Source organism: Sphingopyxis sp. (genome assembly GCF_041916015.1).
Lineage (GTDB): Bacteria > Pseudomonadota > Alphaproteobacteria > Sphingomonadales > Sphingomonadaceae > Sphingopyxis.
Genome location: NZ_JAYSAH010000108.1, coordinates 1 through 45,439 on the forward strand (window position 1 = coordinate 1; position 45,439 = coordinate 45,439).

A 45,439-nucleotide genomic window follows, 5' to 3' on the forward strand; every position below is an offset into this window, starting at 1 on the left:
AAGTCGAGACACGCGAAGGCTGGCGCTTCCCAAGCGTGTCTCGACTTCGCTCGACACGAACGGGAGCATAGGCTTGGCTTCCGCTTCCAGTCGAAAGCCGCTACCGTCGTGCCCAAAAGAATAGGGGCGGGAATGACCCGCCCCTGTCCATCATTCTTCGTTCCGGTGGTTCAGTCGCCTTCGCCCGGTTCGGGCGAGAAATATTTGTCGAACTTGTCATCGACGCCCTTATACTCGTCGGCGTCGGCCGGGCTGTCCTTCTTGGTCGTCAGATTCGGCCATTCGGCGCTGAATTTGTTGTTGAGCTCGAGCCATTTCTCGAGGCCGCTCTCGGTGTCGGGCAGGATCGCCTCGGCGGGGCATTCGGGTTCGCACACGCCGCAGTCGATGCACTCATTCGGGTTGATGACGAGCATATTCTCGCCCTCATAGAAGCAATCGACCGGGCAGACCTCGACGCAGTCCATATATTTGCAGCGGATGCAGGCGTCGGTGACGACATAGGTCATGGGTTTTCGCTCCCTTGGCCGGCGGCACCCTTGCCGTCCGGACGATGGTTGGACCCGCCTCTAAAACGCCCGAATATGGCGCGTCAACGCAAAGCGACAGTTGCGAATCACTCTCATTCGATAGGCCGGCGGCGGCGATTCGGGGCGACAGCTTTTCCTTGCCCGCCGATAGCTCAGCTGGAGGCTGCGCCGGAAGGAGCCGGCACCCCGCCATCGAGCCGGGCGTAGCAGGCCTGCGCCTCGGGCGCGGGACCGCGGCGCAGCGGCAGCGAGAGGAGGCGGATCACCTCGATCCGCTCGCCGACCGGCAATACCAAGGTCGCGCCGGCATGGACCGCGACCGATGCGCGCGTGACGCGCCGCCCGTCGAGCCGGATATGCCCCGCGGCGACCATCGCCTGTGCGATGCTCCGCGAGCGCGCGAAACGCAGATACCAGAGCAGCTTGTCGAGCCGTATGCTCCCTGCGGCGCCGGGGCTCGCCATCAGTCCTTGCGCGCCTCGGCGAGCATCGCGGCAAGGCCGGCGAAGGGGCTGTTGGGTGAGGGGCCGCGGCGCGGGATGCGGTCCGCGCGCGGCGCGCGCGGCGGTTCGGCGGACTGCGACGGCTTGGTCGCCGGTTTGCCGCGCCGTCCCTTCGCCTGTTTGCCCGGCTGGTGCGCGCGTTCGCCGGGGCTGGCGGCGCGGTCGGCCTCGGGCTGCCGCTTTGCGTGCTTGCGCCGCTTGCGTTTGTCGGCCGATTTGAGGCCGCCCCAGCGCCAGCGCTGGAGCGCGGGCTCGCCCACCGCGCGGAAGCCGAAGCTCTGCAGCAGCGCGCGCCGCGTTTCCTCGTCGAGGCCGAGCGAGGTCGCAAGCGCAGGATCGATCGCGAAGCCCGGCGGCGGCGCGGCGTGCCCCTCCGCCTGATCGTCGGAATCGTGGTGCTCGTTGCTGCCCGCGACGGGCGATGTCGGCGGCGCGGTGGCCTGGATTCGTGCTGCATGGGCTTGCCGCGCCAGCTTCTCGGCCATGTCGATGCGCAGCCAGCCCGATCCGCAGCGGCGGAAGCCCGCGATCCGAAGACCCGTATGATTGCCGTTCTTTTGCAGCACCGCGCCTTGCGGCGGCAGCGCCGGCACCGTCTCGCCCGATTGGGCGGCGAGCAATGCGGCGCGCCAGCGTACCGCCTCGGGCTTCAAAAGCTGATGGTGGAAGATGTCGAGCGAACCGATCGTCAGGCCCAGCTTGCGGAGCTGCGGCCGCTCCTCGGCGCTCATCGCTTCGAGCTGCGCCTCGACCGACGCGCGCGGCGCAGTGCCGCCGCCATCGACGAGCGCGGCGAGCAGCGCGCGGACGCGCGGCGGGGTGAAGAGGTCGCCCGCCGCCTCGCCCATCGCCGCGAGCGGGCCGGCGTGGCGGGCGAGCTGCTCGGCGACGAACAGCTGCAAGCGCTCGGCGATCGCCTGCACCTGCTGCGGTTCGAGCCGGCGCAGCGACGGGTCGATCTGGATCGCAGGCTGCACCAAAGTCGGCCCGCGCGTGAGGGTCGCGACCGTCTGGCCGTGCCACGCGAGGCGCGGGAGTGTGCCCGCTTCGCTGACCAGCGACAGTGCCTTGCCGTCGTCGGACGCCAGCGCCGCGGCGCGGCGCGCGAGTTCGGAGCGCAGATGCTTTTCGGCGGCGGCGAGGAGCAGGCGGTGGTCGCTCGCGCGGGCGCGGGCATCGACCTTGAACGAGAAGCCCTTGAGTGTCCCGATCGCTTCGCCGTCGACCGCGACGGTGCCGTCGGCGGCGACCGCGACGGGCAGGGCGGTGTGGCGCTGCCCCGCGTCGCGGAGCAGCAGCGCGAGCCGCCGGTCGACGAAACGCTGCGCGAGCGCGGCGTGCAGCGCGTCCGACAGGCGCGATTCGAGGTCCTGCGTCCGCTCGGTCCAGCCCGCGCCGCCCGCGATCCAGTCGCCGCGCTGCGCGATGAAGCAGAGGGTGCGAACCGCGGCGATGCGGCTCGCGAGCTGGTCGATGTCGCCGTCGGTGTCGTCGAGCCGCGCAAGGCGGCGCGCGAACCATTCGGGGTCGATCATCCCGTCGCCGCTCGTGCGCCATTGCCATAGCTTGAGCACGGTGCGGCTGTGATGTTCGGGGCCGAGCTGCTCGAAATCGGGGAGACCGCAGACGTCCCAGAGGCGCGCGACCGCTTCGGGCTCGCCGCCGCGCATCCGTACTTCCATGTCGCCGGCGAGATGCTTGAGCACTGCGATATCGACCGCTTCGGGGGCGGCGCGCAGGCCCGGCTGCGTCGGCGGCTGCGCGAGGTCGGCGATCAGCGTGTCGAGCGTGTCGTAGCGCGGGACGGGATTGCGCCAGAACAGGCTGGAGAGCGGCGGGAAATGATGGCCTTCGATCGCGGCGATTTCCTCGGGCGTGAAGCCGCCCTGCGGCAGGCCGACGGTGCCGAAGCTGCCGTCCTGCTGGTGGCGGCCGGCACGTCCCGCGATTTGTGCCATCTCGGCGATCGTCAGGCGGCGGAGGCGGCGGCCGTCGAATTTCTGGAGGCTCGCGAAGGCGACATGGCTCACGTCGAGGTTGAGCCCCATGCCGATCGCGTCGGTGGCGACGAGATAATCGACCTCGCCCGCCTCGAACATCGCGACCTGCGCGTTGCGGGTCTTGGGGCTGAGCGCGCCCATCACCACCGCCGCGCCGCCCGAGAAGCGGCGGAGCATTTCGGCGATCGCATATACTTCCTCGGCCGAGAAGGCGACGATCGCCGAGCGCTTGGGCAATCGCGACAGCTTCGACGTCCCGGCATAGCTGAGGGTCGAGAAGCGCGGGCGGGTGATGATCTCGGCTTCGGGCACCAGATCGCGAACGAGGCCGCGGATCGTCGCCGAGCCGAGGATCATCGTCTCCTCGCGGCCGCGCGCGCGTAGCAGCCGGTCGGTGAAGACATGGCCGCGCTCGGGATCGGCGCCGAGCTGTGCCTCGTCGATACCGACGAAGGCGACGTCGCGCGTGATGGGCAGCGCTTCCATCGTGCCGAGCAGGTAGCGTGCCTGCGCGGGCATGATCCGCTCCTCGCCGGTCACCAGCGCGACCTCGGCCGGGCCCTTGATCGCGACGACGCGGTCGTAGACCTCGCGCGCGAGCAGGCGCAGCGGAAAGCCGATCATGCCGCTCGAATGGGCGGTCAGGCGCTCGACCGCCAAATGGGTTTTGCCGGTGTTGGTGGGGCCAAGGACGGCCTTGACCGGAGTGGAAGAGGATGACGTCATTGTCTTTGCCTCACGCTGGCATGGCACGCGCTGCGGCGCAACAGGCGATCCGCCGAATGGCTGCGGCGAAGCGCATTTTTCCGCGCCTGTTGCATAATATCCCACCCCCCGCACGCCCCGCCGCAAGCCGGGCGCGGCGGCGGGGCGTTAAATTGACTTTAACGGCCTTTGTTTACAGACCGGCGGTCGAAAATATCGACGGCAGGACCGCGGGAGGTCCGTCGAGCGGGGGTTGCATCTTGTTCCAGCGTCACGAACCCATCGCGGGGATGTCCGGCAATGCCGCGGCCCTCACGATGTCGCAGGCAATCGGCCTGCGGCGCGCGGACGCGGCGGCCGAACCCACATTGCCGTGGCGCGACCGGCTCGCGACGCTCGATCTCGTCCCCGACCTTGGCGACAATATCGGCTCGGGCGAATGGTGGCGCGGGCTCGCGACGCTGACGCTGCTTTGCGGCGCCGCGATTGCGACTTTTCCGGGCATCGAGCCGCTCAAAACGGGTGGCACGCCGGCGCTCGACGCCACCGATTTCAACGAAGCGCGCGCGCAGATGATCGTGCCGCTCGCCTATGGCGGCGATACCGGGCGCCATATGGCTGCGACCGACGCGGTGCGGCCGCTCGCGCAGACGCCCGAACGCCCGCAGATCGAGCTGACCGCGACGCTCGGGCAGGGCGACAGCTTCGCCCGCGTCCTCGAGCGCTCCGGAGTCGGCAGCGCCGACGCACAGGCGCTGTCGAGCCAGATTTCGTCGGCGGTGCCGCTCGCCGACATCGCGCCGGGCACGCGGATCGACCTGATCCTCGGCCGCCGCGCGGCACGAACCATGCCGCGCCCGGTCGATGCGCTCGCGATGCGCGCGCGCTTCGACCTGCGTATCGAGATGGAGCGGATCGACGGGCGGCTGGTGATGCGGCGCATTCCGATCGCGGTCGACGCGACCCCGCTGCGCATTCGTGGCCGCGTCGGCGACAGCCTCTATCGCTCGGCGCGCGCCGCGGGCGCCTCGCCCGAATCGATCCAGGCCTATCTGCGCGTGATCGGCCGGCAAATCTCGGTCGGCGGCGATATCCGCGCGAGCGACGAGTTCGACATCATCGTCGATCATCGCCGCGCCGAAACGGGCGAGAGCGAGACGGGCAAATTGCTCTACGCCGGCCTCGTGCGCGGCGGGAAGCAGCGCCTGTCGATGATCGAATGGACCGTCGATGGGCAGACCCAATGGTTCGAAGCCTCGGGCGTCGGGCAGCAGCGCGGCGGCATGGTGCGCCCGACAAACGGCCGCATCACCTCCGGCTTCGGGATGCGGCGCCACCCGATCCTCGGCTATGTCCGCCGCCACAGCGGGGTCGATTTCGGCGGCGGCTATGGCGCGCCCATCTATGCGGTCAGCGACGGCCTCGTCACCGTCGCGGGGCGCACCGGCGGTTTCGGAAATTATGTGAAGCTCAGCCATGGCGGCGGGCTCGGCACCGGCTATGGCCATATGAGCCGCATCGCGGTGCGCCCCGGCCAGCATGTCTCGCGCGGGCAGGTGATCGGCTATATCGGCTCGTCGGGCCTCTCGACCGGGCCGCATCTTCATTATGAGGTCTATCGCAACGGCGTTGCGGTCAATCCGATGTCGGTGGCCTTCGTGACCCGTGCGCAGCTCGAGGGCAAGGCGCTCGCCGACTTCCGGGCGCGCATCCGCCAGCTGACGGCGATTGCGCCGGGCGGCGCGCTCGCGCCGGTCGCGGCGAAGCCCATCGAAGGACCGAAGCTCGGCTCGCTTGCCGATGTGGCATCGAAGCGCGCGGATAACGGCATCTAGTCCCCAAGAGGGGCAATATCCGTTTGCCCTCGCGCCCCGCGCCGCTATGCACGCGGGCATGACTCATGCCCCCTTTCCCGACCTTCGCCTGCGCCGCAGCCGCCGCACCGGCTGGAGCCGCGCGATGGTGCGCGAGCATCATCTGACTCCGTCGAACCTGATCTGGCCGCTCTTCGTCTGTGCGGGATCGGGGACCGAGGAGCCGATTGCGAGCTTGCCCGGCGTGTCGCGCTGGTCGGTCGATCTGCTCGTCGAGCGCGCGAAGGATGCGGCGGCGGCGGGCATCCCCTGCCTCGCGCTCTTCCCCTATACCGAAGCGGGGCGGCGCAGCGAGGACGGCGCCGAGGCGCTCAATCCCGACAATTTGATGTGCCGCGCGACCGCGGCGATCAAGGATGCGCTCGGTGACGACATCGGCGTTCTGACCGACGTCGCGCTCGACCCCTATACCAGCCACGGACAGGACGGGCTGCTCGGCGAAGACGGCTATGTCCTCAACGACGAGACGGTCGAGGTGCTCGTCGGGCAGGCGCTGAATCAGGCGCGCGCGGGGGCCGACATCATCGCGCCCAGCGATATGATGGACGGCCGCGTCGGCGCGATCCGCGAGGCGCTGGAGGTCGAGGGTTTCGGCCATGTCCAGATCATGAGCTACGCCGCCAAATATGCCTCGGCCTTTTATGGCCCGTTCCGCGACGCCGTCGGCTCGCGCGGGCTGCTGAAAGGCGACAAGAAGACCTATCAGATGGACCCCGCGAACGTCGAAGAGGCGCTACGCGAGGTCGAGATGGATCTCGCCGAGGGCGCCGACAGCGTGATGGTCAAGCCCGGCCTGCCGTACCTCGACGTCGTGCGCGCGGTGAAGGATCATTTCGCGGTGCCGGTCTATGCCTATCAGGTGTCGGGCGAATATGCGATGATCGAGGCCGCGGTGGCGGCCGGCGCGGGCGACCGCGACGCGCTGGTGCTCGAAACATTGCTCGCCTTCCGCCGGGCGGGCGCCGCGGGCGTCCTCACCTATCACGCGCTTCACGCGGCGCGGCTCCTGAACGGATGATCGAGACCGCGCGGCTTGTGATGCGGTCGTGGCGCGACGCCGATGTTGCGCCCTTTCAGGCGATCTGCAGCGATCCCGAGGTCATGGCGACGCTCGGGCCGCCGCTCGACATGGACGGAACGAAAGCGCTGGTCGAGCGGGTCCGGCTCCGCGAGGCCGAAGATGGTCACACCTTCTGGGCGCTCGAACGGCGCGAAGACGCGCGGCTGATCGGCTGGTGCGGGATCATCCGCGGCAATGCGGGGCCGATCGACGGCAAGGCCGAGATCGGCTGGCGGCTCGCGCGCGACTGCTGGGGCGCGGGTTATGCGACCGAGGCGGCGCGCGGCGCGATCGGCTGGGCCTTCGCCAATCTGGCCGACGATGATGTCTGGGCGATCACCTGGCGCGAGAATGTCCGTAGCCAGGCGGTGATGGAGCGGCTCGGCATGCGCCGCCATCCCGACCTCGATTTCGATCATCCGAAGCTGGCGGCGGAAGATCCGCTGCGCCCGCACGTCACCTTTTCGGTCGCACGCAGCGCCTGGGGAACGCCGTGAGCGCGACTCCGCGCCGCTGGCTGTTCGTGCTGACGATCCTCGCCGGCAGCTTCCTGCTGTTTCAGGTCCAGCCGATGGTCGCGCGCATGGTGCTGCCGCGGCTTGGCGGCGCGCCTGCGGTGTGGAACAGCGCGATGCTCGTCTATCAGGCGCTCCTCCTCGGCGGCTATGCCTATGCGCACTGGCTGGGGCGCTTCGAGGTTCGCCGTCAGGCGATGATCCATGTCGCACTGCTGCTCGCCGCAGCGCTGTGGCTGCCGATCGGCATCGCCAATATCGCGCCGCCCGCGCCGGGGCAGGAGGCGCTGTGGGTGCCTTTGCTGTTGCTCGCCTCGATCGGTCCGGTCTTTTTCGCGGTGTCGGCGCAGGCGCCGCTGATGCAGCGCTGGTTCGCCGCCGACGCGCGCGCAGGCGACCCCTATTATCTCTATGCCGCCTCGAACCTCGGCAGCTTTGCGGGGCTGATCAGCTATCCCGCGCTCGTCGAGCCCACGATGCCGCTCGCGGCGCAAAGCTGGGGGTGGAGCGCGGGCTATGGCGTGCTAGTGCTGCTCGTCGCTGCGAGCGCGGCGGCACGCTGGCACAGCCATGCGACGCATCCGGAGGCGCCGCAGAAGGATGCCGAGCCGCGCCCGTCGCTGCGCCGCCAGCTCCACTGGCTGTTGATCGCGGCGGTGCCGTCGGGGCTGATGCTCTCGACGACGACGCACCTCACCACCGACATCGTCGCCATGCCCCTGCTCTGGGTGCTGCCGCTCGGCCTCTATCTGCTGAGCTTCGTCATCGCTTTCTCGACCGCCGAGCGCCTGACCCAGATTTTCACGACGATCGCCCCCGCGGTGCTGCTGTCGGTCGGCGGCCTCGCGCTGCTCAGCACGGGCGGCGGGACGATGCTCATCGCGCTTGCGGCGCTCGCGATGCTGTTCATCGTCGCGGTGGCACTCCACGGCTATCTCTATCATCTGCGGCCTGCGCCGGAGCATCTGACGCTCTTCTACCTTATCATGTCGGCCGGGGGAGTGCTCGGCGGGCTTTTCGCGGCGCTGATCGCGCCGCTGATCTTCGATTGGGCCTATGAGCATCCTTTGCTCGTGCTCGCCGCCGCGCTCCTCCTGCCGCTGCCCGCGCTCCTCCCGTGGGACAAATGGCTGAAGCTCTCGCCGGCCAAGGCCCGCGTGATCGTTGCGCTGCTGATCGCTCTCGCGGCCTTTGCGAGCTGGAAGGCAGCCAGCGAATGGACCGGCAAGGTAGAAGGCGCCGTCGCGGTCTGGGGCATTGCGATCTTCGTCATCGGCATGCTCGTTATCGGCTGGCGCTGGGCCTATGTTCCCGTGCTCGCGCTGCTGATGCTCGGCGTCGGGGGGTGGGACACGGTGCAGGACAGCTTCACCGGGATGCGCGTGCGCAGCTATTTCGGCGTCTATACCGTCACCGACGACCCGTATCGGCAGCAGCGCCGGCTGGCGCACGGGACAACATTGCACGGGCTGCAGCGCACCGATGCGGGGCACGAGCTCGATCCCACGACCTATTACGGCCACCAGTCGGGGGTCGGGCTGGCGCTCGACAAGGCGGAGGTGCTGGCGGGGGCGAAGGCGTCGGTCGGGCTGGTCGGGCTCGGTGCGGGAACGCTCTCCTGCTACCGCCGTCCGGGGCAGCGCTGGATGATCTTCGAGATCGACCCCGCGATGGTCCAGATCGCGCGAGATCCGTCGAAATTCACGTTCCTCAGCCGCTGCGCCCCCAACGTGCCGATCGTTATTGGCGACGCGCGGTTGCGGATCGCGACGCTGCCGCCTGCCCAGTTCGACATCCTCGTCATCGACGCCTTTTCGTCGGATGCGATCCCGCTTCACCTGCTCACTGCCGAGGCGATCGGAATCTATGTGCGGGCGCTGAAGCCGGGCGGAATCCTGCTCATCCACATCTCGAACCGCTTCTTCGACCTCGAGCCCGTGCTGTCCGCGGAAGCGAAGGCGCGCGGCTGGGCGGCGGCGATCCGCATGGACTCGCCCCCCGAAGAGCGCCCCGACATCTATGATTTCAGCAATCTGACCGGATCGAACTGGGTGGCGCTCACCGCGACGCCCGGGCGGCTTGCCGAGTTGACGGGCCCGCTCGAATCGCGCACCGAGGCGGCGAAGGCCGGGGTATGGGTGCCGCTCGAAAGCCGGCCGCATTTCGACCGCTGGACCGACGACTATGCCTCGACCCTGCCGGTCCTGCTGTGGGGCCATCTGATCGGGAATAAACAATGACCTATATGGACGTCAGCATCATCGCCGTGAACGGCAAGACGCCGCAGATCCACCCCAGCGCCTTCATCGCGCCCGGATGCCGGATCATCGGCGACGTGACGATCGGGCCCGACGTCAGCATCTGGTATAATTGCGTGCTGCGCGCCGACGTCAGCCATATCGTCGTCGGCGCGCGCTCGAACATCCAGGACGGCAGCGTCGTCCATTGCGACGGCCCGATGCCGCACCGGCCCGAAGGCTTTCCAACGATCATCGGCGAGGATGTGCTGATCGGCCATATGGCGATGGTCCACGGCTGCACACTGGCGGACCGGGCGTTCGTCGGTCTGAAGGCGACGGTAATGAACGGCTGCCGGATCGGCAGCGATGCGATGCTCGCGGCGGGGGCACTGCTCACCGAGAACAAGGAAATTCCTTCGCGCGAGCTGTGGGCGGGATCGCCCGCACGGCGGGTGCGCGAGATCGACGACGCGCAGGCGGCTGGGATGCAGACGGGCGTCGCGCATTATGTGCTGAACGGCCGGATGCATAAGGCGGCCATTGAGGGATAATCGTCAGCTTACTACTCCTCCCCCTAGGATGGGGGAGGCAGCGAGACTTGGCAGCTTGCTGCCTAGTCGCAGCGGAGGGGGTGCGGTCTCAGCCTGAAGCGATGGCGTCAGGACGCGCCGTCACCCCCATCCAACTTCGCCTAATCGCTTCGCGATAAGGCTGCGTATCCTTCCCCCATCAAGGAGGAAGGGCAGATGTGTCATCCGTTGTTCGCGTTTACCATCGCATAGAGCAGCGGGATCGACAGCAGGGTGTTGATGCGCGAAAAAATCATCGCGGTCTTCGCAGCCTTGGCCTTCGCCGCGTCATCGGCTTCGACGATGCCGAGCGCTTTCTTCTGGTTCGGCCAGATCACGAACCAGACGTTGAACGCCATGATCAGCCCCAGCCACATGCCCGCGCCGATCAGCTTGTAGGGCTCCTGGAAGGTGAAGGCCGGAACGGCATATTTGTTATGGAAGGCGATGCCGAGCCCGAGCAGCACCGTGATCGCCGCCGCCCAGCGGAACCAGAAAAGCGCGGCGGGTGCGATATGCTTCGACACGCCCGGTTTCAGTTCGGCCGGAATCTTGGGCATCGTCGGAATCTGGACGAAGTTGAAATAATAGAGCAGCCCGATCCAGAGGATGCCGAAGAAAGTGTGCAGCCAGCGCATGATCGCATTGCCTGCGGCGATGCCGTCGGCGAAATTCTGGCCGTTCAGGGCAAGCATCATCGCGACCGCGAGCAGCAGCCCAGCGATCAGCACCGCGTGCAGATTGCCGAAAAATTTGTCCATGTGAGTTCCCCCTCCTCATATCGGCGCCGACCCGGAACCGTTGGAGGCATATGCCAGCGGAGAGTGGGCGCCTCAAGCCTTCCCGTCGGCCTCGTCGGGGACCGCCAGCCCGTTCTTCAGCATCACCGGAACCTGCGTCAGCGTGAACAGAAAGGAGAGGGCGGTGACGCCCCAGACCTTGATCGTCAGCCAGGTGTCGAAACTCATCTGCTTCGCCTGGATCATCTCGTACATGACGTGATTGGCGACGCCGAGCGCGGCGAAGAAGAAGCCCCAGTTGCGCGACAGCAGCAGCCATCCCTTTTCGGTGACGCCTTCGAGCGCCGACTGGAGCAGATATTTGAGCATCGGCTTCTTCATCAGCCAGCCGCCGAGCAGCAGCGCCGCGAAGGCGGCATAGATGATCGTCGGCTTCATCACGATGAAGCGCTCGTCGTGGAACCAGATGGTCAGCGCGCCGAAGCCGAGGACGAGGATGCTCGACATCCACAGCATCGGCGAAATCCGCCCGAGCTTCCATTTCGACACCGCCATCGCGGCGACGATCGCGACCATGAAGGCGACCGTGGCCTTGATCGCGCCCGTGGTCGCGGCAAAGGCACCGCTGCCGCCCGAGGTGAATTTATAGGTCAGGAAGAAGACGAGCAAAGGCCCGAAATCGATCGCGAAATTGAGCCAGCCATGCTTGGCGGGCGGCGGTGCGGGGACCGCCTCGGGGCCAGTGGGGAGTTGGTCGTTCATCGGATGTTTCCGGCAATGATGCCCGCGATTTCGTCGGCGTCGAACGGACGGAGATCGTCGATCGTCTCGCCGATGCCGATCGCGTGGATGGGAAGGCCGTGGCGCTCGGCCGCGGCGACGAGGACGCCGCCGCGCGCGGTGCCGTCGAGCTTGGTCATCACGAGGCCCGTGACGCCCGCGACCTCGCGGAAGACATCGATCTGCGACAGCGCATTCTGTCCTGTGGTCGCGTCGAGGACGAGTACCACGTCGTGCGGGGCGGCGGGGTTGAGGCGGCCGAGCACGCGCTTGATCTTGGCGAGCTCGTCCATCAGCTCGCGCTTGTTCTGGAGGCGCCCGGCGGTATCGACGATCAGCACGTCGATGCCGGTCGCGGTCGCCTGTTTGACGGCATCGAAGACGATCCCCGCGGCATCGCCGCCCTCCGGCCCCGCCATGATCGGGATGCCGAGCCGTTCGGCCCAGACCTTCAATTGCCCGATCGCGGCGGCGCGGAAGGTATCGCCCGCGACGAGCATCACGCCATAATCCTGTTCCTGGAACAGGTGGGCGAGCTTGGCGATGGTGGTGGTCTTGCCCGACCCGTTGACGCCGATCACGAGGATGACCTGCGGGCGCGGGAAGGCGTCGATCTCGAGCGGTTCGGCGACCGGACGCAGCACCGCGGCGATTTCCCCGGCGACGACCTTGCGCAGTTCCTCGGTGCCGTTGGCGGCGACGTCGCGGCGCTCGGACAGGCGGTCGCGAATACGCGTGGCCATGTTCGGGCCGAGGTCGGCGGTGATCAGCGCGTCCTCGATGCGGTCGAGATCGTCGTCGTCGAGCCGCGACTTGCCGGTGAGCCCCGACAGATTCTCGCCGAGCCGCTCCGAGGTGCGTTTGAGGCCGCCGAGCAGCCGCTCGCTCCAGCTGAGGCCGCTCATGCCGCTATCATCCTGTCGCCATCGCAGCCGATCAGTCGAACGGGGCGGATGCTGCCGGGCTCGGCGGGCGTCGTTAGCGTCAGCGGCGCGAAATTCTCGGCATGGCCGGTCAGCCCGTCGCGCTCGACGAGCATCGACGCGGTGCGGCCGATCTGCGCGTCGAGCCAGGCCGTCCGGCGGCATGCATTGGCCTCGCGCAGCTTCGCCGCGCGCTCGCGGGCAAGGCTGCGGCCGACTTGCGGCATGCGCGCGGCGGGCGTTCCGGCGCGCGGGCTGTAAGGAAAAATATGGCCGAAGACGATATCGCAATCGTCGATCAGGGCCATCGTATGGGCAAACATCTCGTCATCCTCGGTCGGAAATCCGGCGATCAGGTCGGCGCCGATCGCGATATCGGGGCGTGCGGCCTTGAGCCGCCCGGTCAGGCGCACCGCGTCGGCGCGGCGGTGGCGGCGCTTCATGCGGGTCAGGATCATGTCGTCGCCCGCCTGCAGCGACAAGTGGACGTGCGGCATCACGCGCGAGTCCTGGGTCAGCAAGGCGAACAGCGGATCATCAATGCGGTCCGGGTCGAGCGAGGAAAGGCGGAGGCGCTCGACGGGAAGCTTAAGCAGTGCTTCGACCAGCGTGGCGAGCGTCGTCCCGCAGTCGTCGCCATAGCTCGCCAGGTCGACCCCGGTCAGGACGATCTCGCGCTGGCCGCGGTCAAGCGCGATGCGCGCGGCATCGAGCACAGCTCCGACGGTCGCCGACCGCGCGGTTCCGCGCGCGATCACAGTCGCGCAGAAAGTGCAGCTATGCGAGCAGCCGGTCTGGACGCCGAGGAAAGCGCGCGCGTGGTCGGGGCCTGAGAGGGCTGGGGTGTATAAAAATACTGGGTCCCCGCGAAGGCGGGGACCCATCTCCGGCGGGTTGGAGATGGCACCGGCGGGAGATGGGCCCCCGCCTTCGCGGGGGAACAGGGTGGAATTTCGGCGATAGCTCTCGGCCAGCCCCTTCGCATCGTTCGGCACCACCCGCGCGCCCATCGCGGTGAAACGCTCGGCTTCGAGTTCCGCCGCGCACCCGGTCACCACGACGTCGGCGCCGGGCCGTTCGCGCAGCGCGCGGCGCACCGCCTGCCGGGCCTGCCGCACTGCCTCGTCGGTCACGGCGCAGCTGTTGAAGACGATCATGTCGCGTTCGCCTGCCGCCTTCACGGCGGTGCGGACCATCTCGCCCTCGGCAAGGTTGAGCCGGCAGCCGAAATTGACGACCTCCTGCCGGTCGGCGACGAGGGCGGTCATCCGAATTGTGCCCAGTCGGTCTCGCCGTCGTACACGCGGGTCGCGGCGCCGCTCATCACGATCGGTTCGCCTGGTGCCCAGCGGATCATCAGGTCGCCGCCGGGCAGCGAAACGGTGACGGGGGATTTGACGAGCCCCGCGCGGATCGCGGCGACTGCGGTCGCGCATGCGCCGGTGCCGCAGGCCTGCGTCAAGCCCACGCCGCGTTCCCAGACGCGGAGCTGAAGCTGGTCCTCGCCGTCGAGGCTCGCGACATTGACGTTGACGCGTTCGGGAAACAGCGGGTCGGTCTCGATCCGCGGGCCGAGCTCGGCGAGCGGCACCGCGTCGGCTTCGGGCACGAAGAAGATGATGTGCGGATTGCCGACGTTGACCGCTGCGCCATGTTCGAGCTCGTCCCACGCGACGGGCATGTCGCGCGTGTCCATCGGCATCGCGAGCGGGATATGCTCCCAGTCGAATTGGGGTTCGCCAAGCGTGACTTCGGCGCCGCCGTCGGCGGGCGTCACGCGCAGCATCCCGCCCAGCGTCTCGATCACCGCGGGCCTGGCGAGCAAGGTCGCGACGCAGCGCGTCGCATTGCCGCACGCCTCGACCTCACCACCGTCGGCGTTGAAGATGCGCATCCTCACATCGGCCTTGGTCGAGGGTTCGAGCAGGATGAGCTGGTCGCAGCCGATGCCGTGCCGCCGGTCGGCGATCGCATGCGCGCGGGCGGGCGTCATCGCGACGCTCCGCTCGCGCGCGTCGATGACGACGAAGTCGTTGCCGAGGCCATGCATCTTGGTGAAGCGGTCCGCCATAAGGGCGCATTTAGGGGCGCGGGGCGGCGAAGTCTAGCGATGTGCCGACCGGGAAACGGCTACGCCCTCTTGCGCAGCTCTTCTTCCTCATCCGGCGGGGCATCGGGCAGCATTGCCGCCCGAAGCAGGCTGCGGTCGGCGAGCAGGCGGGCGGTGTCCTCGGCCGAAGCGGCGCGGCCATAATACCAGCCCTGTCCCTTCGAACAGCCAAGCCGCGTCAGTTCGGTTGCGGTCGCCTCATCCTCGACGCCCTCGGCGGTGATCGGCATTGCAAGGCTTTCGCCCAGCCGCACGATCGCGACGACGATGGCCTGTGCGTCGGCGCTGCCGCGCATCGCGGCGATGAAACTGCGGTCGATCTTGATCCGGTCGAACGGCAGCGCACGCAGGTGCGACAGTGAGCTGTAGCCGGTGCCGAAATCGTCGAGGCTGAGCGACACGCCCTGATTCTTGAGGCTGGTCACGATCGAGCGGACGAGCGGCAGATTTTCGAACAGCGAGCTTTCGGTGATCTCGACCTCGAGCTGGCTGGCGGGGAAGCCGACCTCGACGAGCAGCTTGGTCAGTTTCTGGCTGAACCACGGATCCTTGAGCTGCTGCGGCGAGATGTTGACCGCGAGGATGATCGACGGATCCCAACTTTTTGCGATCTCCATCGCGCGGCCGATGACCTGCAGCGACAATTCGCCGATCAGGCCGCTTTCCTCGGCGACCGGGATAAAGCGTTCGGGCGGAATCAGGCCATATTCGGGCGATTCCCAGCGCATCAACATCTCGAAGCCGACGAGACGGCCGGTCGCGATATCGACCTGCGGCTCGAAATAGGGAATGAACTCGCCGCGCGGCATGCCGTCGCGGATACCGGTCTCGATCTGGTTGCGGACCTGAACCGCCATTTCCATGCCCTGCTCGAACCAGATGTGCCGGTTCCGCCCCTCGTCCTTGCCGTGGTACATGGCGATGTCGGCCTGCCGGACCATCGTCTCCATCGTCATGCTGGCGTCGGTGGCGAGCGCGATGCCGAGCGAGGCGCCGACGCGAATCTGCTGCGAATCATGCGCGACCTTGTCGTCGAGCGCGGCGACGAGCGCCGCGGCCAGCGCGTCGATATTGGCGCGCGCGGCGGGATCGAAGGGCAGCATCGCGACGAATTCGTCGCCGCCGAGCCGCGCCTTGGTTGCGTTGGGCGGCAACACCGCGGTGATGCGCTCTGCCGCGACCTGCAGCACGCGGTCGCCCGCGGCGTGGCCGTGGATGTCGTTGACGGTCTTGAAATGATCGAGGTCGAGCAGGAACAGCGCGACGTGGCGCCGGTCGGCGGTCGCCTCGGCGATCAGGCGCTGACCCCTCGCGAGCAGCGCGCGACGGTTGAGAAAGCCGGTGAGCGGGTCGGTGTCGGCGAGGTAGCGCGCGCGCTGCTCGGCCTCGGTCCGTTCGCGGATTTCGCGGTTGAGATCCTCGTATCGACGCCAGCCGAAGAGGATAAGCGCGACGTTCAGGATCAGCGCCACCGACAACACCCTGTCGGGGCCGCCGCCGATCCCGATCAGAAGCTGCACGGCCGATTGCATCACGCTGCCGCCGGTACCGATAAACAGCAATATCCCCGCGACGACGATGCCGCCCGCGAGGATGTCGCGCCGGGCGGTCTCGCTCCGGTCGCGAGGTTTCGGCTCCACCATCATTTGATTAATCCCCACCATCACCGCGCTTATGGGCGGCGAGCGGTGAAATTTGCGTTAAATGGCGTGCGAGGCCCGGCTTGCCTTTTTGCGGCGTTTTGCGTAAAGGCGCCGCGTCCGGAAGCATATTGCGTCCGGGCAGATACGACATCCGCGACGGAAAACCTGTCCACGGATACCGCTGGTTGGCGAGGTTTCGCTCACCGGCGTGTTTTGCGTTGCGGTCGTCAGAAGGGTTGAAAAGGCGCATGTTCGACAGTCTGAGCAATCGGCTTGGCGATGTTTTCGGAAAGCTTCGCGGCCGCGGCGCGCTGACCGAGGCCGACGTGCGCGCGGCGATGCGCGAGGTGCGAATCGCCCTTCTCGAAGCCGACGTTGCGCTCCCCGTCGTGCGCAGCTTCGTCGATCAGGTCACCGAACTCGCGATCGGCCAGAACGTCCTGCGCTCGGTCACCCCGGGCCAGCAGGTGGTCAAGATCGTCAGCGACGCGCTGACCGAAATGCTCGGGTCGGAGACCGCCGAGCTGGACCTCAATGTCACGCCGCCTGCGGTGATCATGATGGTCGGCCTTCAGGGTTCGGGCAAGACGACGACGACCGCGAAGATCGCGAAGCGGCTGAAGGACAAGGAGCGCAAGAAGGTGCTGATGGCGTCGCTCGACGTCAATCGCCCCGCCGCGCAGGAACAGCTTGCCGTGCTCGGCAGCCAGATCGACGTCGCGACTCTGCCGATCGTCGCGGGTCAGCAGCCGGTCGAGATCGCGCAGCGCGCGCTGCAGGCGGCGAAGCTGCAAGGCTTCGACGTCCTCATGCTCGACACCGCGGGCCGTCTCCATGTCGATCAGCAGCTGATGGACGAGATGCAGGCGGTGTCGCGCACGGCGAACCCGGCCGAAACCTTGCTCGTCGTCGACAGCCTCACCGGGCAGGACGCGGTGCAGGTCGCGCAGCGCTTCACTGATCAAGTGCCGCTGACCGGCGTCGTGCTCACGCGTATGGACGGCGACGCGCGCGGCGGCGCGGCGCTCAGCATGCGCGCCGTCACCGGCAAGCCGATCAAATTCGCGGGCACCGGCGAAAAGCTCGACGGGCTCGAACTCTTTCAGCCCTCGCGCATCGCGGGCCGCATCCTCGGCATGGGCGACGTCGTCAGCCTCGTCGAACGCGCCGCCGAGACGATCCAGGCCGAAGAGGCCGAGGCGATGGCGAAGAAGATGGCGAAGGGTCAATTCGACCTCGACGATCTTCGCACGCAATTGAACCAGATGCGCCGCATGGGCGGCATTGGGGCGCTCGCCGGCATGATCCCCGGCCTCAAAAAGGCGCAGGCGGCGATGGCCGACAGCGGCGCCGACGACAAGATGCTCGTCCATTTCGATGCAATCATGAGTTCGATGACCCCGAAGGAACGCGCGAAGCCCGAAATCCTGACCGCGAAGCGCAAGATCCGTATCGCGAACGGTTCGGGAACGACGGTGCAGCAGGTCAACCGGGTGCTCAAGATGCACCAGGAAATGTCCACTGCGATGAAGAAGATTCGCAAGATGGGCGGCCTGAAAGGGCTCGGCGCGCTGTTCGGCAAGGGCGGCGGCATTCCCGGAATGGGCGGCGGCGGGATGAGTGGCGGCGGCCTCGGCGGGCTGCCGGGGCTCGGCGGCGGGGCGATCCCACCCGAACTCGCCAATTTGATGAATAAGAAGAAATAACTCGACTGAATTCTAAACGTTAAACACTGAAGGAAAATATCATGGCTACCTCCATTCGCCTTTCGCGCGGCGGTTCGAAAAAGCGCCCCTATTACAAGATCGTCGTTGCCGATTCGCGTAGCCCGCGCGACGGCCGCTTCATCGAGCGTCTCGGCAGCTACAACCCGCTGCTCGCCAAGGATAACCCGGAGCGCGTGAAGCTCGACGCCGAGCGCGCCGCGCACTGGCTGAGCGTCGGCGCGCAGCCGACCGATCGTGTCGCTCGCTTCCTCGACGCGGCGGGCATCAAGGAACGCGCCGCGCGCAACAACCCCAAGAAGGCCGAGCCGGGCGAGAAGGCCAAGGAGCGCGCCGAGGAGAAGGCCGCGAAGATCGCTGAAGCCGAAGAGGCCGCTGCCGCTGCTGCCGCTGCTCCGGCCGAAGAAGCGCCTGCTGAGGCCGTCGCGGCGGAAGCCGTTGCCGAAGCGGTTGCCGACGAAGTTCCGGCGGACGCCACCGCCGACGACGCCGTCGCGATCGCCGAGGAAGTCGCCGAAGGCGGCCCGGTGACCGAAGAGGCGCCTGCCGAGGAAGCTGCGACCGAAGCCGCTGCTGAAGCGGCCGGCGAAGAAAAGGCCGAAGGCTAAGCCTTGGCCGACGCAAACCGCCCCATCACTCTCGCCGCCATTGCCGGCGCGCACGGGGTGCGGGGCGAGGTGCGGCTGAAACTGTTCGGCGAAGGCGCGGAGGCTCTCCGCGCCTTTTCCGTTTTCGATGCGGGCGGGCGCAAGCTGACCCTGAAATCGGTCCGCCCCGCGAACCAGGGGGCGGTCGCGAGCTTTGCCGAAGTCACCGATCGCAGCGCCGCCGAGGCGTTGCGCGGCACCGTGCTGACCGTTCCGCGCTCGGCGCTGCCGCCGCTCGCCGAGGGCGAATATTATCACCATGACCTGATCGGCTTGCCGTGCGTGTCAACCGACGGCACGGTGGTCGGTCATGTGGCCGCAGTCGAAAATTTCGGCGCGGGCGATATCCTCGAGGTCGAGAAGCCGGCCGAAGCCGGCAAGAAGCCCGCGCGCTTCATGGTGCCGATGACTCAGCGCGCGGTGCCGCTATGGACCGCCGATAGCGTGACCATCGACGCGGCCTTCATCGAATAGAGGCGCCTGCCGGCCCGGCGCCGGCGAGGGACCACCGGAAAGGGCGGCAGGCGCGGGCGCGGCTCAGCGACGCTTCGCCGCGCGAACGGGCATTGTCCGACTCTCGGGCACGAAATAGACATCCTGGCCCGACGCATGGCTGGGGACCACTGCATCGGCGAATTGATCGGCCTTGCCGCGCAGCCATTTGAGCCCGCGGTCGAGATCCGCGCTCAGGCGTTCGTGACCGTGCGTCCAGCCGCGCATGAAATGTTCATCCATCATCGCTTTTCTCCTTTCTTGGGGTGCTCCTCAAATGCGCGCCGGGGGGGCGGAAAGGCCAACAAAAGCTTTGTGGAATGATATAAGTCAGGCTTATATATGTTGTATGCCCAGGCTCCCGCCTCTCGCCGCCATACGCACCTTCGAGGCAGCAGGACGCCTGCAGAATTTCTCGCGTGCCGCCGAAGAGCTGGGGCTGACGCAGGCGGCGGTAAGCTATCAAATCCGCCAATTGGAAGACCGGCTCGGCCGTCCGCTGTTCGTGCGCGAAAAGGGGCGCGTGCGGCTCTCCGAAACGGGGCAGCGCTTGCTTCCCGCGATCAGCAACGCCTTTGCCACCATGGGCGACGCCTTTGCCGCGCTCGGCAGCGACGAGGCTGATGTGCTGACGATCAACGCCGCGACGAGCTTCGGGGGCACCTGGCTCAGCGCGCGGATCGGCAGCTTCCAGCTCCAATATCCCGAGCTCGCGGTGCGGATGGCGATGAGCAACGAGCTGGTCGATTTCGATGCCTCGAACGTCGATGTCGCGATCCGCATCGGCCGCGGCGTGTGGCCGGGGCTGCGCAGCGACTTCCTGATGCGCCAGTATCTCGCGCCGATCGCTTCGCCCGCCTTCATCGCCCAGCACGACATTCGCGAGCCCGCCGACCTGTTGCGCGTCCAGCGGCTCGCGCCGAACGACAGCTGGTGGGCCGACTGGTTCGCTCTCGCGGGGGTCGAAACGCCGCCCGCGCCGTCGCGGCGCGGGATCGAACTCGACAGCCAGCTTCAGGAAGCGAGCGCGGTGCAGGCGGGCTTCGGCGTCGCGATGATGACCCCGCTCTACTGGCAGGCCGAACTCGCGAGCGGCCGCATGGTCCAGCCCTTCGACACGCTTTATGTCTCGGCCTCGTCGGGTATGTGGCTCGTCCACCGCGACAACCGCGTCGGGGTGCGCAAGATCGAGCGCTTCCGCGAATGGCTGCACGCCGAGATCGGCAAGGATCGCCACCTGCTTCCCGACGCGCTATGGGAGCCGCCGTTATGAGTGGGCTGGTAACCAGTAAAGTGGATGATCGACGGTGATGTGGTACTCGCTCGCTATCATTTATGTCATTTTCACCGGACTGGGTTTCGCGGTCGGACTTATTGCCTTGCGATTGGGCAGACGGCCTTGGCCTGCCGTAGTTCTTGCAGCGGCATTGACCGCTGGCGCCTATGCGTGTTTTGCCGTTCTAGTTATTTCGGCGATGACGCGCGGAGACATGCCCGATCGCGAGTTCGCGAAAATATTCGTCCAGTCTTTGATATATGCTTTGCCCTTCACCGTCTTGGGCACCGTCATAGCGTGGAAGATGAACAAGGCTTTGACCCGTAAATGACCTTCACTGCCGTTCCCCTGACGCTCTACCCCGACATGTTCCCCGGCCCGCTGGGGCACAGCATGGCGGGGCGAGCGCTCGAAAGCGGGACCTGGCACTGCGCGCCGGTGCAGATCCGCGATTTCGCGACCGATAGGCACCGCACCGTCGACGATACGCCCGCGGGCGGCGGGGCGGGGATGGTGCTGAAGGCGGACGTTCTCGCTGCGGCGATCGATCATGCAGTTGTGGCACATCCAGGCTTGCCCGTGCTTGCTATGACGCCGCGCGGTGCCCCTATCACGCAGGCGCGCGTGCGGCAGCTTTCGGAAGGTCCGGGGGCGATCATCCTCTGCGGCCGGTTCGAGGGATTCGACGAGCGTATCTTCGACGCGCGGCCGATCGAGGAAGTGTCGATGGGCGACATCATCCTGTCGGGCGGCGAGATGGGGGCATTGTTGCTGCTCGACGCTTGCATTCGGCTGCTTCCCGGCGTAATGGGCGCGGCTTCTAGCGGGGACGACGAATCGTTCGAAAACGGTTTGCTCGAATATCCGCACTATACCCGGCCCGTCACATGGGAAGGGCGCACGATCCCCGAAGTGCTGCGATCGGGGGATCATGCGAAGATCGCCGCCTGGCGGAAACGACAGGCGGAGGAACAGACACGGTTACGCAGGCCGGACCTTTGGGAGCGCCATGAGGGTGCTCGGGTTGGGCCTGCCTCTGGCGCGCGGCGAAAAGAAAAGGACTAGAGGACATGAACCTCATCCAGACGATCGAAGCCGAAGAAATTGCCAAGGCCGGCAAGACGATCCCCGAATTCCGTCCCGGCGACACGCTGAAGGTCGGCGTGAAGGTGGTCGAAGGCGAACGCACCCGCGTCCAGAATTTCGAAGGCGTGTGCATCGCGCGCTCGAACAAGGGCATGGGCTCCAACTTCACCGTGCGCAAAATGTCGTTCGGCGAGGGTGTCGAGCGCGTCTTCCCGCTGTACTCGCCCAACATCGATTCGATTACCGTCGTCCGCAAGGGCGCTGTCCGTCGTGCGAAGCTTTACTATCTGCGTGGGCGCACTGGTAAATCGGCACGTATTGCGGAGCGCCGCGATTACCGGTCGGAAGCCGGCGAAGGCTAAGGAGAGCTTCTCCTTCATAAAGCCGAAACAGCTTTCCAAAACGACCGGTTCCGCCAACAGGCAGAGCCGGTCGTTTTCATTTGGGCAACGCGAAATTGATCCAGCCGTCCCTGCCTTTCCAGCCGACACGGCGCGCCTTCATCGGCGCGGCGCTTGCGTTTGGCTTCGCAGGGCAAGCGACGGCCGCGACCAACGCCCAGCGCCTCGTTGCGGCGGCGCGCAGGCAGGTCGGCGTCACGCTGCGCTATGACCCCGCCTATACGGTACTCGCCTTTCCGAACGGCGATGTCGATCGCGTCAAGGGCGTCTGCACCGACGTCGTGATCCGCGCCTATCGCGATGCGCTGGCGCTCGACCTGCAGGGGCTTGTCAACGCCGACATGCGCGCCAATTTCGGCGCCTATCCGAAAAATTGGGGGCTGGGCCGCCCCGACCGCAATATCGACCACCGCCGCGTTCCCAATCTCGCGGCTTTCTGGCGGCGGCAGAAGGCGGCGGCTCCAGTGACCGACAATGCAGCCGACTGGCGGCCGGGCGACATCTTCACCCAGATGGTCGGCGGGCGCCTGCCGCACACCGGCATCGTTTCGGACCGGAAGAATACGACCGGCGTCCCGCTGGTCATCCACAATATCGGCGGCGGTACCCGCGAGGAGGATGCGCTGTTCGCCCATCCGCTGACCGGCCATTTCCGCTGGAAAGTCTGATTATCGTTTCAACGAAGTTCTTACGCAGGAGTGAGTCAATGGGTTATCGTATCGTTGTCGCCGGCGCGACGGGTAATGTCGGGCGCGAAGTGCTCGCCATCCTGGCCGAGCGCGAATTCCCGATCGACGAACTGGCGGCGGTCGCTTCGTCGCGCAGCCAGGGCGACGAGATCGAGATCGGCGATACCGGCAAGACCGTCAAATGCCAGAATATCGAGAATTTCGACTGGTCCGGCTGGGACATGGCGATCTTCGCGATCGGCAGCGACGCGACCGCGATCCATGCGCCGAAGGCTGCGGCGGCGGGCTGCGTCGTGATCGACAATTCGTCGCTCTATCGCATGGACCCCGACGTGCCGCTGATCGTGCCCGAGGTGAACCCGGAGGCGATCGACGGCTATACGAAGAAGAATATCATCGCGAACCCCAACTGCTCGACGGCGCAGATGGTCGTCGCGCTGAAGCCGCTGCATGACGCCGCGACGGTGAAGCGCGTCGTCGTCTCGACCTATCAGTCGGTGTCGGGCGCGGGCAAGGCAGGCATGGACGAGTTGTGGAACCAGACGCGCCAGATCTTCGTCGGCGACGAGAAGGACATCACCAAATTCACCAAGCAGATCGCGTTCAACGTGATCCCGCACATCGACAAGTTCCTCGACGACGGCTCGACCAAGGAGGAATGGAAGATGGTCGTCGAGACCAAGAAGATTCTCGACCCCAAGATCAAGGTCATCGCGACCTGCGTCCGCGTCCCCGTTTTCGTCGGCCATTCGGAAGCCGTGCACATCGAGATGGAAAAGGAACTGTCGGCCGAGCAGGCGCAGGATATCCTGCGCGAGGCACCGGGCGTGATGCTCGTCGACAAGCGCGAGGACGGCGGATACGTCACCCCGGTCGAATGCGTCGGCGACTATGCGACCTTCGTCAGCCGCGTCCGCGACGACAGCACGGTCGACAACGGCCTCGCCTTCTGGTGCGTTTCGGATAACCTCCGCAAGGGCGCGGCGCTGAACGCGGTGCAGATCGCCGAGTTGCTTGGCCGGCGGCACCTCAAGAAGGGATGATGGGTCATGATCCTGACAGGCGGCTGCCGGTGCGGCGCGGTTCGATATGAGGTCGAGACCGAAGCGCAGCTGCCTGTCTATGCGTGCCACTGCCACCAATGCCAGCGCTGGAGCGGCAGCGTCTTCAGCCTGCAGGCGCTGGTGCCCGAGGCAGCGCTGACGGTCGAGGGGCCGCTCACCGTCTATGAAAAGACGACCGAAGATCGCACCTCGACCCAGCGGATATGCGCGACGTGCCACACGCGCATCTACAACACGAATACGCGGCGGCTGGGGATCGCGGTTCTGCGCGCGGGCACGCTCGACGAGACCGCGGCGCTCGATTGCAAGGCGCATATCTACACTGCCTACAAGCAGGATTGGATCGAGCTGCCCGAGGGGGTCGCGCAATGGGCGGAGAGCCCTCCTCCGGATGAATTCATCGCAGCGCTGATGAAATAGGCGGGACCGGCGGGGCGAATGCTTTTACGAGATTTTCGAGTGGCTGCTGACGATCGTCGCGGCGGGCGAGACCGCCGACCGCTATAACGGACAGCATGGCGACATCTGGGATGCCCAGAAGTATATGGCCTTCGCGGCGCTCGGTGCCATACTGGTGCTGCCCTTGACGTTTCGAAGCAGGAGCTGAACGATGCGGACCGCGATGACCTTCCTTCTTCTGGCATCGCTCGCGGCGTGCAAGCCGGCGGCGGACAAGACCGCCGACGACACTGCCGTTCCGACCGCGCCGCCGATGCCCGAGGCCAAGGTAGACGGCCCGGCTGCCGCGACGACCGCGATCAGCCTCGACGGCGAGGGGCTGCGTTTCATCGACAAGGCCGGCGGCAAGGCCAGCCTGCTGGCCTTCGGCGCACCCCGTGCGCAGGCCGAAGACGCGCTCGCGCGCGTCGCCGGCAAGGCTGACGACCGCAGCAGCAATGAGGAATGCGGCGCGGGGACGATGGAATTCACGCGCTTCGACGCGATGACGCTGAACTTTCAGGACGGCAAGTTCGTCGGCTGGTTTCTCGGCAACGAGCCCGGTGCGTCCGAATATTCGACGCCGAGTGGGATCGGGGTCGGCACGACGCGCGCACAAGCGAAGCAATCGGTGTCGATCATGGACGTCGAGAACAGCACGCTGGGTGAGGAATTCAGCATCGGCACCGGCGATCATGCCATCGGCGGCATGTTCGCGGAGCCGGGCGAGGCGGCGAAGATCGACGCGCTGTTCGCGGGCGACAACTGCTTCTTTCGCTGATCGCGGTTCGACGGGCCGGTCGCCGCTATCGCTTGCGTCCATAGTGACCCGGCAGGCTGGTCGCGCGCGTCAGGCCGGGGCGCCAGGTGTCGAGTTTCGGGGCGGGGACGATCTGAAAGTCGGCGACGCTGTCGGCGGTACGAAGATCATCGCCATGCGCGACGCGCAGGCGCGCGGTTTCGACGGACTTGTCGGTTTCGATCCCGAAGCGCTTGCCTGCGACCCAGCGCACGGTTCCGGTCATCGCGTCATGGCCGGGGAGCAGCACCGTCATGCGTTCGCCGATCTGCAGAATGTGGGGACCCAGCCCGCCGATACCGGTTTCGGAGACGTTGCGGATCGTCACGTCGAACTGGCCGAGCCGCTGGCAGGCAAGCGCGGCCTTGACCAGCCGCGACTGGCGCGGCTGACGCTTTTCGGCAGGGGTGGGTGAGGCAAAAGCCTCGGGATTTGACATGGGCGACCGCATTCGTTCCGCCTGTCACCCACGCCAGGCGGTTATTTTGGTCCCATCGCCCACATAACGCATGAAGGTAAATTTTCGTTTGCCGCCTTTATCAATTATTGGGGAGCGGCAACCCGCCGAACGTCACGATGCTCTCGCTCCCATCGGCAGAAATAGCTGAAACACCGAAGAAATTATCATCGACCACGACGCCGGGCAGCAGCAGTTCGGCTCCTGCCGTCGCCGGAACGAGACGCGAATCGGACCAGTCGTTGTGGTCGGCGCGGCGCCAATAGACGCGGTAACCGGCCGCGCCGCCGACCGGTGTCCAGCGGACCATCGTATCCGAACTCAGCGCGCCCTCGATCCCGACCTTTGCGGGCGGGGGCGGTGCATCGGCGAGTTCGCCGACGAGCGCGGCATTGAGCGCGGTGACGCGCGCGAGATAGGGAAAATCCATCGCATCGACCGTGTCGCCATAGGCGCGGCCATCCTCGGTCCTGAGATCCTGATGCTGCCGATCGTAATTCTCGATCCCTACCGTAAAGCGGATCGCGGGATAGCCGAGTTCGAGCGAGGGGAGATGGTCGCCGCCACGGCGAAAACGGTCGGGACGGCGGACGGCGAGTACCTCGAGCCCGATCGCCGGGCTGCGCTCGGCGGCGCGGATTGCCGCCTTGGCGAGCGCGCGTGACGGGCCGTCATCTTCGCCCCCGATCCCGCGCCGTGCGAACTGCGCCGCGAGATCCTCCGACATGCGGATGCCTTCGCTGAACACGCGGACGCGATTGTCGACGATCGTGCCGTCGGTGCCGCGCGTGTTGCCGACGATGTCGTTATTGAGCATCGCGATGACCTGCCACCCCTTGTCCTTGGCATGGGCCGCGAGCAGCTTGCCGCCCCAGAGACCCTGCTCCTCGCCCGACAGCAGGGCATAGACGATCGTCGCGCGATGCCGGTGCTGCGAGAGCAGCCGCGCCGCCTCGAGCACCAGCGCGGTGCCCGACCCGTCGTCGTTGGCACCCGGCGCGTCGGCAGTGACGTTCATCACGTCGGTCACGCGGCTGTCGATATGGCCGGCGATCATGATGACGCGGTCGGGGTCGCTGCCCTTCTGGATCGCCAGCACATCTTCGACGGTCACGCCGTCCGGCGCGCGAGGTCCCTCGAAGCGGTCACTGATCCGCTCGACGGTCAGGCAGCCGCCGCAGGCCTTCGACAGGCGGGCGAACTCGGCGGCGCCCCAGTTGCGGGCGGCGCCGATGCCGCGCTTGGGGTCGGTCGACGACGACAGCGTATGGCGGGTGCCGAACGAGACGAGCTTTTCGACGAGCGCCTTGAGCCGTGCCGGATCGGCGGCGGGGATGTCGTCGCTGGCGCTGGCGACCGAGGGCGCGGCGAGGAGCAGCACGGCTGCGAGAGCGTGTCGAAGCATGTCGCTTCATGCGATGGCGCGCGCCCAAAGAAAAGCCCTCCCCCGAAGGGGAGGGCAGGATATCTTCCTAGCGAAGGCCGGAATAGTCGATATCGACGACGCGGCCATAGCGGATGTCGCAGCTGAATTTGCCCTTGTCGTAATAGCCGCCGCGACCCCAGCGGCCGCCATAACCGTCGCGGACGACGACGCGGCCCTTGACGCGATAGCCGTCGCGCTTGCGGTCGATGCTCGTCACCTGCGTGACGTCGGTGCGGCCATAGCGGCTGGTGCCTCGCTCGACGGCGTTCACGCACTGGCTGACCGCGCCGCGGCTGTTGCCATAGCGGCTATAGTCATAACCATAGCCATAGCGCGGGTCGTTGTCGTAGCGGCCACGATAGCGGTCATTGTACCGACCGTCGTAGCGATCGTTGTCGGCCGACAGGATCGCGGCCAGACCGCCGAGTACGACGGCGCCGGCGATGACCTCGCCCGCGCTGATTCCGTCGCGGTCGTAGCGGTCGCGCGCGTTGGCGGGAACGGCGCTTGCCAGCATCGCTCCAACGGTGGCCGCGCCAATTGCGGCCTTGCCGACCTTGTTCATAGCCATGGTTCGGTCTCCTAAAAAGCGCAGGCGGCACCCGTTGCGGCCTGTTGGAAACCTTTTAGAGAGTCGGCGGTGACGTGGTGCTGAACCCTCCGCTTATCTGGGGTTCAGCCTTGGTTCTGCTGGCGTTCAGCTAACAAAGGCGGTGTACCCCAACGCGCTCATCCTGCCTTCTGGGCCCGCCGATGCTATAACTCACCTCGATGCCGCCCCAGCCGAATCCCGGGAGGGAACCAGCAACGCGAATGACACGGCTATTCTGCCCCGTCGATCCGCAGCAATTGCTTGCCCTGACTGGCACCGCTGAACAGGCGGAGGAAGGTTTGCGGCACCGCCTCGAAACTCCGCTGGATATCGACGCGATAGCGAACCTCGCCGCTTTGGACCCATTGGCGGAGATCGGCCATTGCCGTGGGTATCCGGTCCAGATGGTCGAGCAGGATGAAGCCGCGCATCTCTGCCCGCTGCGAAACCAGTCGCATCAGGTTGCGTGGGCCGGGTGCGGGATGCGCGTCATTATAGCTCGCGATTGCACCGCACAGGACAATACGGCCGAAGCGGGCGATATGCGAAATCCCCGCCTCGAGCGTGCTGCCGCCGACATTGTCGAAGAACAGATTGATCCCGTCAGGGGCGAGAGCCCCGAGTCGCGACCGGACATCCTCGCTGCGATAGTCGATGGCGGCGTCGGCGCCATAATCTTCGGTCAGCCAGCGGCATTTTTCGGGCCCGCCGGCGATCCCGATCACGCGCGCGCCGCGCAACCGCGCGATCTGCACCGCGATCGATCCGACCGCACCCGCCGCGCCCGAAACCAGCACGCAATCACCCGCGCCGAGCCGCCCGACATCGAGCATTCCGACATAAGCGGTGAGGCTGGCCGCGCCGAACACGCCCAGCGCCTGCTCGGGCGCTACACCCTGCGCTATCTGGACCGGTGCGGCTTCGTTCGACCGCGCCGCGACGGCATAATCCTGCCAGCCGAACAGTCCGCGCACCATCGCGCCTTCGGGATAGGCAGGGTTCGCCGAGGCGACGACGCGCGCCACGGCGCTGCCGCGCACCGGCTCGTCGATCGCGATGGGGGGCATATAGCTCGCAACATCGTCCATCCAGCCGCGCTGGGCAGGGTCGAAGCCGAACATCAGGTTGCGGACGAGAATTTCACCTGCGGCCAGATCAGCAGCGGGTATCGGCGCATCATGCCGTTTGAAATCGCCGGCACGTACCTGTCCCTCGGGGCGCCGGGCCAGCAGCCATTGGCGATTGACGGTCTGCAGGGGCATGGCGGCGCTCCGGTTCGAGAAGGCAGGATTGTTATGCCGCTCGCTCCTTGCTGCCACCAGCCCGCATTGTCCTGCGCCGCGCACAATATGTTTCGAGACAGGCCGGACGGCCTCCAGGATCGGAACCGGCGTTCATGTCCTCGCGCGCCCTCGACCGCTCGATTCGGCAAAGATTTGCGAACGGCTGCGCGGTGCTAATTAAACTGTACGTCGGTGACGCGACCGTTTCGATAGCTGCAGCCGAAGCTCCGTACTTCGCCGCCGAGACGCGAGGCGGTGCCGGTGACGTACCAGCCGCCGTTGTTCGGCTCGGTTCCGGTGATGCTGTCGACGCGGGCATCGTCGCCCAATTCGCCCTCGACCGCCCAGCTGCAGGCGTCGGACGCGCGCGCTTCGGCCTCGCCTTTGCCATAGGGCTGCTCGGCGGTGCCCTTGCCATAGGATTGGGCCTCGTCAGCAGCGCGCGGTTCATAGTTCGGCGCATCCTGGCGCGGCTCGCGGTAGGGGGGCTCATAGGGGTAGTCGCGGTCGCGCCGCTCGGCCCGGTTCCGGTCGGAGTCCTTGCTTGCGGCGCCGACCACCGCCGCGATCGTGCCGAGGATCAGCAGGCCGCCGACGACTTCGCCCGCGCTGATATGGTCGCGGTCGCGATAGCCCCAGCCGCCATGGCCATAACGCCCGCGCGCTTCGGCGGGCGCGGCAGCGAGCGAGGAGAGAAGGATCGCCGTCGCGGTGGCGAGGCCTGTGACTTTACGTCCGGTGACTTTAGACATCGAGGGGGACTCCCACCCGCGGGGCCAAGGATGGTCCGGCCCGCAATGATGCGCTGATAGATGAACCATGCTTTCGCGGCGCTGAACCGGTTGCAGGGCGCGGCGAATCGAAAGGCCCGCCATTGCGGTAATGGCGGGCCTTCGGGGACCAGATAAAGGCGACCAGACCTATCCGGGTATCAGCAGCCGCAGCGCGGCTTGGGCCGGGGCTTCCACTTCTTCTTCGCCGCATAGCGTTTCCGCACCGGCACATTCTCGTAATAGGTGCGCGTCGTTGTTTCGACCCGCTCGGTCACGACCGGCGGCCCGCTGATGATCGTCGTGACGACGACGCCCGGCGTATAATAACCATAGCCCGAGCCATAATAGCTTTGGGCATAGCCGCCCTGATAATAACCGCCGCCATGATGATAGCGGCCGCGGCCGGCCCACCATTCGTCGCATTTCTTGCGGTCGGCCTCGCTGCCGATCGCGGCGCCGGCGAGCGCGCCGACCCCGCCGCCGATCAGCGTGCCGGCGGTGCGGTCGCCATGGCCGGCGACGCGGTTGCCGACGACGCCGCCCACGACGCTCCCGACAACCGCTCCGGTCGCCGTGCCCCCCCGGCCACAGCGCCGCGCCATATCCGCATCGCGCGGACCGTAACCCTGATAATGACGATCATATTCGGGCGGCGGCGGATAGTCCGCGCCCGGACGGCCCTCGACCGTCCCTTCGTAGCTGCCGTCGTAGCGGCGGCCATCGGGTGCCTCATAGGTGCCGTTCCAGGTACCGGTCCAGCGCCCTTCGGCATCATAGGTGCCGTTCACTTCGCGATAGTCGACCTCGCTCGGTACGCGGTCGGGGTATCCGGTGTAGACGCGCGCGTCGGGTGTGGCGGGCGCGCCATAGTCGAGCTTCGGCGCCGATGCGGCGGGTTCGGCGCTGTTCGCGTGACCGGAGAGCAGCAGCACCCCCGCAGCCGCACCCAGAAGCAAAATCGTCCGCATAGCACACTCCCTGTTACCCTGGCCGCCGGGCCGCGTGGAACGCGGCGACTAGCGATTGGTTAACAGCTTGTTAGCAAATCGGGGCGAGTCTCGCGAATCCGTTAACCCTGAGATTGTCGTCCCAATATGGGTCAGGCCAATAGAGGTCAGGGCGCGAGCGCCGCGGCGATGCGCGCGACGAGGGCTTCGGCACCCGCCTGATCATCGGCGGTGAAGCGCGCGGGCGAGGGGCTGTCGAGGTCGAGCACGCCGACCAGCCGGTCTTCGGCGACGATCGGCACGACCAGTTCGCTGCGGCTGTCGGCGTCGCAGGCGATGTGGCCGGCGAAGGCGTGGACATCCTCGACCCGCTGCGTCGCGCGCAGCCGCGCGGCGGCGCCGCATACGCCCTTGTCGAGCGGAATGCGGATGCACGCCGCCTTGCCCTGAAATGGGCCAAGCACGAGCTCGCGACCATCGAAGCGATAGAAGCCCGCCCAGTTGAGGTCGGGAATCGCCTGCCAGATCAGCGCCGCGACATTCGCCATGTTCGCGATCCCGTCGGGCTCGCCCGCGACGAGCGCCGCGGCGGCGTCGGCGGCCTCGGCCCAGCGTTCGGCAGGATCGGTGGCGGAGAAGGCGAGGGCATGGGACATGCTATTTCCTGTTCGGGCAAGGCGGTGAAACGGCCGGCATCGGCCTGGCGTCACCGCGCCAGCTGATGCGAAAGACGATATATTGGGCGTCATGGTCCGAAAGGCGAGGGCCATTTTTCCCGTCGAACAGCGTTGCGACCGATAGCGGCTCGACGCGGAGCGCGGTGCCGCTGCGATAACCGAGGAGATCATAGGCCTCTCTCCACGCCGCGGCGTCGGTCATCGCGGCTGGGCGGGCGGCGAAATCTGCGCCTTTTCCTGCAAGGCGGAAGGCGGGGTCGCTTGCGAAGCGCCCGGTCCGGTCCCCGCTCCGGTAATTGTTGAAATCGCCTGCCGCGATCATCGCGGTCGCCCGAGGAAGATCGGCGAGGAAGGCGTCATTCTCTTGCGTCTGGAGCGCGTGTGCCGTCTCGGCGCGTTCGATCCCGACCCTGGCGGGCTCGCGCGAATTGCGGTGGGTGTTGAAGATATAGAGCAGTTCGGGTGCGCCGGGGAGCTGGAGTGCAACCCGCTCGGCACCCTTGTTCGACAGGCAATCGTAACCCGCGCAGCTACTACGGCCGAAGGCTTCATCCCTTGTGGCAACGACGGGCAGATCGGTCGCGACGTACAGGCCGCCGTCGAGCCATTTGCCGAGCCCCTCGCCCTTCCACCAATGCGCGCTTTCGGCATAGCCCGGCGGCGGATCGGTGGCGGGCAAGCGCCGTTTCGCGTCGAGCGCGGGGCCGGGAACGATGGTGTCGAAACCCGCGGCGACCGGGATGCGCGAAGCCGCGGGTATGAAAGCCTTGTGCAGGATCAATATGTCGGGGCCGAGGCCGGCCTTGCGCCGTGCCGCGATCCAGTCGGCGATCGCTGCGAGCTTCGGCCCGCGCCCGCTGCGGACCGGCCAGGGCAAGCCCTCGACATTCCACAGCAACACGCGCAGCCGCATCGCCTCGCGACCGTCGCCGAACGTTTGGGTGGGCGGAAGCGCGGCCGGGCCGTGGCAATCGGCGATCCGCTCGATCCGAGCTGCCCTGCCGTCGGGCAGGATCGACCGGACCGCCGCCGCGCCGCAGAGGAGTGCGACCGCGGCGACGGCGAACCAGCGGCCTATTCGACGCTGAGGCCGGTCCATTTGGCGGCGAACGCATATTTGTCGGCCGCTTCGGCGATGATCTTGTCGGTCGGCTTGCCCGATCCATGGCCAGCGCGCGTCTCGATCCGGATCAGATGCGGCCTCGGCCCAATATCCTCATGCTGCAGCTCGGCGGCATATTTGAAGCTGTGCCCCGGCACGACGCGGTCGTCGGTGTCGGCGGTGGTGACGAGGATCGCCGGATAGGCCTTGCCGCCCTTGATATTGTGATAGGGCGAGTAGGCGAGCAGATTCTTGAAATCGGCTTCCTTCGACGGATAGCCATAATCATCGACCCAATAGCGCCCGGCGGTGAAGCGGTCGAAGCGCAGCATGTCCATCACGCCGACCGCGGGCAGCGCGGCGGCGAACAGGTCGGGACGCTGGTTGGTGACCGCGCCGACGAGCAGGCCGCCGTTCGATCCGCCCTCGATCGCGAGCTGGCCCTTGCCGGTGATCCCTTGCGCGATCAGATAGTCGCCCGCGGCGATGAAATCGTCGAACACATTCTGCTTCTTGTCGAGCCGCCCGCCGTCGTGCCACGCCTTGCCATATTCGCCGCCGCCGCGCAGGTTGGCGACCGCGAACACGCCGCCGGCCTCCATCCACGCGAGCTTGGTCGGTGAGAAGCCCGGCGTCATCGACACGTTGAAACCGCCATAGCCATAGAGCAGGGTCGGTGAGCCCTTCGAGCGGTCGAGGCCCTTCTTCATCACGATGAACATCGGCACCTCGGTGCCGTCCTTCGATGTGTAGAAGCGCTGTTCGACCGAATATTGTTTCGGATCGAAGGTCAGCTTCGGCGCCGCGAAGACCTCGCTCTTTCCGGTCACCGTGTCGAGGCGATAGATCGTCGTCGGCGTCGCGTAGCTCGAGAAGCTGTAGAAGGTTTCGGGGTCCTTCGGATTGCCGCCGAAACCCGTCGCCGATCCGATGTCGGCGAGATGGATCGCCGAGATCGGCTTGCCGTCGAGCCCGATCATCTCGGCCTCCGACTTCGCGTCGCCGAGGTAGGAGAGGATGATGCGGTTCCCGACGCGCGAGGCGCCGACCAGCGTCGCCTCCTTCTCCGCGACGAGTTCGGTCAGCTCGCCGGGTTTGCGAATGTCGAGCGCGACAAGGCGCGCGCGCGGCGCGTCCTTGTTGGTGAGGAAGGTGAAGCGCGTACCCTCGTTCGCGACATATTCCCAATTGTTCGCATAGTCCGAAACGAGCGCGACCGGCTTGCCGCCCTTGACCGGATAGAGGGTCAGGCCGAAGCGCTCGTCGGTTCCCTCCGACAAGACGACGAGCACATAGCGGCCGTCGTCGGTGACGAGCGCGCTGTGGTTGAGCTTTGGCCGGTCGGGGGTCGCATGGATCAGCGTGTCGGCGCTCTGCGGGGTGCCGAGCTTGTGGAAGTAGACCGCGTGATTTTCGTTGAGCGACTGGAAGGCTTGGCCTTCCTTCGGTTCGGGGAAGCGCGAATAGAAAAAGCCGCTGCCATCTTTCGCCCAGGCGAGGCCGGAGAATTTGACCCAGCGGATCTCGTCGCCCGTATCCTTGCCGGTCGCGACGTCCTTGACCCGGACGATGCGCCAGTCGGTGCCGCCGTCCTGCACCGAATAGAGAAGATACTTGCCGTCCTCCGACGGTTCCCACTCGCCGAGCGCCGTCGCGCCGTCGCGCCGTCCTTGGCCCACGCATTGGGATCGATCAGTTCGCGGCCTTCGCCCGTCAGCCCGTCGCGGACGAACAGCACCGACTGCGGCTGCAGCCCGTCGTTGCGCGTGTAGAAATAGCGCGTGCCGGCTTTGCGCGGCAGGCCGAAGCGCTCGTAATTATAGAGTTCGGTCATCCGCTTCCTGAACGCTTCGCGGCCGGGCAGCGTCGCGAGATAGGCGTCGGTGACCTTGTTCTGGTCGGCGACCCAGGCGGCGACCTTCGGATTGACGCGGACATCGTCCTCGAGCCAGCGATAGGGGTCGGCGACATCGACGCCGAACTGCGGATCGACCGTGGTGCCGCGCTCGGTCGCGGGGTAGGCGAGCTTCGCCGCCGGGGTGGCGACGGCCGCGGCGGAGTCGGCCGCGTGCGCAGTTGCGGGCGCAATCATCAGCAGGACCAACGCCAGCGGCGCGCGGAAATCTTTACGGGACATGGCAAGGCGATCCTCATCGTCAGGTAATATTCGTGCGCCGCACTGTAAGGATGGAAAAGGGGCGGGCAAGGGGATTCGGTGCTGTGGGCCGTGCTTCATGTGCGACAGACGCGGCGCGCCTGTTCGCGTCACCGTCTTGGCGAACCATGGTTTCCATCACCAGTTCCGCGGGTCGATGGTCCCCTTAGTGCCCCATGTCGGCGGCGGAGGCCTGCGGGCCGCCGGCCTTGGGCGGACGCAGCAGTATCACGAGCGGGACCGACGCCAGCGTCACCCACATCATCGCCCAGAAATTGTCGATATAGGCGACCATCGCCGCCTGCCGGTTGATCTCGACATTGACCACCGCCATCACGCTGCCGCCGAGCTGGCCCAGCCGGTCGGAGGTCGAAGGGTCGATCATCGGGACCGAGCCGCTGGTGATATGCGCCACAAGGTCCTCGTGGCTGATCTGCGTGTTCGAGCCGAGCAAGGTCGTGACGACCGAAATGCCGACCGAGGCGCCGACGCTGCGGAACAGGTTGAGCAGGCTCGCGCCGTCGGTGCGCCACGCCGGCCCCAGCGTCGCGAAGGCCATGGTGTTGAGCGGAATGAAGACGAGCCCCATGCCAAGGCCTTGAACGAGGCCGCTGAGGATCACCGGTCCCATGCCCATCATCAGCGACCATTGGCTCATCTGCCACAGCGACAGCGCGGCGATCAGCAGGCCGCTCCCCACCATCCACCGCGCATCGACCTTGCCGAGCAGGCGCCCGGCGATCGACATGCTGAAGAAAATGCCGATGCCGCGCACGGCGAGGACCCAGCCGGTATCGATCACCGGCCAACCGAACAGGCGCTGGAGCATCGGCGGCAGCAGCGCCATCGAGGAAAACATGACGACGCCGATCACCGCCATGAAGCCGAACCCCATCACAAGATTGCGGTCGGCAAGCATTCGGCGGTCGAACATCGTGTTGCTCGCGGTGGCGAGGTGGATGACGAACATCCACAGGCACGAGATCGCGACCCCGGTCTCGATCCAGATTTCCACGCTGTCGAACCAGTCCTTCTGCGCGCCGCGATCGAGCATCAGCTGGAGCGAGGCGAGGCCAAGCGCGAGCATCGAAAAGCCGAACAGGTCGAACTTGCGATCCTTGCGCCCCGTCGCGGGAAGCAGCGCCCACATCAGCGCGAGCGTGATCGCACCGACGGGCAGGTTGACGTAGAAGACCCAGCGCCAATTGACCGACTCGGTGAGCCAGCCGCCCAGGATCGGCCCGAGAATCGGCCCGACCATGATCCCCATCCCCCAGATCGACATCGCGCGCGCATGTTTTTCGGGCGGGTTGATGTCGAGCATCACCGACTGCGACAGGGGGCCGATGAAGGCGGCGCTGATCCCCTGCAGGAAACGGAAGAGGACCATTTCTTCCAGATTCTGCGCCGCGCCGCACGCCATCGAGGCGATGATAAAACCGATCACCGAACCCAGGAACAGCGCGCGCCGACCGACGCGGTCGGCGAGCCAGCCGGTGATCGGCATCGCGACCGCCGAGGCGATGATATAGCTGGTGAGCACCCAGTTCACCGTTTCGCTCGTCGCGCCGAGGCTCGACTGCATGTGCGGAATGGCGACGTTGGCAATCGTCGTGTCGAGGATCTGCATCACCGAGGCGCCCATGACCGCGACGGTCAAGAGGCCGCGATAGCGCACCTGCTCATAGAGCGGACGCTCCTCGTTGACGACCGTCGCCGCGGGCGCGGCGCGGCGGGGAAGGGCGCGGCTCGCCATTGGCGGCGTCCTACTTGCAGCCGTCGCTGGTATAGACGGTGACGTCGGTCGACAGGCCGGCGATCATCGGGCGTTTCGCGACTTCGTCGAAGGCGATACGGACGGGAACGCGCTGCGTCACCTTGACCCAGTTGCCGGTCGCATTCTGTGCCGGGAGCACCGAAAACTCGCTGCCCGTGCCCGCGCCGATCGTCTGGACATGGCCGCGCACGACGAGGCCGGGATAGGCGTCGAAGCGCATCTCGGCGCGCTGGCCGACGCACATATGCGCAAGGTCGGTTTCCTTGAAATTGGCATCGACCCACGGATGCGCGGTATCGACAAGTGTCACCGCGGGCAGCCCCTGGACCATCATCTGGCCGAGCTGGAGGCGATCCGATTCGGCGACGCGGCCGGCGCTCGGGGCGCGGACTTCGGTGCGGCCGAGATTGACCTCGGCCTGCGCGCGCTGGACCTTGGCCGCCTCGACCTGCGGATTGATCCCGCCGGCGCCGGTCGCGAGCTTGGCGCGCGCTTCGGCGGCGTCCGCCTTCGCTTGTGCGAGGCTGGCCCGCGCCTGTTCGACCGCGTGCTTCGACGCATCATAGGCGGCCCTGGTCGTGAAGCCCTTTTCCATCAGCGCCGCCTGCCGCGCGAAATTGGATTCGGCGAAACCGACCGCTTCCTGTCCGGCCTTGATATCGACGCCGGTCGAGGCGAGGCTCGCCGACAGATTGCCGACATCGACCTGAGCCGCGTCGATCGCCGCGCTCGCCTGCGCGACGCTCAGCGCATAGGGGCGCCCGTCTATGCGGAACAGCAACTGGCCTTTCTGCACTTGCTGCCCCTCGCGCACCGCGACTTCGGTGATCAGTCCGCCGACCTCGGCTGCGACCGAGACCTTGTCCATCTGGACATAGGCATTGTCGGTCGACACCGATCCGCCGCTCGTCAGCCAGTACCAGCCGCCCGCGGCGGCGAGGATCAGCGGCAGGCCGAACATCAGCGCGCGCGTGTGCCATGACGACGGCGCCTTGTCGTCGGCATCGGATGCGGTGGACGTGATCGCCGGCACCGGATCGGCCTTGGGCATTGCCTTCGGCCGTGCATCTTCGGCCTTGGTGCGGGATGGGGAGAGCTGGTCCATTACAGGGCTTCTTTCAAGCATTCGCGGCGGGAGAGATTGGCACGCACGCGCTCGACGAGCGCGGCGAGCTGGTCGCGTTCCGCAGCGGTCAGCCCTTCGGTGGCTTCGTCGTTCAGCACCTCCGCGGTGTGGCGTATCGAGAGCAGTAGTTCGGTCGCGCGCGCTGTCAGATACAGCCGCCAGGCGCGGCGGTCGGTCGGGTCGGCACGCCGCTCGACGAGCCCCGCCTCGACGAGCCGGTCGACCATGCGCGACAGGGTGATCGGTTCGACCTCGATCAGTTCGGCGAGCGGTCCCTGACGGATTCCCTCGTGCCGTTTCAAATAGGTGATCAGCCGCCATTGCAGCGCGGTAATCCCGCTGTCCTTCGTGCGCGCGTTGAAGGCGCGGCGATAGAGCCGCGCACTGTCGTTCAGCAGGAAGCCGATCGTCTCGTTCATGGCAGACGATATAATAGCAGATGCTATTATATTCAATCGCAACTTTACTGCAGGTGCGAAAACCTCTGATATGGTGTAAAAAATCCGCCATGATGCTTGCAAGGGCGATGGTTTTTGGCACTATATCTGCCATGACTCTGACCGCCGACCTCTTCTGGTCCTTTCGCTCGCCCTATTCCTATCTGGCGACCGGTCGCTATCGGGCGCTCGCCGCGAGCCACGATCTGACCATCAACCTGCGCCCGGTCTATCCGCTCGCGATCCGCCAGCCCGATTTCTTCGAGCGCAACCATCCGAACTGGCTGAGCTATACGATGCGCGACATGATCCGCGTCGCGCAGTTCCACGGCATCCCTTTCGGTCCGCCGCGACCCGACCCGATCGTCCAGAATGTCGCGACGCGCGCGATCGCCGAGGAGCAGCCCTATATTTATCGCCTGACGCGGCTCGGCCAGGCGGCATCGCGGCGCGGTAAGAGCCTCGCTTTCGCCCATGAGGTCGGGCAGCTCATTTGGGGCGGCGCGCAGGACTGGCATCTCGGCGATCATCTCGCCGGCGCGGCGCGGCGTGCGGGGCTCGATCTCGCCGAGCTCGATGCCGAAGCGGTTCGGGATGCCGAGTCGCTCGACACCGAAATCGCCGCGAATCAGCTTGCGCTCGAACTCGCGGGGCACTGGGGCGTGCCGACATTGGTCTTCGACGGCGAACCCTTCTTCGGGCAGGACCGCATCGAACTGGCGAAATGGCGGATGGAGCAGAAGGGGTTGCGGGCGCGCTGACCGGCCGGTCGGCTTGCCCACGGGCGAGGTCGGGCCTAAAGCCGCACGATGACCGTTGAACCCCGATTTTTCGACGCGCGCGACGGCGTGCGGCTGGCGTGGCGCGAAATGGGCGAGGGGGCGCCGATCCTGCTTCTCCATGGCCTGTTCTCGAATGCCGAGGTCAACTGGATCAAGTTCGGCACCGCGGCGCGCGTCGCCGAGGCGGGCTACCGCGTCATCATGCCCGACCTGCGTGTCCACGGCGCGAGCGAGGCGCCGCAGGAGCCGGAGCATTATCCGCCCGACGTGTTGGTCCACGACCTGCAGGATCTGGTCGCGCATCTCGGCCTGGCCGATTTCGACCTTGGCGGCTTCTCGCTCGGCGCGCGGACGAGCGTGCGCGGGGTCGTCGGGGGCCTGAGGCCGCGGCGGCTGATCCTCGGCGGCATGGGGCTCGCGGGGCTTGCCGGCTGGGCGAAGCGCGGCGACTTCTTCCGCCGCGTCATCGCCGATTATGAAAGTGCGAAGCGCGGCGACGACACGTGGATGTCGATCCAGTTCATGAAGACGATGAAGATCGATCGGGTCGCGGCGCGGCTGCTGCTCGACAGCTTCACCGACACGACGCCCGACATGCTCGCGGCGCTGACGATGCCCACGCTCGTCGTCTGCGGGGATCAGGATCAGGACAATGGATCGGCCGGGGAACTGGTCTCGGCGCTGCCTGACGCGCGACTCGCGACGATCCCCGGAACCCATATGTCGAGCGTGACGCGGCCCGAACTCGGCGAGGCGATCGCGGCCTTTCTCGTGGCTTGACCGGGCTCGCGGCGCGGTCCAGATTGCCCGCCATCGCGCCTTGAGAGCGCACCCCTTTCCAAGAGGATCGCACCCCATGAAAGCCATGATTTCAACGCTGTCGCTCGCCTTGTCGCTTGCGGTGGCGACCCCCGCCATTGCGCAAACGGCGCTCACGGCAGCCGACGCCGATGCCTTTATCGCATCGGTCGAGAAGGACCTGTTCGACTATACGGTCGAAAGCAGCCAGGTGAACTGGGTCAACGCCACCTATATCACCGACGACACCGACGCCATGGCGGCGCGGATCAACGCGGTCGGCACCGAAAAGTCGGTCAAATATGCGCTCGAAGCCGCCAAATATATGAACGTTGCGGGCCTCAGCGCCGATACGAAGCGCAAGCTCGACATCCTGCGCACCGGCATCGTGCTGCCGGCGCCGACCACGCCCGGTGCTGCGACCGAGCTCAACACGATCGCGACCGATCTGCAATCGCAGTACGGCAAGGGCCGCGGCACGCTCGATGGCAAGGAAATTTCGGGCTCCGACATCGAAGCCGAGATGGGCAATCTGAAGCATACGCCCGCCGAATATGCCGAGATGTGGACGAGCTGGCACGATAATGTCGGCGCGCCGATGAAGGACGATTATGCCAAGATGGTCGGCATCGCGAACGAGGGTGCGAAGGAGCTCGGCTTCGCCGACACCGGCGCGATGTGGCGGTCGGGCTACGACATGCCGCCCGAGGAATTCGCGAAGCTCACCGAGAAGATCTGGCAGGACATGAAGCCGCTCTATGTCGCGCTCCACACCTATGTCCGCTGGAAGCTCAACGAGAAATATGGCGACGCGGTGCAGCCCAAGACCGGCCCGATCCGCGCCGACCTGCTCGGCAATATGTGGGCGCAGGAATGGGGCAATATCTACCCGCTCGTGGCGCCGCCGGGCGCCGGCGACCTCGGCTACGACATTGGCGACCTGCTCACCGAAAAGGGCAAGAAACCGCTGGACATGGTCAAGGCGGGTGAGAATTTCTATTCCTCGCTCGGCTTCGCGCCGCTACCCGAAACTTTCTGGAAGCGCAGCCAGTTCCTGAAGCCCGCCGACCGCGAGGTCGTCTGCCATGCGTCGGCATGGGATATCGATAACAAGGATGATATCCGCATCAAGATGTGCATCAAGGTGAACGCCGACGATTTCGTCACGATTCACCACGAACTCGGCCATAATTACTACCAGCGCGCCTATAACAAGCAGCCGCTGCTGTATCTGAACGGCGCGAACGACGGCTTCCACGAGGCGATCGGCGATTTCGTCGCGCTGTCGATCACCCCGCAATATCTCGTCGACATCGGCCTGCTCGACAAATCGAAGGTGCCGAGCGCCGACAAGGACATCGGTCTGCTGTTGCGGCAGGCGATGGACAAGGTCGCCTTCCTGCCGTTCGGCCTGCTGGTCGATCGCTGGCGCTGGGGCGTCTTCGACGGATCGATCAAGCCCGCCGATTATAACAAGGCGTGGACCGACCTCCGAAAGGAATATCAGGGTATCGTACCGCCGGGCGAGCGGCCGGCGAATGCGTTCGATGCGGGCGCCAAATATCATATTCCGGGCAACACCCCCTACACCCGCTATTTCCTCGCGCGCGTGTTGCAGTTCCAATTCTATCAGGCGGCATGCAAGCAGGCGGGGTGGAAGGGGCCCCTCCACCGCTGCTCCTTCTATGGCAACAAGGCGGTCGGCGCGAAGCTGAACGCGATGCTTGAAATGGGTGCGTCGAAGCCGTGGCCCGACGCGCTGCAGGCCTTCACCGGCAGCCGTGAAATGTCGGGCAAGGCGATGGCCGACTATTTCGCGCCGCTGAAAAAATGGCTCGACGAGCAGAACAAGGGGCATCCGTCGGGCTGGTAAGCGCGGGGCGGCAGTCGCTGGCCCAAGAAGGACGGGGCAACGATGTCCCGGCCTCTTTCTGGTCTATGCCGGAAAAAATGGCATCAAGGGCGGGAGCAGACGTGGCTCCTCCCGCTCATTTCCGCGTCGCCGCGCTCTTGTCGCGGATGGCCTTGAATTCGCTGTCGGTTTTCCATTGCGGCCATTTTGCCGAGCGGGCGAGGTCGTCGCCGATCTGGTAAAAAATCTGAACATCCTGAACCGCGCCGTCGAGGTTCCAGTTCGCGTCCCATGCGTCGCACGCCTGATGATAGCATTTGCCGGTATAGTCATCGACCCACTGCTGGCCCGCCGCCTTGCCGCCGTTCACGAGGTCGGAGGCACCGGCGATGCCCATCATCAGGAGGACCGGAACACCGCGCTTCGCCATACTGAAATGGTCGGCGCGGTAGAAGAGGCCGCGTTCGGGGAGGCTTTCGGCGCTGACCGTGCGGCCCTGCGCGGCGGCGAGGCGCGCGAGATCGTCCTCGAGGCTGCCCTGACCCTTGCCGACGAGGATGACGTCCTTTGCCTTGCCGGCGGTCTGCAGGACGTCGAGGCCGAGGTTGGCGACGGTCTTTTCGACCGGATAGAGCGGGTTCTGCGCATAAGCCTCCGACCCGAGCAGGCCGCGTTCCTCGGCGGTCCAGAAGGCGAAGAGGAGGGTGCGGTCGGGCGGCGGCGCGGCCTTGAAGACACGCGCGATCTCGAACAGCCCGGCGACGCCGAGCGCATCGTCGTTGGCGCCGGCGCGGTAGATGCGGCCCTGTTCGTCGGGCTTGCCCGCGCCATAGGCGTCCCAGTGCGCGCCGTACATGACGACCTCGCCGGGGCGTTTGGTGCCGGGGATTCTGGCGAGGACATTCTGGCTTTGCACGACCGCATGCTGCACCGGAATGTCGGCGTCGAAGGTCGTGGCGAGGTCGACGGGACGGAAGTCCTTGCGGCGCGCGGCGACGCGGAGCTTCGCGAGATCCTGCCCGGCGGCGGCGAAGAGCCTGGTCGCGGTCTCGCCCGAGATCCAGCCCTGCAGCGCGAGGCTGGTCATTTTGTCGGGCGGGACGACGAGGCCGTAATTCTCGCCGCCGCCGCTCTTGACGACGTTCCAGCCATAGCCGACCCCGTCGGCATCGTGGACGATCAGCGCGGCGACCGCGCCGCGCCGCGCCGCCTCCTCGAACTTGTAGGTCCAGCGGCCGTAATAGGTCATCGTCCTGCCGCCGAACTTGCCGAACGCATCCTCGCCCTTCGCGGCGACGAAATCGGGGTCGTTGATCAGGAAAACCGCGACCTTGCCCTTGAGATCGACGCCCTTGAAATCGTCCCAGCCGCGCTCGGGCGCGGTGACGCCATAGCCGACGAAGACGAGCGGCGCCCCCGCGACCGCCGCGACGTCGTTCGGCTGGAGCGTCGAGACATAGATGTCGGTGCCCTGCACCAGCGGCGTGGCGCCCTTGCCGCCGAACGCGAGCTTCGCCGGGGCGCCGAGCGCGGTGTGGAGGAGCGGCACCGGCTGGGTCCAGCCGCCGCCCGTGCCCGCGGGTTCGAGCCCCAGCGCCTGCAGCCGGCCGATCAGATAGCCGATCGTGCGCTCCTCGCCCACCGTGCCGGGCGCGCGGCCCTGAAACTGGTCCGATGCGAGGGTGCGGACGGTTTCGGTGATGTTGGCGGCGCTGATGTCCTGCGCCGCGGCGGGAGCGGCGAAGAGAAGGGCGGCGGTAACGGCGAGGCGCGGGGTCATGGAGGGCTTTCCGGTGGTTGGGGAAACGGCGAACCTAGAGCGATTGGCCGGGACTTGAAAGGATCGTCTGCGCGCAGTCGAATGAAATTCACCAGATAGGTTATTTTATATTGACATCGTCACGCTGTTATGGCACAAGTATCGCATCATGAAGAATTGCGAGTCGGGCCGGCGCCCTTCCGATGCGGGAAGGCGTTGCGGCCCGTTTTGCTTTTGGGGCGAGGCGGATATGGGCGACGAACGCGAGGACGAGATTGTACCGCAGCATAATCGGCCGGTGCAGGCCAAGGCCGGTAAGCCGGGCGGTTGGACCAAGGCGAAGCGCGAGACGTTTCTGGTTGAACTGGCGGCGAGCTGCAACATCGTGCGCGCGGCGGCGCTGGCCGGGATGGGGCAGAGCGGCGCCTATCGCCTGCGCAAGCGCGAACCGGATTTCGCGGCGCAATGGCAGGCGGCGCTGGAAATCGGTTATGAGCGGCTGGAAACCGCGCTGGTGCGCCGCGCGCTGGAGGCGGTGGGGGAGACGGCCGGCGAGTTTCCGGTCGAAGCGCTCGACGAGCGCAGCGAGCCGGTCGAAAAGATGACCGTCGATCAGGCGATCCGTATCCTGACCTTTCATCGCGAGAGCATCCGGCAAGGACAGGCGCGCACCCGCAAGGCGCAGGCGCGCCATGTCGCGACGCAGGAGGAAACCGATGCCGCGCTGATCAAGCGCATCCGCATGGTCGAGCGGCAGCGCGCGGCCAATGCGCCGCCGCGCGGGAGCGATGCAGCCCCCGATGCGCCCGAACCCCCATGCGCATAAGCGATGCCGAACTGGCCGCCACCGATCCGGCGACAAGGCAAAGACGGTCGGACGGCGTGCTGGCGCGGTTGCGCCGCCTGACATCCGGAGAGCTGCGGCGCGTGCTGCGCGACCTGACCGATGCGCAGAAGGCCGAGCTGGCGACGCGCTGGTACGGGTTCGAACATGACGGGCAGCGCGAGCCGCCGGGCGACTGGCGCATCTGGCTGATCCGCGCGGGACGCGGGTTCGGCAAGACGCGCGCCGGATCGGAATGGGTGAGCCAGATCGCGCGCGACCGGCCCGCCACGCTGATCGCCCTCGTCGCGGCGACGCACGCCGACGGCGTGCGCGTGATGATCGAAGGGCCGAGCGGATTGCTCGCGGTCGCGCGGCGCGGGGAAGAACCGCGCTGGACGAACGGGCGGCGCGAGCTGGTCTTTTCGAGCGGGGCGGTGGCGACGCTCTATTCGGCGGAAGCGGGTGAGGAGCTTCGCGGCCCCGAGCATCATTTCGCCTGGTGCGACGAGCTGGCGAAATGGCGCCGCGGCGAGGCGGCGTGGGACAATCTGATGATGGGGCTGCGGCTCGGCGAGCGGCCGCGCGCGGTGGTGACGACGACTCCGCGCGTCAATGCGGTGATGCGCAAGGTGATGGCGGCGCCGGGAAAGGTGGAGACGCTCGGCAGGACGCGGGACAATCCCTGGCTGCCGGACGATTTCGTCTGCGCGATGCTCGAAAGCTATGGCGGGACGCGGCTGGGGCGGCAGGAACTCGACGGCGAATTGCTCGAGGATGTCGAGGGGGCACTGTGGACGCGCGCTTTGGTCGAGCGGTGCCGGGTCGATGCCGACAGCATCGGCAAGCCGGTACGCGTGATCATCGGCGTCGATCCGCCGGCGACGAGCAATGGCGATGCCTGCGGGATCGTCGTCGCGGCGCTGCTGCGCGACGGGCGGCTCGCGGTGGTCGAGGATGCCAGCGTCGAGACGCCACCGCCCGCGGCGTGGGCACAGGCGGTCGCGGCGGCGGCGGCGCGCTGGGGCGCCGACCGGATCGTCGCCGAGAGCAATATGGGGGGCGAGATGGTCGAGGGCACGCTGCGCCAGGCCGATTGCACGCTGCCGGTGGTGCCCGTGCATGCGAGCGTCGGCAAGGCGCGGCGGGCGGAGCCGGTCGCGACCGCCTATGAGCGCGGGCAGGTCGTACATGCGGGGATGTTCGCGGAGTTGGAAGACCAGCTTTGCGGGTTGCAGGTGGGTGGCGGCTATGCGGGGCCGGGGCGCTCGCCGGATCGGGCGGATGCTTGCGTCTGGGCGCTGGCGGCGTTGCTGGAAGGGCGGAGGAAGGGGAAGGCGCCGGGGGTGCGGGTGGTTTAGATGATCGCGCGACGGTGGTGAACATCGTCCATAACGGACGGCGATCTTCGATCGGCAAGTTGACTTATCGCTATTCGTTATGATTATGAATAGCTTGCGGATTGGGAGAGCGCATTGAAGCCGTGGACGGTAGAAATCTGGCGAACCATCGCCATACTTGCGCTCGCTTCGTCGGTGTTATTGAGCGCCGTTATAATATACGCCGTCCTGGCGTTTAAATCCAACCTCGGCGTTATCCTGGAAGGCGCTCCGGTCTGCCTCCGGAATGCGCGGACGTTTGATAGTATTGCAGCTGCACAGGCGATCGGTCGACTGGATCTGGTGTCATTTCTGCTGACGACTGGCGGGGTGCTGCTTGGCGTCTTTAGGGTCAGGACCCATTGATTTGCGGTAGCGATTATGATTCAGGCGACCACGAAGGAGCCTGAATTTGAGCGATTTATTCTGGCTGACGGACGAGCAGATGGCGCGTCTCCAGCCCTATTTTCCAAAGAGCCATGGCCG

Annotated in this window: 43 protein-coding genes and 3 pseudogenes; 22 read left to right on the forward strand and 24 right to left on the reverse strand. The window is 66.5% G+C overall.

The genetic code is table 11. From position 1 onward, the window contains the following. Positions 1 to 170: 170 nt before the first annotated feature. From fdxA to ACE3SL_RS15340, 3 genes are all read right to left on the reverse strand, one after another. The gene (gene fdxA / locus ACE3SL_RS15330; protein ID WP_374526587.1) at positions 171 to 509 is read right to left on the reverse strand and encodes a ferredoxin FdxA; all 339 of its coding nucleotides are present in this window, start codon (positions 507 to 509) and stop codon (positions 171 to 173) included. Between the two features lie 173 nt (positions 510 to 682). Continuing rightward, a complete protein-coding gene (locus ACE3SL_RS15335; RefSeq protein ID WP_374526589.1) occupies positions 683 to 994 on the reverse strand; it encodes an RNA-binding S4 domain-containing protein in 312 nt (103 codons plus the stop codon). Next, the gene (locus tag ACE3SL_RS15340) at positions 994 to 3,759 is read right to left on the reverse strand and encodes a helicase-related protein (RefSeq protein ID WP_374526590.1); all 2,766 of its coding nucleotides are present in this window, start codon (positions 3,757 to 3,759) and stop codon (positions 994 to 996) included. The genes ACE3SL_RS15335 and ACE3SL_RS15340 overlap by 1 nt, the downstream gene beginning before the upstream one ends. A 269-nt stretch (positions 3,760 to 4,028) precedes the next feature. Between ACE3SL_RS15340 and ACE3SL_RS15345 the strand changes: the two genes are divergently transcribed. Genes ACE3SL_RS15345 through ACE3SL_RS15365 form a run of 5 tightly spaced genes read left to right on the forward strand, consistent with a single transcriptional unit; the run spans position 4,029 to position 9,978 of the window. After that, the gene (locus ACE3SL_RS15345; protein WP_374526633.1) at positions 4,029 to 5,573 is read left to right on the forward strand and encodes a peptidoglycan DD-metalloendopeptidase family protein; all 1,545 of its coding nucleotides are present in this window, start codon (positions 4,029 to 4,031) and stop codon (positions 5,571 to 5,573) included. 58 nt (positions 5,574 to 5,631) lie between these two features. After that, positions 5,632 to 6,630: a porphobilinogen synthase gene (gene hemB, locus ACE3SL_RS15350; protein ID WP_374526591.1), complete on the forward strand. Its 999-nt coding sequence runs from the start codon at positions 5,632 to 5,634 to the stop codon at positions 6,628 to 6,630. Beyond that, complete coding sequence (locus tag ACE3SL_RS15355) at positions 6,627 to 7,169, forward strand: GNAT family N-acetyltransferase (protein ID WP_374526592.1); 543 nt, start codon at positions 6,627 to 6,629, stop codon at positions 7,167 to 7,169. The genes hemB and ACE3SL_RS15355 overlap by 4 nt, the downstream gene beginning before the upstream one ends. Next, positions 7,166 to 9,427, forward strand: coding sequence for a spermidine synthase (locus ACE3SL_RS15360; protein WP_374526593.1), 2,262 nt, complete (start codon positions 7,166 to 7,168; stop codon positions 9,425 to 9,427). Before ACE3SL_RS15355 ends, ACE3SL_RS15360 begins: the two co-directional genes overlap by 4 nt. Beyond that, on the forward strand, positions 9,424 to 9,978 hold the full coding sequence (locus ACE3SL_RS15365) for a gamma carbonic anhydrase family protein (protein WP_374526594.1): 555 nt from the start codon (positions 9,424 to 9,426) through the stop codon (positions 9,976 to 9,978). Before ACE3SL_RS15360 ends, ACE3SL_RS15365 begins: the two co-directional genes overlap by 4 nt. Positions 9,979 to 10,178: 200 nt before the next feature. Here the strand turns inward: ACE3SL_RS15365 and ACE3SL_RS15370 are convergent, their stop codons facing one another. The 7 genes from ACE3SL_RS15370 to ACE3SL_RS15400 all read right to left on the reverse strand — a co-directional run bounded on the left by ACE3SL_RS15370 (position 10,179) and on the right by ACE3SL_RS15400 (position 16,442). Further along, complete coding sequence (locus tag ACE3SL_RS15370; protein WP_374526595.1) at positions 10,179 to 10,757, reverse strand: urate hydroxylase PuuD; 579 nt, start codon at positions 10,755 to 10,757, stop codon at positions 10,179 to 10,181. Between the two features lie 72 nt (positions 10,758 to 10,829). Next, positions 10,830 to 11,498: an inner membrane-spanning protein YciB gene (locus tag ACE3SL_RS15375; RefSeq protein WP_374526596.1), complete on the reverse strand. Its 669-nt coding sequence runs from the start codon at positions 11,496 to 11,498 to the stop codon at positions 10,830 to 10,832. Further along, the gene (gene ftsY / locus ACE3SL_RS15380; protein WP_374526597.1) at positions 11,495 to 12,421 is read right to left on the reverse strand and encodes a signal recognition particle-docking protein FtsY; all 927 of its coding nucleotides are present in this window, start codon (positions 12,419 to 12,421) and stop codon (positions 11,495 to 11,497) included. Before ftsY ends, ACE3SL_RS15375 begins: the two co-directional genes overlap by 4 nt. Next, complete coding sequence (locus ACE3SL_RS15385) at positions 12,418 to 13,707, reverse strand: MiaB/RimO family radical SAM methylthiotransferase (RefSeq protein ID WP_374526598.1); 1,290 nt, start codon at positions 13,705 to 13,707, stop codon at positions 12,418 to 12,420. The genes ftsY and ACE3SL_RS15385 overlap by 4 nt, the downstream gene beginning before the upstream one ends. Next, positions 13,704 to 14,510, reverse strand: coding sequence for a diaminopimelate epimerase (gene dapF, locus ACE3SL_RS15390; protein WP_374526599.1), 807 nt, complete (start codon positions 14,508 to 14,510; stop codon positions 13,704 to 13,706). The genes ACE3SL_RS15385 and dapF overlap by 4 nt, the downstream gene beginning before the upstream one ends. 59 nt (positions 14,511 to 14,569) lie before the next feature. Continuing rightward, entirely contained in the window at positions 14,570 to 16,195 is a 1,626-nt protein-coding gene (locus ACE3SL_RS15395; RefSeq protein ID WP_374526601.1) for a putative bifunctional diguanylate cyclase/phosphodiesterase, read from the reverse strand. A gap of 4 nt (positions 16,196 to 16,199) precedes the next feature. Then, on the reverse strand, positions 16,200 to 16,442 hold the full coding sequence (locus ACE3SL_RS15400; protein WP_374526602.1) for a hypothetical protein: 243 nt from the start codon (positions 16,440 to 16,442) through the stop codon (positions 16,200 to 16,202). Here ACE3SL_RS15400 and ffh point away from each other — a divergent pair. The 3 genes and pseudogenes from ffh to rimM all read left to right on the forward strand — a co-directional run bounded on the left by ffh (position 16,441) and on the right by rimM (position 19,037). Continuing rightward, a complete protein-coding gene (gene ffh, locus ACE3SL_RS15405; protein WP_374526603.1) occupies positions 16,441 to 17,898 on the forward strand; it encodes a signal recognition particle protein in 1,458 nt (485 codons plus the stop codon). The two genes, ACE3SL_RS15400 and ffh, sit on opposite strands and share 2 nt — an antisense overlap. 41 nt (positions 17,899 to 17,939) lie before the next feature. Continuing rightward, positions 17,940 to 18,401: pseudogene (rpsP, locus tag ACE3SL_RS15410) on the forward strand (30S ribosomal protein S16); the annotation flags it as partial. Between the two features lie 126 nt (positions 18,402 to 18,527). Next, complete coding sequence (gene rimM / locus ACE3SL_RS15415) at positions 18,528 to 19,037, forward strand: ribosome maturation factor RimM (protein WP_374526604.1); 510 nt, start codon at positions 18,528 to 18,530, stop codon at positions 19,035 to 19,037. Between the two features lie 63 nt (positions 19,038 to 19,100). On the opposite strand, the gene ACE3SL_RS15420 is transcribed toward rimM, so the two are convergent. Beyond that, complete coding sequence (locus ACE3SL_RS15420) at positions 19,101 to 19,301, reverse strand: hypothetical protein (protein WP_374526605.1); 201 nt, start codon at positions 19,299 to 19,301, stop codon at positions 19,101 to 19,103. Between the two features lie 103 nt (positions 19,302 to 19,404). Between ACE3SL_RS15420 and ACE3SL_RS15425 the strand changes: the two genes are divergently transcribed. The 9 genes and pseudogenes from ACE3SL_RS15425 to ACE3SL_RS15465 all read left to right on the forward strand — a co-directional run bounded on the left by ACE3SL_RS15425 (position 19,405) and on the right by ACE3SL_RS15465 (position 24,790). Then, positions 19,405 to 20,328, forward strand: a complete 924-nt coding sequence (locus ACE3SL_RS15425) for a LysR substrate-binding domain-containing protein (protein ID WP_374526606.1) — start codon at positions 19,405 to 19,407, stop codon at positions 20,326 to 20,328. Between the two features lie 37 nt (positions 20,329 to 20,365). Then, positions 20,366 to 20,662 (forward strand): hypothetical protein, encoded by a 297-nt coding sequence (locus ACE3SL_RS15430; protein ID WP_374526607.1) that lies wholly within the window; start codon positions 20,366 to 20,368, stop codon positions 20,660 to 20,662. Beyond that, positions 20,659 to 21,396 carry a tRNA (guanosine(37)-N1)-methyltransferase TrmD gene (gene trmD, locus ACE3SL_RS15435; protein WP_374526608.1) on the forward strand — a complete coding sequence of 246 codons (738 nt, stop codon included), beginning with the start codon at positions 20,659 to 20,661 and terminating at the stop codon, positions 21,394 to 21,396. Before ACE3SL_RS15430 ends, trmD begins: the two co-directional genes overlap by 4 nt. A 5-nt stretch (positions 21,397 to 21,401) precedes the next feature. Continuing rightward, complete coding sequence (gene rplS, locus ACE3SL_RS15440) at positions 21,402 to 21,779, forward strand: 50S ribosomal protein L19 (protein WP_058455038.1); 378 nt, start codon at positions 21,402 to 21,404, stop codon at positions 21,777 to 21,779. Positions 21,780 to 21,874: 95 nt separating this feature from the next. After that, complete coding sequence (locus tag ACE3SL_RS15445; RefSeq protein WP_374526610.1) at positions 21,875 to 22,486, forward strand: DUF1287 domain-containing protein; 612 nt, start codon at positions 21,875 to 21,877, stop codon at positions 22,484 to 22,486. A 38-nt stretch (positions 22,487 to 22,524) separates the two neighbouring features. Next, positions 22,525 to 23,550: an aspartate-semialdehyde dehydrogenase gene (locus ACE3SL_RS15450; protein WP_374526611.1), complete on the forward strand. Its 1,026-nt coding sequence runs from the start codon at positions 22,525 to 22,527 to the stop codon at positions 23,548 to 23,550. Positions 23,551 to 23,556: 6 nt separating this feature from the next. Next, positions 23,557 to 23,991, forward strand: a complete 435-nt coding sequence (locus ACE3SL_RS15455) for a GFA family protein (protein WP_374526612.1) — start codon at positions 23,557 to 23,559, stop codon at positions 23,989 to 23,991. A gap of 25 nt (positions 23,992 to 24,016) precedes the next feature. Beyond that, positions 24,017 to 24,178 (forward strand): annotated as a pseudogene (locus ACE3SL_RS15460) (DUF2238 domain-containing protein); the annotation flags it as partial. Between the two features lie 3 nt (positions 24,179 to 24,181). Further along, positions 24,182 to 24,790: a hypothetical protein gene (locus ACE3SL_RS15465; protein WP_374526613.1), complete on the forward strand. Its 609-nt coding sequence runs from the start codon at positions 24,182 to 24,184 to the stop codon at positions 24,788 to 24,790. A gap of 25 nt (positions 24,791 to 24,815) precedes the next feature. On the opposite strand, the gene ACE3SL_RS15470 is transcribed toward ACE3SL_RS15465, so the two are convergent. The 12 genes and pseudogenes from ACE3SL_RS15470 to ACE3SL_RS15525 all read right to left on the reverse strand — a co-directional run bounded on the left by ACE3SL_RS15470 (position 24,816) and on the right by ACE3SL_RS15525 (position 37,542). Next, a complete protein-coding gene (locus ACE3SL_RS15470) occupies positions 24,816 to 25,247 on the reverse strand; it encodes a PilZ domain-containing protein (RefSeq protein WP_374526614.1) in 432 nt (143 codons plus the stop codon). A 100-nt stretch (positions 25,248 to 25,347) separates the two neighbouring features. Next, the gene (locus ACE3SL_RS15475; RefSeq protein ID WP_374526615.1) at positions 25,348 to 26,670 is read right to left on the reverse strand and encodes a M28 family peptidase; all 1,323 of its coding nucleotides are present in this window, start codon (positions 26,668 to 26,670) and stop codon (positions 25,348 to 25,350) included. A gap of 67 nt (positions 26,671 to 26,737) precedes the next feature. Beyond that, on the reverse strand, positions 26,738 to 27,262 hold the full coding sequence (locus ACE3SL_RS15480; RefSeq protein ID WP_374526616.1) for a hypothetical protein: 525 nt from the start codon (positions 27,260 to 27,262) through the stop codon (positions 26,738 to 26,740). A 251-nt stretch (positions 27,263 to 27,513) separates the two neighbouring features. Then, complete coding sequence (locus tag ACE3SL_RS15485; protein WP_374526617.1) at positions 27,514 to 28,545, reverse strand: NADP-dependent oxidoreductase; 1,032 nt, start codon at positions 28,543 to 28,545, stop codon at positions 27,514 to 27,516. Between the two features lie 194 nt (positions 28,546 to 28,739). Continuing rightward, entirely contained in the window at positions 28,740 to 29,318 is a 579-nt protein-coding gene (locus tag ACE3SL_RS15490; RefSeq protein ID WP_374526619.1) for a hypothetical protein, read from the reverse strand. Between the two features lie 179 nt (positions 29,319 to 29,497). Beyond that, entirely contained in the window at positions 29,498 to 30,307 is an 810-nt protein-coding gene (locus tag ACE3SL_RS15495; protein ID WP_374526620.1) for a glycine zipper domain-containing protein, read from the reverse strand. Positions 30,308 to 30,453: 146 nt separating this feature from the next. Further along, complete coding sequence (locus ACE3SL_RS15500) at positions 30,454 to 30,942, reverse strand: GAF domain-containing protein (protein ID WP_374526621.1); 489 nt, start codon at positions 30,940 to 30,942, stop codon at positions 30,454 to 30,456. Position 30,943: 1 nt separating this feature from the next. Then, positions 30,944 to 32,062 carry a hypothetical protein gene (locus ACE3SL_RS15505; protein ID WP_374526622.1) on the reverse strand — a complete coding sequence of 373 codons (1,119 nt, stop codon included), beginning with the start codon at positions 32,060 to 32,062 and terminating at the stop codon, positions 30,944 to 30,946. Next, a pseudogene (locus ACE3SL_RS15510) lies at positions 32,038 to 34,157 on the reverse strand (prolyl oligopeptidase family protein). The gene ACE3SL_RS15505 and the pseudogene ACE3SL_RS15510 overlap by 25 nt, the downstream one beginning before the upstream one ends. A 229-nt stretch (positions 34,158 to 34,386) precedes the next feature. Next, on the reverse strand, positions 34,387 to 35,976 hold the full coding sequence (locus ACE3SL_RS15515; RefSeq protein WP_374526623.1) for a DHA2 family efflux MFS transporter permease subunit: 1,590 nt from the start codon (positions 35,974 to 35,976) through the stop codon (positions 34,387 to 34,389). Positions 35,977 to 35,986: 10 nt separating this feature from the next. Then, on the reverse strand, positions 35,987 to 37,102 hold the full coding sequence (locus ACE3SL_RS15520; RefSeq protein WP_374526624.1) for an HlyD family secretion protein: 1,116 nt from the start codon (positions 37,100 to 37,102) through the stop codon (positions 35,987 to 35,989). Continuing rightward, a complete protein-coding gene (locus ACE3SL_RS15525) occupies positions 37,102 to 37,542 on the reverse strand; it encodes a MarR family winged helix-turn-helix transcriptional regulator (protein ID WP_374526625.1) in 441 nt (146 codons plus the stop codon). Before ACE3SL_RS15525 ends, ACE3SL_RS15520 begins: the two co-directional genes overlap by 1 nt. A gap of 131 nt (positions 37,543 to 37,673) precedes the next feature. Between ACE3SL_RS15525 and ACE3SL_RS15530 the strand changes: the two genes are divergently transcribed. The 3 genes from ACE3SL_RS15530 to ACE3SL_RS15540 all read left to right on the forward strand — a co-directional run bounded on the left by ACE3SL_RS15530 (position 37,674) and on the right by ACE3SL_RS15540 (position 41,013). After that, a complete protein-coding gene (locus tag ACE3SL_RS15530; protein WP_374526627.1) occupies positions 37,674 to 38,321 on the forward strand; it encodes a 2-hydroxychromene-2-carboxylate isomerase in 648 nt (215 codons plus the stop codon). A 48-nt stretch (positions 38,322 to 38,369) separates the two neighbouring features. Further along, complete coding sequence (locus ACE3SL_RS15535; RefSeq protein ID WP_374526628.1) at positions 38,370 to 39,122, forward strand: alpha/beta fold hydrolase; 753 nt, start codon at positions 38,370 to 38,372, stop codon at positions 39,120 to 39,122. A 76-nt stretch (positions 39,123 to 39,198) separates the two neighbouring features. Then, positions 39,199 to 41,013: a M2 family metallopeptidase gene (locus ACE3SL_RS15540; protein ID WP_374526629.1), complete on the forward strand. Its 1,815-nt coding sequence runs from the start codon at positions 39,199 to 39,201 to the stop codon at positions 41,011 to 41,013. A 115-nt stretch (positions 41,014 to 41,128) separates the two neighbouring features. Here the strand turns inward: ACE3SL_RS15540 and ACE3SL_RS15545 are convergent, their stop codons facing one another. Continuing rightward, positions 41,129 to 42,772 (reverse strand): M20/M25/M40 family metallo-hydrolase, encoded by a 1,644-nt coding sequence (locus ACE3SL_RS15545; protein WP_374526630.1) that lies wholly within the window; start codon positions 42,770 to 42,772, stop codon positions 41,129 to 41,131. Between the two features lie 229 nt (positions 42,773 to 43,001). Between ACE3SL_RS15545 and ACE3SL_RS15550 the strand changes: the two genes are divergently transcribed. Continuing rightward, positions 43,002 to 43,577 (forward strand): hypothetical protein, encoded by a 576-nt coding sequence (locus ACE3SL_RS15550; protein ID WP_374526631.1) that lies wholly within the window; start codon positions 43,002 to 43,004, stop codon positions 43,575 to 43,577. Then, positions 43,568 to 44,935: a DNA-packaging protein gene (locus tag ACE3SL_RS15555; protein ID WP_374526632.1), complete on the forward strand. Its 1,368-nt coding sequence runs from the start codon at positions 43,568 to 43,570 to the stop codon at positions 44,933 to 44,935. The genes ACE3SL_RS15550 and ACE3SL_RS15555 overlap by 10 nt, the downstream gene beginning before the upstream one ends. Positions 44,936 to 45,439: the final 504 nt, after the last annotated feature.

Excerpts from the sequence above, each read along its gene's own strand:
- ACE3SL_RS15425 (WP_374526606.1), top strand. The coding sequence starts at position 19,405 with ATGCCCAGGCTCCCGCCTCTCGCCGCCATACGCACCTTCGAGGCAGCA.
- dapF (WP_374526599.1), bottom strand. The coding sequence starts at position 14,510 with ATGGCGGACCGCTTCACCAAGATGCATGGCCTCGGCAACGACTTCGTC.
- ACE3SL_RS15505 (WP_374526622.1), bottom strand. The coding sequence starts at position 32,062 with ATGGACCGGCCTCAGCGTCGAATAGGCCGCTGGTTCGCCGTCGCCGCG.
- ACE3SL_RS15535 (WP_374526628.1), top strand. The coding sequence starts at position 38,370 with ATGACCGTTGAACCCCGATTTTTCGACGCGCGCGACGGCGTGCGGCTG.
- ACE3SL_RS15515 (WP_374526623.1), bottom strand. The coding sequence starts at position 35,976 with ATGGCGAGCCGCGCCCTTCCCCGCCGCGCCGCGCCCGCGGCGACGGTC.
- ACE3SL_RS15525 (WP_374526625.1), bottom strand. The coding sequence starts at position 37,542 with ATGAACGAGACGATCGGCTTCCTGCTGAACGACAGTGCGCGGCTCTAT.
- ACE3SL_RS15385 (WP_374526598.1), bottom strand. The coding sequence starts at position 13,707 with ATGACCGCCCTCGTCGCCGACCGGCAGGAGGTCGTCAATTTCGGCTGC.
- ACE3SL_RS15520 (WP_374526624.1), bottom strand. The coding sequence starts at position 37,102 with ATGGACCAGCTCTCCCCATCCCGCACCAAGGCCGAAGATGCACGGCCG.
- ACE3SL_RS15395 (WP_374526601.1), bottom strand. The coding sequence starts at position 16,195 with ATGATGGTGGAGCCGAAACCTCGCGACCGGAGCGAGACCGCCCGGCGC.
- ACE3SL_RS15420 (WP_374526605.1), bottom strand. The coding sequence starts at position 19,301 with ATGATGGATGAACATTTCATGCGCGGCTGGACGCACGGTCACGAACGC.
- ACE3SL_RS15335 (WP_374526589.1), bottom strand. The coding sequence starts at position 994 with ATGGCGAGCCCCGGCGCCGCAGGGAGCATACGGCTCGACAAGCTGCTC.
- ACE3SL_RS15355 (WP_374526592.1), top strand. The coding sequence starts at position 6,627 with ATGATCGAGACCGCGCGGCTTGTGATGCGGTCGTGGCGCGACGCCGAT.
- ACE3SL_RS15345 (WP_374526633.1), top strand. The coding sequence starts at position 4,029 with ATGTCCGGCAATGCCGCGGCCCTCACGATGTCGCAGGCAATCGGCCTG.
- ACE3SL_RS15370 (WP_374526595.1), bottom strand. The coding sequence starts at position 10,757 with ATGGACAAATTTTTCGGCAATCTGCACGCGGTGCTGATCGCTGGGCTG.
- ACE3SL_RS15430 (WP_374526607.1), top strand. The coding sequence starts at position 20,366 with ATGTGGTACTCGCTCGCTATCATTTATGTCATTTTCACCGGACTGGGT.
- ACE3SL_RS15540 (WP_374526629.1), top strand. The coding sequence starts at position 39,199 with ATGAAAGCCATGATTTCAACGCTGTCGCTCGCCTTGTCGCTTGCGGTG.
- ACE3SL_RS15465 (WP_374526613.1), top strand. The coding sequence starts at position 24,182 with ATGCGGACCGCGATGACCTTCCTTCTTCTGGCATCGCTCGCGGCGTGC.
- rplS (WP_058455038.1), top strand. The coding sequence starts at position 21,402 with ATGAACCTCATCCAGACGATCGAAGCCGAAGAAATTGCCAAGGCCGGC.
- ACE3SL_RS15500 (WP_374526621.1), bottom strand. The coding sequence starts at position 30,942 with ATGTCCCATGCCCTCGCCTTCTCCGCCACCGATCCTGCCGAACGCTGG.
- ACE3SL_RS15555 (WP_374526632.1), top strand. The coding sequence starts at position 43,568 with ATGCGCATAAGCGATGCCGAACTGGCCGCCACCGATCCGGCGACAAGG.
- ACE3SL_RS15340 (WP_374526590.1), bottom strand. The coding sequence starts at position 3,759 with ATGACGTCATCCTCTTCCACTCCGGTCAAGGCCGTCCTTGGCCCCACC.
- ftsY (WP_374526597.1), bottom strand. The coding sequence starts at position 12,421 with ATGAGCGGCCTCAGCTGGAGCGAGCGGCTGCTCGGCGGCCTCAAACGC.
- ACE3SL_RS15480 (WP_374526616.1), bottom strand. The coding sequence starts at position 27,262 with ATGGCTATGAACAAGGTCGGCAAGGCCGCAATTGGCGCGGCCACCGTT.
- ACE3SL_RS15365 (WP_374526594.1), top strand. The coding sequence starts at position 9,424 with ATGACCTATATGGACGTCAGCATCATCGCCGTGAACGGCAAGACGCCG.
- ACE3SL_RS15545 (WP_374526630.1), bottom strand. The coding sequence starts at position 42,772 with ATGACCCCGCGCCTCGCCGTTACCGCCGCCCTTCTCTTCGCCGCTCCC.
- ACE3SL_RS15455 (WP_374526612.1), top strand. The coding sequence starts at position 23,557 with ATGATCCTGACAGGCGGCTGCCGGTGCGGCGCGGTTCGATATGAGGTC.
- hemB (WP_374526591.1), top strand. The coding sequence starts at position 5,632 with ATGACTCATGCCCCCTTTCCCGACCTTCGCCTGCGCCGCAGCCGCCGC.
- ACE3SL_RS15470 (WP_374526614.1), bottom strand. The coding sequence starts at position 25,247 with ATGTCAAATCCCGAGGCTTTTGCCTCACCCACCCCTGCCGAAAAGCGT.
- ACE3SL_RS15550 (WP_374526631.1), top strand. The coding sequence starts at position 43,002 with ATGGGCGACGAACGCGAGGACGAGATTGTACCGCAGCATAATCGGCCG.
- ACE3SL_RS15400 (WP_374526602.1), bottom strand. The coding sequence starts at position 16,442 with ATGCGCCTTTTCAACCCTTCTGACGACCGCAACGCAAAACACGCCGGT.
- ACE3SL_RS15490 (WP_374526619.1), bottom strand. The coding sequence starts at position 29,318 with ATGTCTAAAGTCACCGGACGTAAAGTCACAGGCCTCGCCACCGCGACG.
- ACE3SL_RS15475 (WP_374526615.1), bottom strand. The coding sequence starts at position 26,670 with ATGCTTCGACACGCTCTCGCAGCCGTGCTGCTCCTCGCCGCGCCCTCG.
- ACE3SL_RS15530 (WP_374526627.1), top strand. The coding sequence starts at position 37,674 with ATGACTCTGACCGCCGACCTCTTCTGGTCCTTTCGCTCGCCCTATTCC.
- trmD (WP_374526608.1), top strand. The coding sequence starts at position 20,659 with ATGACCTTCACTGCCGTTCCCCTGACGCTCTACCCCGACATGTTCCCC.
- fdxA (WP_374526587.1), bottom strand. The coding sequence starts at position 509 with ATGACCTATGTCGTCACCGACGCCTGCATCCGCTGCAAATATATGGAC.
- ACE3SL_RS15495 (WP_374526620.1), bottom strand. The coding sequence starts at position 30,307 with ATGCGGACGATTTTGCTTCTGGGTGCGGCTGCGGGGGTGCTGCTGCTC.
- ffh (WP_374526603.1), top strand. The coding sequence starts at position 16,441 with ATGTTCGACAGTCTGAGCAATCGGCTTGGCGATGTTTTCGGAAAGCTT.
- ACE3SL_RS15450 (WP_374526611.1), top strand. The coding sequence starts at position 22,525 with ATGGGTTATCGTATCGTTGTCGCCGGCGCGACGGGTAATGTCGGGCGC.
- ACE3SL_RS15375 (WP_374526596.1), bottom strand. The coding sequence starts at position 11,498 with ATGAACGACCAACTCCCCACTGGCCCCGAGGCGGTCCCCGCACCGCCG.
- ACE3SL_RS15485 (WP_374526617.1), bottom strand. The coding sequence starts at position 28,545 with ATGCCCCTGCAGACCGTCAATCGCCAATGGCTGCTGGCCCGGCGCCCC.